The sequence below is a fragment of the Citrobacter sp. XY323 genome (genome assembly GCF_025106035.1).
Lineage (GTDB): Bacteria > Pseudomonadota > Gammaproteobacteria > Enterobacterales > Enterobacteriaceae > Citrobacter > Citrobacter braakii.
Map to the genome: position 1 here is coordinate 57,363 of NZ_JANYUK010000015.1, position 57,671 is coordinate 115,033.

52 protein-coding genes (2 of these 52 cut by a window edge) are annotated in these 57,671 nt (G+C 53.1%); 29 read left to right on the forward strand and 23 right to left on the reverse strand.

Going from position 1 to position 57,671, the window contains the following annotated elements; all coding sequences use genetic code 11:
- The 7 genes from rhaR to N0B36_RS20080 all read left to right on the forward strand — a co-directional run.
- On the forward strand, positions 1–350 hold the 3' portion of the coding sequence (gene rhaR, locus N0B36_RS20050; RefSeq protein ID WP_259688898.1) for an HTH-type transcriptional activator RhaR. The gene continues 499 nt to the left of window position 1, outside the view; only the last 350 of its 849 coding nucleotides appear in the window; its start codon lies beyond the left edge, outside the window; the stop codon is at positions 348–350.
- A 222-nt stretch (positions 351–572) separates the two neighbouring features.
- Positions 573–1,034, forward strand: a complete 462-nt coding sequence (locus N0B36_RS20055; protein WP_131341564.1) for a hypothetical protein — start codon at positions 573–575, stop codon at positions 1,032–1,034.
- Positions 964–1,278 carry a PTS fructose transporter subunit IIB gene (locus N0B36_RS20060; protein WP_016157892.1) on the forward strand — a complete coding sequence of 105 codons (315 nt, stop codon included), beginning with the start codon at positions 964–966 and terminating at the stop codon, positions 1,276–1,278. Before N0B36_RS20055 ends, N0B36_RS20060 begins: the two co-directional genes overlap by 71 nt.
- Positions 1,271–2,386 carry a PTS fructose transporter subunit IIC gene (locus N0B36_RS20065; RefSeq protein WP_047415600.1) on the forward strand — a complete coding sequence of 372 codons (1,116 nt, stop codon included), beginning with the start codon at positions 1,271–1,273 and terminating at the stop codon, positions 2,384–2,386. Before N0B36_RS20060 ends, N0B36_RS20065 begins: the two co-directional genes overlap by 8 nt.
- Positions 2,387–2,473: 87 nt before the next feature.
- Positions 2,474–5,065, forward strand: coding sequence for a glycoside hydrolase family 38 C-terminal domain-containing protein (locus N0B36_RS20070; protein WP_259688899.1), 2,592 nt, complete (start codon positions 2,474–2,476; stop codon positions 5,063–5,065).
- A gap of 4 nt (positions 5,066–5,069) precedes the next feature.
- Positions 5,070–7,559, forward strand: coding sequence for a phosphoenolpyruvate--protein phosphotransferase (gene ptsP / locus N0B36_RS20075; RefSeq protein WP_259688900.1), 2,490 nt, complete (start codon positions 5,070–5,072; stop codon positions 7,557–7,559).
- 3 nt (positions 7,560–7,562) lie between these two features.
- The gene (locus N0B36_RS20080) at positions 7,563–8,741 is read left to right on the forward strand and encodes an MFS transporter (protein ID WP_259688901.1); all 1,179 of its coding nucleotides are present in this window, start codon (positions 7,563–7,565) and stop codon (positions 8,739–8,741) included.
- Positions 8,742–8,857: 116 nt separating this feature from the next.
- Here the strand turns inward: N0B36_RS20080 and rhaT are convergent, their stop codons facing one another.
- Both rhaT and N0B36_RS20090 read right to left on the reverse strand, forming a co-directional pair.
- On the reverse strand, positions 8,858–9,892 hold the full coding sequence (gene rhaT / locus N0B36_RS20085; protein WP_016157897.1) for an L-rhamnose/proton symporter RhaT: 1,035 nt from the start codon (positions 9,890–9,892) through the stop codon (positions 8,858–8,860).
- A gap of 201 nt (positions 9,893–10,093) precedes the next feature.
- Positions 10,094–11,515 carry an L-fucose/L-arabinose isomerase family protein gene (locus N0B36_RS20090; protein WP_259688902.1) on the reverse strand — a complete coding sequence of 474 codons (1,422 nt, stop codon included), beginning with the start codon at positions 11,513–11,515 and terminating at the stop codon, positions 10,094–10,096.
- Positions 11,516–11,770: 255 nt separating this feature from the next.
- Here N0B36_RS20090 and sodA point away from each other — a divergent pair, with 255 nt between their 5' ends.
- A complete protein-coding gene (gene sodA / locus N0B36_RS20095; protein WP_016155203.1) occupies positions 11,771–12,391 on the forward strand; it encodes a superoxide dismutase [Mn] in 621 nt (206 codons plus the stop codon).
- Between the two features lie 235 nt (positions 12,392–12,626).
- Complete coding sequence (gene kdgT / locus N0B36_RS20100) at positions 12,627–13,610, forward strand: 2-keto-3-deoxygluconate transporter (protein WP_016155204.1); 984 nt, start codon at positions 12,627–12,629, stop codon at positions 13,608–13,610.
- 41 nt (positions 13,611–13,651) lie between these two features.
- On the opposite strand, the gene N0B36_RS20105 is transcribed toward kdgT, so the two are convergent.
- Positions 13,652–14,548, reverse strand: coding sequence for a dihydrodipicolinate synthase family protein (locus N0B36_RS20105; RefSeq protein WP_016155205.1), 897 nt, complete (start codon positions 14,546–14,548; stop codon positions 13,652–13,654).
- 152 nt (positions 14,549–14,700) lie between these two features.
- On the opposite strand from N0B36_RS20105, the gene yiiM reads away from it, so the two are divergent.
- The 4 genes from yiiM (at position 14,701) to N0B36_RS20125 (ending at position 18,642) form a co-directional block, all read left to right on the forward strand.
- Positions 14,701–15,375, forward strand: coding sequence for a 6-hydroxyaminopurine reductase (gene yiiM / locus N0B36_RS20110; protein ID WP_103767178.1), 675 nt, complete (start codon positions 14,701–14,703; stop codon positions 15,373–15,375).
- A gap of 228 nt (positions 15,376–15,603) precedes the next feature.
- Positions 15,604–16,308, forward strand: coding sequence for a GntR family transcriptional regulator (locus N0B36_RS20115; protein ID WP_019077919.1), 705 nt, complete (start codon positions 15,604–15,606; stop codon positions 16,306–16,308).
- Positions 16,309–16,316: 8 nt separating this feature from the next.
- A complete protein-coding gene (locus N0B36_RS20120) occupies positions 16,317–17,273 on the forward strand; it encodes a sugar phosphate isomerase/epimerase (RefSeq protein ID WP_016155208.1) in 957 nt (318 codons plus the stop codon).
- Positions 17,274–17,391: 118 nt separating this feature from the next.
- On the forward strand, positions 17,392–18,642 hold the full coding sequence (locus tag N0B36_RS20125; RefSeq protein WP_200052271.1) for an MFS transporter: 1,251 nt from the start codon (positions 17,392–17,394) through the stop codon (positions 18,640–18,642).
- Positions 18,643–18,682: 40 nt separating this feature from the next.
- Here the strand turns inward: N0B36_RS20125 and cpxA are convergent, their stop codons facing one another.
- Positions 18,683–20,056: an envelope stress sensor histidine kinase CpxA gene (cpxA, locus tag N0B36_RS20130; RefSeq protein ID WP_016155210.1), complete on the reverse strand. Its 1,374-nt coding sequence runs from the start codon at positions 20,054–20,056 to the stop codon at positions 18,683–18,685.
- Positions 20,053–20,751, reverse strand: coding sequence for an envelope stress response regulator transcription factor CpxR (gene cpxR / locus N0B36_RS20135; RefSeq protein ID WP_006686193.1), 699 nt, complete (start codon positions 20,749–20,751; stop codon positions 20,053–20,055). Before cpxR ends, cpxA begins: the two co-directional genes overlap by 4 nt.
- 150 nt (positions 20,752–20,901) lie before the next feature.
- On the opposite strand from cpxR, the gene cpxP reads away from it, so the two are divergent.
- The 6 genes from cpxP to N0B36_RS20165 all read left to right on the forward strand — a co-directional run bounded on the left by cpxP (position 20,902) and on the right by N0B36_RS20165 (position 27,028).
- Entirely contained in the window at positions 20,902–21,402 is a 501-nt protein-coding gene (gene cpxP / locus N0B36_RS20140; RefSeq protein ID WP_016155211.1) for a cell-envelope stress modulator CpxP, read from the forward strand.
- Positions 21,403–21,549: 147 nt separating this feature from the next.
- Positions 21,550–22,452, forward strand: coding sequence for a CDF family cation-efflux transporter FieF (fieF, locus tag N0B36_RS20145; RefSeq protein WP_016155246.1), 903 nt, complete (start codon positions 21,550–21,552; stop codon positions 22,450–22,452).
- Between the two features lie 185 nt (positions 22,453–22,637).
- Positions 22,638–23,600: a 6-phosphofructokinase gene (pfkA, locus tag N0B36_RS20150; RefSeq protein ID WP_003028778.1), complete on the forward strand. Its 963-nt coding sequence runs from the start codon at positions 22,638–22,640 to the stop codon at positions 23,598–23,600.
- A gap of 206 nt (positions 23,601–23,806) precedes the next feature.
- A complete protein-coding gene (gene sbp / locus N0B36_RS20155; protein WP_259688903.1) occupies positions 23,807–24,796 on the forward strand; it encodes a sulfate/thiosulfate ABC transporter substrate-binding protein Sbp in 990 nt (329 codons plus the stop codon).
- Between the two features lie 104 nt (positions 24,797–24,900).
- Positions 24,901–25,650 (forward strand): CDP-diacylglycerol diphosphatase, encoded by a 750-nt coding sequence (locus tag N0B36_RS20160; RefSeq protein WP_259688904.1) that lies wholly within the window; start codon positions 24,901–24,903, stop codon positions 25,648–25,650.
- 73 nt (positions 25,651–25,723) lie between these two features.
- On the forward strand, positions 25,724–27,028 hold the full coding sequence (locus tag N0B36_RS20165) for an SLC13 family permease (protein WP_103284381.1): 1,305 nt from the start codon (positions 25,724–25,726) through the stop codon (positions 27,026–27,028).
- An 82-nt stretch (positions 27,029–27,110) separates the two neighbouring features.
- Here the strand turns inward: N0B36_RS20165 and tpiA are convergent, their stop codons facing one another.
- Both tpiA and N0B36_RS20175 read right to left on the reverse strand, forming a co-directional pair.
- Positions 27,111–27,878, reverse strand: coding sequence for a triose-phosphate isomerase (gene tpiA, locus N0B36_RS20170; RefSeq protein WP_003028783.1), 768 nt, complete (start codon positions 27,876–27,878; stop codon positions 27,111–27,113).
- 111 nt (positions 27,879–27,989) lie between these two features.
- Positions 27,990–28,586: a YiiQ family protein gene (locus tag N0B36_RS20175; RefSeq protein ID WP_049282363.1), complete on the reverse strand. Its 597-nt coding sequence runs from the start codon at positions 28,584–28,586 to the stop codon at positions 27,990–27,992.
- Between the two features lie 100 nt (positions 28,587–28,686).
- Between N0B36_RS20175 and N0B36_RS20180 the strand changes: the two genes are divergently transcribed.
- Complete coding sequence (locus N0B36_RS20180) at positions 28,687–29,118, forward strand: DUF805 domain-containing protein (RefSeq protein ID WP_016155251.1); 432 nt, start codon at positions 28,687–28,689, stop codon at positions 29,116–29,118.
- Between the two features lie 38 nt (positions 29,119–29,156).
- On the opposite strand, the gene fpr is transcribed toward N0B36_RS20180, so the two are convergent.
- The 4 genes from fpr to N0B36_RS20200 all read right to left on the reverse strand — a co-directional run bounded on the left by fpr (position 29,157) and on the right by N0B36_RS20200 (position 33,521).
- On the reverse strand, positions 29,157–29,903 hold the full coding sequence (gene fpr, locus N0B36_RS20185; RefSeq protein ID WP_016157907.1) for a ferredoxin--NADP(+) reductase: 747 nt from the start codon (positions 29,901–29,903) through the stop codon (positions 29,157–29,159).
- Positions 29,904–29,998: 95 nt separating this feature from the next.
- Entirely contained in the window at positions 29,999–31,009 is a 1,011-nt protein-coding gene (gene glpX / locus N0B36_RS20190; protein WP_259688905.1) for a class II fructose-bisphosphatase, read from the reverse strand.
- Positions 31,010–31,144: 135 nt separating this feature from the next.
- Entirely contained in the window at positions 31,145–32,653 is a 1,509-nt protein-coding gene (gene glpK / locus N0B36_RS20195; RefSeq protein WP_016155254.1) for a glycerol kinase GlpK, read from the reverse strand.
- A gap of 22 nt (positions 32,654–32,675) precedes the next feature.
- Positions 32,676–33,521 (reverse strand): MIP/aquaporin family protein, encoded by an 846-nt coding sequence (locus N0B36_RS20200; protein WP_016155255.1) that lies wholly within the window; start codon positions 33,519–33,521, stop codon positions 32,676–32,678.
- Positions 33,522–33,949: 428 nt separating this feature from the next.
- Here N0B36_RS20200 and zapB point away from each other — a divergent pair, with 428 nt between their 5' ends.
- Positions 33,950–34,195: a septal ring assembly protein ZapB gene (zapB, locus tag N0B36_RS20205; protein WP_019077914.1), complete on the forward strand. Its 246-nt coding sequence runs from the start codon at positions 33,950–33,952 to the stop codon at positions 34,193–34,195.
- A gap of 221 nt (positions 34,196–34,416) precedes the next feature.
- Here the strand turns inward: zapB and rraA are convergent, their stop codons facing one another.
- The 7 genes from rraA to priA all read right to left on the reverse strand — a co-directional run bounded on the left by rraA (position 34,417) and on the right by priA (position 42,403).
- Positions 34,417–34,902: a ribonuclease E activity regulator RraA gene (gene rraA / locus N0B36_RS20210; RefSeq protein ID WP_008787034.1), complete on the reverse strand. Its 486-nt coding sequence runs from the start codon at positions 34,900–34,902 to the stop codon at positions 34,417–34,419.
- A gap of 92 nt (positions 34,903–34,994) precedes the next feature.
- Complete coding sequence (gene menA / locus N0B36_RS20215) at positions 34,995–35,924, reverse strand: 1,4-dihydroxy-2-naphthoate polyprenyltransferase (RefSeq protein WP_016157915.1); 930 nt, start codon at positions 35,922–35,924, stop codon at positions 34,995–34,997.
- A gap of 67 nt (positions 35,925–35,991) precedes the next feature.
- Complete coding sequence (gene hslU / locus N0B36_RS20220; protein WP_003028803.1) at positions 35,992–37,323, reverse strand: HslU--HslV peptidase ATPase subunit; 1,332 nt, start codon at positions 37,321–37,323, stop codon at positions 35,992–35,994.
- A 9-nt stretch (positions 37,324–37,332) separates the two neighbouring features.
- The gene (gene hslV, locus N0B36_RS20225; protein WP_003028805.1) at positions 37,333–37,863 is read right to left on the reverse strand and encodes an ATP-dependent protease subunit HslV; all 531 of its coding nucleotides are present in this window, start codon (positions 37,861–37,863) and stop codon (positions 37,333–37,335) included.
- Between the two features lie 91 nt (positions 37,864–37,954).
- On the reverse strand, positions 37,955–38,929 hold the full coding sequence (gene ftsN, locus N0B36_RS20230; protein WP_072034024.1) for a cell division protein FtsN: 975 nt from the start codon (positions 38,927–38,929) through the stop codon (positions 37,955–37,957).
- A 93-nt stretch (positions 38,930–39,022) separates the two neighbouring features.
- Positions 39,023–40,048 (reverse strand): DNA-binding transcriptional regulator CytR, encoded by a 1,026-nt coding sequence (cytR, locus tag N0B36_RS20235; RefSeq protein ID WP_259688906.1) that lies wholly within the window; start codon positions 40,046–40,048, stop codon positions 39,023–39,025.
- A 156-nt stretch (positions 40,049–40,204) separates the two neighbouring features.
- A complete protein-coding gene (priA, locus tag N0B36_RS20240) occupies positions 40,205–42,403 on the reverse strand; it encodes a primosomal protein N' (protein ID WP_016155264.1) in 2,199 nt (732 codons plus the stop codon).
- Between the two features lie 257 nt (positions 42,404–42,660).
- Here priA and rpmE point away from each other — a divergent pair, with 257 nt between their 5' ends.
- The 3 genes from rpmE (at position 42,661) to N0B36_RS20255 (ending at position 45,405) form a co-directional block, all read left to right on the forward strand.
- Entirely contained in the window at positions 42,661–42,873 is a 213-nt protein-coding gene (gene rpmE / locus N0B36_RS20245; RefSeq protein WP_008787040.1) for a 50S ribosomal protein L31, read from the forward strand.
- Positions 42,874–43,212: 339 nt separating this feature from the next.
- Complete coding sequence (locus N0B36_RS20250) at positions 43,213–43,893, forward strand: oligogalacturonate-specific porin KdgM family protein (protein ID WP_181221064.1); 681 nt, start codon at positions 43,213–43,215, stop codon at positions 43,891–43,893.
- An 87-nt stretch (positions 43,894–43,980) separates the two neighbouring features.
- Positions 43,981–45,405 carry an MFS transporter gene (locus N0B36_RS20255; protein ID WP_047497587.1) on the forward strand — a complete coding sequence of 475 codons (1,425 nt, stop codon included), beginning with the start codon at positions 43,981–43,983 and terminating at the stop codon, positions 45,403–45,405.
- A 53-nt stretch (positions 45,406–45,458) separates the two neighbouring features.
- Here the strand turns inward: N0B36_RS20255 and metJ are convergent, their stop codons facing one another.
- Entirely contained in the window at positions 45,459–45,776 is a 318-nt protein-coding gene (gene metJ, locus N0B36_RS20260; protein ID WP_003825168.1) for a met regulon transcriptional regulator MetJ, read from the reverse strand.
- 265 nt (positions 45,777–46,041) lie between these two features.
- Between metJ and metB the strand changes: the two genes are divergently transcribed.
- Together metB and metL are read left to right on the forward strand one after the other, a co-directional pair.
- Positions 46,042–47,202 (forward strand): cystathionine gamma-synthase, encoded by a 1,161-nt coding sequence (gene metB, locus N0B36_RS20265; protein ID WP_016155267.1) that lies wholly within the window; start codon positions 46,042–46,044, stop codon positions 47,200–47,202.
- A gap of 2 nt (positions 47,203–47,204) precedes the next feature.
- Positions 47,205–49,637, forward strand: coding sequence for a bifunctional aspartate kinase/homoserine dehydrogenase II (metL, locus tag N0B36_RS20270; protein WP_016155268.1), 2,433 nt, complete (start codon positions 47,205–47,207; stop codon positions 49,635–49,637).
- On the opposite strand, the gene N0B36_RS20275 is transcribed toward metL, so the two are convergent.
- Positions 49,638–50,018: a carboxymuconolactone decarboxylase family protein gene (locus N0B36_RS20275; protein ID WP_103767171.1), complete on the reverse strand. Its 381-nt coding sequence runs from the start codon at positions 50,016–50,018 to the stop codon at positions 49,638–49,640.
- Between the two features lie 88 nt (positions 50,019–50,106).
- On the opposite strand from N0B36_RS20275, the gene N0B36_RS20280 reads away from it, so the two are divergent.
- The 3 genes from N0B36_RS20280 (at position 50,107) to katG (ending at position 54,409) form a co-directional block, all read left to right on the forward strand.
- Positions 50,107–51,015 carry a LysR family transcriptional regulator gene (locus N0B36_RS20280; RefSeq protein WP_049282368.1) on the forward strand — a complete coding sequence of 303 codons (909 nt, stop codon included), beginning with the start codon at positions 50,107–50,109 and terminating at the stop codon, positions 51,013–51,015.
- Positions 51,016–51,172: 157 nt separating this feature from the next.
- Positions 51,173–52,060 (forward strand): methylenetetrahydrofolate reductase, encoded by an 888-nt coding sequence (metF, locus tag N0B36_RS20285; protein ID WP_016155273.1) that lies wholly within the window; start codon positions 51,173–51,175, stop codon positions 52,058–52,060.
- 168 nt (positions 52,061–52,228) lie between these two features.
- The gene (katG, locus tag N0B36_RS20290) at positions 52,229–54,409 is read left to right on the forward strand and encodes a catalase/peroxidase HPI (RefSeq protein WP_016155274.1); all 2,181 of its coding nucleotides are present in this window, start codon (positions 52,229–52,231) and stop codon (positions 54,407–54,409) included.
- A gap of 85 nt (positions 54,410–54,494) precedes the next feature.
- On the opposite strand, the gene N0B36_RS20295 is transcribed toward katG, so the two are convergent.
- The 3 genes in view from N0B36_RS20295 to ptsP (N0B36_RS20305) are tightly spaced (at most 15 nt apart) and all read right to left on the reverse strand, a layout consistent with a single transcriptional unit that may run on beyond the window.
- Positions 54,495–55,598, reverse strand: a complete 1,104-nt coding sequence (locus N0B36_RS20295) for a glycerol dehydrogenase (RefSeq protein WP_049040568.1) — start codon at positions 55,596–55,598, stop codon at positions 54,495–54,497.
- A 12-nt stretch (positions 55,599–55,610) separates the two neighbouring features.
- On the reverse strand, positions 55,611–56,273 hold the full coding sequence (gene fsa, locus N0B36_RS20300) for a fructose-6-phosphate aldolase (protein WP_016155276.1): 663 nt from the start codon (positions 56,271–56,273) through the stop codon (positions 55,611–55,613).
- A gap of 15 nt (positions 56,274–56,288) precedes the next feature.
- Positions 56,289–57,671 carry the 3' portion of a phosphoenolpyruvate--protein phosphotransferase gene (gene ptsP / locus N0B36_RS20305; protein WP_259688910.1) on the reverse strand. Its footprint extends 1,119 nt past the window's final position, so 1,383 of the gene's 2,502 nt are visible here — the last part of the coding sequence; its start codon lies off the right edge, out of view; its stop codon occupies positions 56,289–56,291.

Consider the following 57,671-nt stretch of genomic DNA (forward strand, 5'->3'; position numbering starts at 1 on the left):
ATACGCTCCCGGCGACGTCAAGTGAAACGCTGCTGGATAAACTGATCACCGCGTTAGCTGGTAGCCATGAGCATGCGTTCGAACTGGATACGTTTTGCGAGCGTGAACGATGCAGCGAACGCGTTTTGCGCCAGCAGTTCCGCAGCCAGACCGGGATGACGATCAACCATTACCTGCGGCAACTGCGCATTTGCCATGCTCAGTATCTGTTATCGCATACTGAAAAGCTGATTGGTGAAGTTGCTATGCAGTGCGGTTTTGAAGACAGTAACTATTTTTCGGTGGTATTTAACCGCGAAGTCGGGATGACGCCAGGGCAATGGCGCCATCGTAGTCGGGTGACACAATAATATATAAATGTGGTTTATATATTGCAGTGGCGTTTGGATACATATTCAGACTAAATTAGACATAATGAGTGAATGCTCTGTGCAATAAATCACAGTTGCTCTTTTATTTTTGTTTTATTCTCAGCAAACTTATTTATCGGAGTAACGTTTGTGTTGACCAACTCTATAATCATCAAAAGTCTGCTTTTAATTTTGCTATCTTGCGATCGCAAAATTAAACGTATGCTTGATTATTTTTGCTGGTTTAATTCCGTTAACGATCTGGCTGAAAATGATATCGCCGAGCAGGAGTGTATGGATACGCAAATGGCGCGCGAATGGTCCAGCCTGTGGGACTGCGCCAGCGAAGCTATCGGCGCGAGCGTACGTCAACGCTGTCATCGTCCTGCCCGTTTTGGCCTGCATTTCCCGCAGGCGCTGCTGTGCCGTCGCAAACGTGACGAGCTGGCCTTCAGTTTCCGTAACTCCAGCCTGCACCAACTGTTAGTTTGCCGCCATGCCAGCGGCGCTGACGGTGAAAGCCAGGTTTATCAATTTGTTAGTCCTACACAAAGCACAATGCGCACTTTCGCCATTGTGCTTTTTTTATTGCCTGAATCTACGAGGAATCATTATGTACATTGTTTGTGTTGCAGCTTGTCCGACCGGCGTTGCTCATACCTACATGGCTGCGGAATCGCTTGAAATCACGGGGAAAAACCGTGGGCATGAAGTTAAAGTGGAAACGCAGGGGAGCATTGGCGCTGAGAATGAAATTACGCCAGAGGATCTGGCGCGCGCTGACGCGGTCATCATTGCTGCCGACGTTGCGATTAGCGGGAAAGAGCGTTTCGATGGCATGGTGAAGCTCGAATGCAGCGTCTCTGATCCCATCAAATTTGGCGATGCGGTGTTTGAAGCAGTAGAGCAGGAGGTTGCAAATGGCTAAGTTTCAGGGGGGAGACAAACCGTCTACCGGGATAGAGGTCAAGAACGCCATTATGACCGGCGTTTCATGGATGCTGCCGTTTGTCATTGCTGGAGCGGTGCTAATGGGGATCGCCCGTATCGGCGCTTCTCTCTACGGTATTGATAACATCTGGGATGCCAGCTACGAGCAGGCCGGCATGGTGGTGCAGTTGCTGCACAAATTTGATGGTTTCGGCGGGCTGGCGCTGTCCCTGATGTTGCCGGTGGTGGCCGGCTATATCAGCTTTGCGCTGGCGAACAAACCGGGTCTTGCGCCGGGGATGATTGGCGGACTGCTGGCGAGTAACCTGGGAACGGGTTTTCTCGGCGCGCTGGCGGCCGGTTTTGTCGCGGGCTATATCGTTCGCGCCCTGAACCGCTACATCAAATTGCCGAAGGCGCTCTCCTCTGCTGTGCCTATTTTCATTCTGCCAGTCGGCGGTACGCTGCTGACCTGCGTGGTGATGGCATTTATTATCGGTACGCCGCTGGCGGCGTTGAATCACGGCATGGAAAGCTGGCTGTTATCCATGTCCGGCACGAACAAAGTGCTGCTGGCGGCGGTCATTGGCGGCATGGTTGGGTTTGATCTCGGCGGCCCGATTAACAAGGCGGCGGTGACGACGGCAATGGCGTTACTGGCCTCCGGTATTTATGACCCAAACACCGCCGCGCAGGTGGCGATTATCGTGCCGCCAATTGGTCTGGGTGTCGCTACGCTGCTGTGGTCGTCACGCTTCCCGGAATCCCTGCGTGAGGCGGGTAAAGCCTCTACGTTGATGGGGCTGATTGGTGTTTCTGAAGGCGCCATTCCGTTTGCGCTGTCAAATCCAAGAATTATTGTCGTCAACGTGATTGGCTCGGCGGTGGGGGCGGCGATGGCGGTAGGATTAGGGGCGGTAAACCATGCGCCGATCTCCGGTTTTTACGGCTGGCTGGCGGTAGAAAAATGGCCGATTTATGTGCTCTCGATTGTCTGCGGCTCGGCGATTATCGCCTGCGGCTCACTGTTGATATTCCGTGGCCCGACAGCCACGCCTGAGGTGAGAAAAGAGACGGTGGCGCCGAAATTTAAAGCCAGCCGTTAGACGTACTACTGAATTAATATTTCCCTATGTTTAGCGCGGGTAAATATCCGTGCGGGTTACCTACGCCTTAAAACAGGAATAAACGAAATGAAAACGGTTCATTTAATTCAGCATACGCACTGGGATCGTGAATGGTATTTTACGGAGAATGATTCCCAGGCTCTGCTTTATTATTTTATGGCGGATCTTATTCAACATCTTGAAGCGGATGAATTATTAGGTCCATTTATACTTGATGGCCAAACGGTGGTGCTGGAGGATTATTTCCAACTGGCACCAGAAAACCGCGAACGCGTGCAGGCGCTGGTGAAAGCCGGACGTTTGTTAATCGGCCCCTGGTATACACAGACCGATTTTTTGGTGGTTGGCGCTGAGTCCATCACCCGCAATCTGCTGCTGGGGCAGGCTGACTGTGACGAGATAGGGCCGAGAATGGCGGTCGGTTATGTGCCGGACTCCTTTGGCCAGAGCGCACAGTTGCCCATGTTCCTTAATCAGTTTGCCATCGACCACGCGGTTATCTGGCGCGGCTGGAGCGAGTACGACACGCCGTTTACCGAGTTCCGCTGGCGAAGCCAGGGGGGCAGCGTGGTGACGACGGCGGTATTACCGCAGGGTTATGGGTGCGCTAAGTGGTTGCCGACGGATGCCAACCAGGCCTGGCCGCGCCTCTCTGCGGTTATGGAAAAGCAGGCGGCATTTAGCCGCAGTACGCAGCTACTACTGCCGAACGGTAACGATCAGTCACCGTTTGAGTACGGCGTTCCGGCAATGCTCGACACGCTGAATCAGGAACAAACGGCGTACCGCTTTATTCGCAGCGACTTTAGCCGTTACTTTGCCGCGCTGGCGGATACGCCGCTGGCGATCTTTGAGGGCGAACTGCTAAGCCCGAAATATATGCGTATCCATCGCGGTATTTTTTCTACCCGCATGGATATTAAACAGGCCAACGTCCGGCTGGAGAACTTCGTCAGCCGTCAGCTAGAACCGTTGCTGAGTGTGGCCTGGACGCTGGGGTTGCCCTATCCGCAGCGAGCCGTTGAGACAATATGGCGCGAGGCGATGAAATCCCACGCTCACGATAGTATCGGTGGGTGTAACGCCGATCGCGTGAATGCAATGGTTAAGGCGCGTTTGCTCTCGGGTCAGGAAAAAGCCGAGCGCCTGTACGAGCTGAATATGCAGATGTTGGCAAACGGCATTACGGCGCAGCAACAGGGTAAAAAAATCATCGTCTTTAACGCGCTGCCGTCGGTGCGCGATGGCCTGGTGGCGCTGACGCTCTACCTACCCGGTGAGGCGTTCCGCATTGTTGACGAGCAGGGACAACCCTGCCGCTGGCAGATTATGCGTGAGACATCGCAAGATATGTCCGTCATTGTTCAGGAACTGTCCAATAGCCCCGATCCGGTCTTCTATCGGCGGTGCGATATTTTACTGGAGGTCGCATCGCTCCCCGCCTGCGGCTATACCACCCTGTATCTGCAAGATGAGTGCGCCCCCGGATTTGCTGTGCCGTCCTCGACAGAAGAGGCGCTGGAGAACCCGTGGTTACGCCTGACGCTGGAAGGTGAACAGGTCGTTCTGGTCGATAAGCGCAGCGGTAAGCGCTGGGAGAACCTTATTCAACTGGTGGACGGCGGCGATGCCGGTGACACCTATAACTATTCTCCACCAGAGGATGACTGGCGCGTTACCGGCGCAGGGGCGCTGCTTCACGCCGACTGGCAGCGCGGCGCGCTGGTGGACACGTTGTCGCTAAGCTGGTCTATCGCAGCACCGCACACGCTGGCCGACAGGCAGGAGCACCGTTGTAATGCACGACTGGATGTCAGCATGGTGGTCATGCTGGATCACCAGCGCCCGACGCTGGACCTCCAGGTTAGCGTCAACAACACCTTGCACGATCATCGTTTACAGGTGGAAATTCCTGCTGATGTCTTTACCGATGTCCATTTTGCCGATCAACCGTTTGGTCTCATTCGTCGCGCCAACCGACCGGCCACGCTGGATGTCTGGCAGCAGGAAAATTGGGGTGAAGCCCCGGCATCGCTGTGGCCAATGCAAAGTCTGGTAATGATGCATGATGGCAAGCAGGGCATCAGTGTGGTGACGGATGGGCTGCGAGAATATGAAATTCCCGCAGAACGCCCATCGGTTATCGCCATTACGCTACTACGTAGCGTGGGTTGGCTGGGACGTGCCGGTATGCCGTGGCGTCCGGGACGCGCATCCGGTATGGCGTTGCCTTCCCCAGACTCACAGATCCCAGGCGAATTTAGCGCCCGCTTCGCGCTCATCCCGTTGTGCGATGGTGAAAGCCCGAACTTCTGGCGTGAAGTCGAAGCCTGGCGCACACCGCCAGTTGGCTGGCTGGATTCCGGCTGGGCGCGTTTTAAAACTAATCCACACGCGCTGACATTCCCGACAGCCTACAGCCTGCTGCACTGGGAGACACCACTCCATTTCAGCACCTTGAAAAAAGCGCAACGTGAAGATGCGCTGATTTTACGCGGCTGGAACCCCGGCTCGCAGCCGCAGATCAGCTCAACGCCGGTTGCTGATGCGACAGTGCGCGAAGTTACGCTGGCGGAAAAATCGCTGAACTCATCGCATGAAACGATACCGGCCTGCACGCCGATCTCATGGCGTATTACGCCTGCAGCCAGAGGATAATATTGTGTTAAACATTCGTTTTACCTGCCCGTTGCCAAATGGTCTACATGCCCGCCCCGCCAGTGCGTTAGAGCAGCGCGTCAGCGCATTTCAGGCTCGCGTTCAAATAGGCAATCTGCGTAACCAGCGTCAGGCCGATGCCCGTAGCGTGTTGGCGATGATTGGGACCGATATTTTGTATCAGGACCCGTGTGAACTGGTGATTGAGGGCGAGGATGAATCTGCCGCGCATCAGGCGCTGACTCAGTTTGTGAGGCAAGAGTTTGCCGCGTGTGACGAACCCGTTGCCCAGACGCCGGAACGGGTGGAGCAACCTCTGCCGGTTTTTCTGGCGCAGACCCGCGCGGAGTGGGTACGCGGTAACGGCGTGAGCGCTGGGCTGGCGCAAGGGGTGGCAATGCATCTGGGCGTGCCGGATCTGTATCAATTGGCAGAACAAGAGGCGGTGGCGGCGCCGGCTGTACAGCGAGTCGCGCTGACGGCGGCACTTGAGCATGTACGCCGCGAGCTGCACGACGCATTACCGCATACACAGGGAGAAGCCGCAGCGGTGCTACAGGCTCATGTCAAACTGCTGGACGATGCGCTCTTCGAAACCTCGCTACTTACCGACCGTACAGCGCGCAATGCGCTGGCAGCATTGGCGCTGGCGCTGGATGAACTGAGCGCGCCGCTGCGCGAAAGTCGCAGCGTCTACCTACAACAGCGGGTGCTGGATTTACAGGATTTGGGCCTGCGTCTGGCGGCGCATCTCACCGCGCAGCCGCTGATGCCGCAAACGGCATTGTCGCAAGACACCATCGTTATCAGTCCGGTTCCCATAACGCCAGGCCAGTTTCTGGCGCTGCGCGGCCCGCATCTGAAAGGTGTAGTGATGGGCGCGGGCGGGGAAACATCACATACCGTCATTCTGGCGCGATCGTTTGGGGTTCCGCTGCTGAGCGTAGAGGCGGCGGAAGCGGGGCATATTCGCGGTGGTGAAGCGCTGCTGCTCGACGCTCGCCACGGGGTGGTGGTGGTGTCACCGGATGAGCAAGCTCTGCGGTGGTATCAACTGGAAGAGGACAAACGTCAGCGCCTTGAGGCGCGTTTACAGCCGCTTATTCAACGCCCTGGGGCGACGCAAGAGGGCGAACGGGTGACGGTGCTGGCGAATATCGCGCTGGCGGCGGAAGCGGAAGCGGCATTTGCCGCCGGGGCGGAGGGGATTGGTCTGTTCCGCACTGAAATGCTGTTCTGCGAACGAGCCGCGCCGCCTGACGAGGAGGAGCAATACCAGGCCTATCGTCATGTGCTGGAACAGGCGCGGGGGCGTAAAGTGGTGATCCGTACGCTGGATATTGGTGGTGATAAACCCTGTGACTATCTGGCGATGCCGCCGGAGGAAAACCCCTTTCTTGGCTGGCGCGGCATCCGCCTGTATCCCGAATTTATGTCGATTTTCCGTCCTCAGATACGTGCGCTACTGCGTGCCAGCGCCGCCGGACCGTTGCACATTATGGCGCCGATGGTGACTACGCTTGCTGAGGTGAAGTGGCTGCGTGAACAGTTCCAGCAAACGGCGGCGCAACTGCTGGCCGAGGGGGCGGCGGTTGGGCAGTGGTCGCTGGGTATTATGGCGGAAGTGCCATCAGTGCTTTATCTGCTGGAGAAAGCCGCTGCGTATATCGACTTTGTTTCGATTGGCAGCAACGACCTGACGCAATACTTCCTGGCCTGTGACCGGGGCAACGCGCAGGTTCGACATCTCTACAACTATTTTGACCCCGCGTTTTTACAGCTACTGAAGGAGATGACGGCGCGCGCGCAGCGGGCCGGTATTGAGATCAGCCTGTGCGGCGAGATGGGCGGCGACCCGTCGGCGCTGGCGCTACTGTTGGGCGTTGGTTTACGACAGATCAGCATGTCCTCAAGCCGTATTGCGCCAGCCAAGGCGCGCTTAATGACCTTAACCCTCGCGCACAGCGAGCAGACGCTGGAACGGGCATTAGCTTGTGAAAGTGGTCAGGACGTGGCGCTACTACTTTCACAACAGGTGGCGGCACAAGCAAAACCCGTGTTTGATCCCGCCCTGATCCTGCTCGATCGGGCGATTACCCGTAAAGCGGAGGCGATTAAGGTGCTCACCGATAATCTGGAGGTCGAACAGCGGGTCTTTTCCGGCTCAGCCGTTGAAGAGGCTATTTGGCAGCGTGAGGCGATTTTCTCTACCGCATTAGGATTTGCAATTGCGCTTCCGCACTGCAAATCGGCGGCGGTCGCGCACAGTAGCGTGTCGGTGATGCGTTTGAGTGAGCCGCTTGCGTGGAGCGACGGGGTGGATGTCTCGCTGGTTATCATGCTGACGGTGAGTGAGCAGGAGAAGGGCGATCATATGAAAATCTTCTCCCGTCTGGCGCGTAAGTTGATGCATGTGGATTTCCGTGAGCAGTTGCTTGGCAGCACGTCGCCGCAGGATGTCGCCGTGCATCTGGCACAGGAAATGGCGGGATAAATCATGGTACAGAATCCTCGCCGAGCGTTCATTCTGCTGTCGGCTGTCTTTTTTTACTGGGGCGTCCTGACGGCAATTAATAGCGCCACGATTCCCTTTTTCCGGCAAGTTTTTTCGCTTTCATGGCGAGACTCGATGTTGGTAAATGTGGCGTTTTATCTCGCACCGTTTGTGATTTGTTTACCGTGTTCAGGCTGGATGGTGCGTTTAGGGTATCGCAGCGCACTCTTACTGGCGTTGATACTTGCCGCAAGTGGTTCGGTGGTGATTGCCGTATCGCTCTGGCTGGTGTCATTTGCCGGTTGCCTGGTGGGGATTTTCATTGTGGCGATGGGGGTTGCGGCGATGCAGGTGGTCGCAAACCCTTATGTTAATCGGCTTGGCGAGGCGCAAAGTGCGGCTGGACGCCTCAGCCTGGCGTCGTCCATCAACTCCCTCGGGGCGGCGCTGGCGCCTGTCGTCCTGGCGGTTGTTCTGGCTGGCTCTGTCATTTCAGTTCCAGGGATGTATCTCGGTTTGATGCTGGTGGGAGGCATACTGCTGGTTGCGTTATACCGTTTTTCAATTGCTGATTTTCGTGACGCGCACGAGAATATTTTTTCTGCGATTCGTGCGCTCAGGCGCTATGCGCAGTTTCGTACTGGGGTGAGTGGCATTCTTGTTTACGTTGGCGTTGAAGTCAGCATTGGTACTACGGCTCTCAGCTATCTTCACGACCCGTCTTTGGGCGGGTTTTCGCTTGCACAAGCGACCTCCTTTATCGCGTTGTACTGGGGCGGTGCATTGGCGGGGCGGTTTTTGTATGGCTTGCTGGCTCACTGTTGCCGACCTCAGTTGTTGTTTTGCCTGTGTTCTTCGGGAGCGGTACTACTAACCGTTGCCGCGATAGTTTTCGCTAACCGTTTTGGCGGCTATTGTCTGCTGGCGACGGGACTCATGAACTCGGTGATGTATCCCATTATTTTCTCTCGCACGCTCTTCGGACTTGATCGCTATGCGGCATCTATTTCTGCTTGCTTGATTATGGCGGGCATTGGCGGCGGGGTGCTGCCCTTTATCCAGGGGATGGTTATTGATGCTATTGGCCTGCGTTTGAGCTTTTGGGTGCCGGTTATCGGGTATCTGTTTTTATTGCTGAACGGATTTAAGCTATACGCTCGAACGGAGGTATTTTGTGAGTAACGTCATCATTATTTGGTTAATTTAAGATAGTTCAACGGAAACTGATTCTCGGTGATATTTAACCGTAAAATTGGGATGACGCCGAGCCAGTGGCGTCATCTCAGTACCCAACATGATTAGCTGGCCATTCCCAGACCAACAATGTTTGCCGCGACAATGATCACTACGCAGCCAAGACTTAGCACGCTGACCGGACGTCTCCCTGCATTGCTCCACTCTTTCATGATCAGGCCCACGATACCGCCGCACAGGACGTAGAAGCTCATGTGCAGCATCCAGCTCATGTAGTCATACTGTGCTGGAATTTTGGCATGGCCCCAGGCGTAAAAGAAGAACTGGAGATACCACATCAGGCCAGCAAGCGCAGAAAACAGGATATTGCTGATAATCAGCGGTTTTGCTAAAGAGAAATCGGCCTTTACTGACAGGTTTTTCATTTTTGCCAGACGAATGAAGCAGTATCCCAGATTGATCACCGCACCACCGCCCATGATGACTACGTAGCTTGGCAGGGCGACATACAGCGGATCGATACCGAGTGTTGCAGCGGCTTCGTGCATTGGTTTAGCCGCATCCATGGCAAAGGACATCCCCGCGGAGAAAAAGCCGCACATCACCGCCAGTATCAGACCTTTTTTCAGATTGAACTCTTCGGCTTTGATGCCCATCTTGCGCTCTTTTAACTGTCCGGCGCGGGTGACAATCGCCACTCCGATCAGGGCGACCAGCACGCCGAGCAGGGTCATACGTCCGCCTGGTGTGCCAATGAGCACGTCAAATTTACCGGCAATGATTGGCGTCATTAAGGTACCAACAATTAGCGTAATGCCGATAGCGATCCCGATCCCCATCGACATACCGAGATAGCGCATAGTCAGGCCATAGTTGATATTACCAATCCCCCACATGGCACCGAATAAAAATACCGGCAGCAGGGTGGACGCACTGAATGAACTGTAATAGGCCCAGAAGTCCGGCAGAAGGATCGCGCTGACGAGCCAGGGAAGGATCAGCCATGAAACAAAACCACCTATAGACCACATGGTTTCCCAGGACCAGTGTTGTACCTTTTTAAAAGGGGCATAGAAACAAGCGGCACTAGCGGCACCGATAAGATGCCATATTATCCCCATCGTAATTGCGTTACCCATTCTGTTTCCTTTTGAATTATCGATTTGGCAGGATGAAAACACCCGTTTTGATGTTCAAAAGTCTAAAGAGTGAGCAATAGATTAACCTTCAGCATGCTGCCGTGTGATCAGTAATGCTGGCAAAATTCAGGGGATGAAAGGGATATTGATCACAAATGCGGCCCCGCCCCTCTTTTTTGAGAAGGGCGGAAATATAGAGGATTAGCAAATTCTTACTGCCTGAATACCCAGTAGCCAGGCGAGTTTTTCCAGTGCCTCGCCATGGTGCCCCAGGCCAATGCTGCAATGATGAGCTGGGCCGCCCATGCACCATTGTGTGGTGAACTCGCGAGCTGATAACGGGAAGCGATAGCGGCTATTGGTGTTGCCAATATCCAGGACTTCACCTGGCACAGCTTCACCTTCGGCATACTGTAAACGCACCCCGTTTTCGGCATCTTCAATTACCGAAAGAAAGGTCACCGGACCTGATTTTACGGTCATCTGGATAGATACACCTTTACCGGGTTTACCATGATAAACCGGCAGCGGCACCAGACTCACCGGACCATCCGCCATCAGCGGGTGTGCCGGACCGTCATGTCCCCACAAAACAGCATCATCATTAAATTCAATGCCATATGGTTCTGAGAATGAACCGCCAGCCCCCAGAAGTTGCTGAATTTTCATCGCCAGCACATTTTTGATTTCATATTCTCCCGCTACGGGAATACCACGGTGGGTAAGCAGCGTGTTGCCGAGAATGATTGAGGTGATGATGTTCTCGTAAGCGTTGCCGTTACGGCCTTCATAGTAATAGGCTAGTGCACCGAGTTTATTCTGGGCAATTAGTTTATCCATGGCGCAGGCAGTGGTGAGTGCGCGGTTGAGCTCTGCAGGTTCGCATGCCGCATCCAACTGAAGTACACGGTGCATTTCCTGTCGTTTGGCGTTGAGGTCTGCCTCGCTGACCTGCTCGCGATATTCCGCCAACTCACACATTTCCAGTGGCTTAAAGCGCACGCCCATTTTGGCGGACAAATTCGTCATATTGCTGTAAACGTCTACCATGCCGTCATAATAGTGCCCGAGGACGCCGACCTGACAATTTGCCAGCATTTGACGAGCGTTAAGTGCCTGTAGCCACTGCGCCGTTTGTTGCCAGACATACTCATCGCCCTGTAATGCGCCAACAATCAACTGAAAGCGGATATTCGCACGGTTAAACACGTTTGCCAGTTCGGGGGCGCTGCAGGCCTGACAGTGCGCCAGCCACTCTCCAGTACGGCCTCCCCGATCGGGAATTTGACGGATTGTTGAATAAGGCAGCCCTAGCTCTGGCTGTAGGGCCAGAATAATGACCGGTTTATTGATACTCTGCACAAGCGGTAGCACCGTTGAGCTGAGCGCATAGGTGCTGATGTAAAGACAGACAGCATCGACCGGCTGTTGCTGCAACCGTCTGATAAGGGCATCGGCTTTATCGACGTTATCAATCAGGCCGCCATTAATCACGCTGGCTTGTTGCGCCGTCAGGCGCTCATCAATTGATTGCAGATAGCCCTGAAGACGTGACTCCAGGCCTGTAAATTGGGGCCAGTATGTGTCGAGGCCGATACCAAAAAGGGCGATGTTGACAGACATAGCAATATTTCCTTGTGAGATAATTTTCAGACTATGTCGTGCTTTATCTCCCATGTCCTTCATGTCGCTGCCTATTTTCTACTCAGATTGGCAAAATCAGCCTGATTTTCCCAGTGATGCTCACACTTTTACCTCATAATAGCCATGTAAAAAGTACGGCATTGATAATCATTTTCAATATCATTTAATTAACTATAATGACCCAACTGCTTACGCGGCGTTAACACTGGCCGCCCGACAATACTGGAGATGATTATGAGTTATACACTGCCATCCCTGCCGTACGCTTATGATGCCCTTGAACCGCACTTCGATAAGCAGACGATGGAAATCCACCATACCAAACACCACCAGGCTTACGTAAACAACGCGAACGCTGCGCTGGAAAGCTTGCCTGAATTCGCGAGCCTGCCTGTTGAAGAGCTGATCACCAAACTGGATCAACTGCCAGCAGACAAGAAAACCGTACTGCGTAACAACGCGGGCGGCCACGCTAACCACAGCCTGTTCTGGAAAGGTCTGAAAACCGGTACTACGCTGCAGGGCGACCTGAAAGCGGCTATCGAACGTGACTTCGGCTCCGTGGACAACTTCAAAGCTGAATTTGAAAAAGCTGCGGCAACCCGTTTTGGTTCCGGCTGGGCGTGGCTGGTTCTGAAAGGTGACAAACTGGCTGTTGTTTCCACTGCTAACCAGGATTCCCCGCTGATGGGTGAAGCTATCTCTGGCGCTTCCGGCTTCCCGATCGTGGGCCTGGACGTTTGGGAACACGCTTACTACCTGAAATTCCAGAACCGTCGCCCGGACTACATCAAAGAGTTCTGGAACGTGGTGAACTGGGACGAAGCTGCCGCGCGTTTCGCAGCGAAAAAATAAGTTCTACGCTTTAGTAAGCCCCTGCAAGCGATGCTTGTGGGGGTTTTTTTGTGATCAAAATCAATATAAAAACAATGATCCACTTAAATTGAAACAAGGTTTTATTATGCGAGTGGGATCACTTTTATAGTCTCTATGAATGTCTATCTTCGTTTCATCAAGACGGGCGCATCTCATAAGCAAGATGCAATCGCCCATAAAAATTGCCCCATTTTTATGTCTACAGGTGATGGAAATGCAGATCAAACGAACGATAGAGAAAATCCCAGGCGGCATGATGCTGGTGCCGCTTTTTCTGGGCGCGTTGTGTCACACCTTTTCCCCCGGCGCCGGGAAATACTTCGGCTCCTTTACCAACGGTATGATCACCGGTACGGTGCCTATTCTGGCGGTCTGGTTCTTTTGTATGGGGGCGTCGATCAAGCTAAGCGCTACCGGTACCGTACTGCGTAAATCGGGTACGCTGGTCATAACCAAGATCCTGGTAGCGTGGGTGGTCGCGGCGATTGCTTCACGTATTCTGCCGGAACATGGTGTAGAAGTTGGTTTCTTCGCCGGGTTGTCTACGCTGGCGCTGGTGGCCGCCATGGATATGACCAACGGCGGGCTGTATGCCTCGATTATGCAGCAGTACGGCACCAAAGAAGAGGCCGGGGCGTTTGTCCTGATGTCGCTGGAGTCTGGCCCGCTGATGACTATGGTAATTCTGGGAACCGCCGGGATCGCTTCGTTTGAACCACACGTGTTTGTGGGGGCCGTATTACCGTTCCTGATTGGCTTTGCGCTGGGGAATCTGGACCCTGAGCTGCGGGAGTTCTTCAGCAAAGCGGTGCAGACATTGATTCCTTTCTTTGCCTTCGCGCTTGGTAACACCATTGATTTGAGCGTGATTGCGCAGACCGGTGTACTGGGTATTTTGCTGGGCGTGGCGGTAATTATCATTACCGGTATTCCATTGATTATCGCCGATAAACTGATTGGTGGCGGCGATGGCACAGCGGGGATTGCGGCCTCCAGCTCAGCCGGTGCGGCGGTCGCTACGCCAGTGCTGATTGCTGAAATGGTTCCGGCATTTAAACCGATGGCGCCGGCAGCAACTTCCCTTGTCGCCACGTCGGTGATTGTGACCTCCATTCTGGTGCCGATTATCACTTCCATCTGGTCGAAAAGAGTTAAAGCCAGGGCGGCGGAAATTGATATTCGTAGCGCCGTGAAGTAAGTCTCTTTTGCCGGATGGTCTGTTCCATCCGGCTTAACGATTTAGGCTTTGACGACAAATACCTCATCGATGGTCCGACACTCACCCTCGTTCAACTCTCCGCCGGCATTTCGTGACACGCCGGTGCAATAGCCAAACTTACGCGATACCACGGTTTTGATGGTGGTGACGAAATCTTCGCCGATGGCGTAGATGGACATGTAGGTGCCAATCTGGTCCTGAATGTCGCGAAGTGCTGTCAGGTCGCCCTGTTTAAATGCTTCCCGTGCGCTGACAAACAGTTCAGGCATGACGTTGTTTAATCCTGAAATCACCCCCGCGCCGCCTGCCAGCAGGTTAGGAATGTAGTATTCGTCATAGCCGGACAACACGGCAAAATCCTCCCGTACGGCGCGGGTGGTCTGGATCATACTGCGAGTATGGGACTGGCAGTCGACGGTATCTTTAATGCCTGCGAAGTTGGGGAACTCGGCGGCGAGGGTGGCAACCAGTTCGGGCGTTAAATCGCAGCCAGTGCGCGCCGGAAAGTTATAGGCAAACCATTTACCGCTGAGCTTCTGCCCCAACTGACGGAAGTAGCTCAGCAGCTGTTTTGCCGTTTGCCCATAGTAGTAAGGCGGCAGGATCATCACGGCATCGTAATCGGCGCGATACGCTTCCTGCGCCATCAACAGCACATCATTCTGGCAGGTGGATGAGACGTTGGCGACCATCTTCAGCGAGCTCATGGCGCGAGCCTCGCGGATCAGTAACAGCTTTTCTTCGAGCGTAAAGGAGGCAAATTCCCCGATGCTACCCATCAGCAAAATCACGTCGATTTTGGCCTCGGTAAGGCGTTTGAGATGCTGGCTCAGACCGTTAAGATCGATCTTGCCGTCATTATCCATTGGCGTAATGGAAGGACACCAGACGCCAGCAAATTGCGATTGACCAGTCACGTTGTTGACTCCTTATTTGAAATGATGTTTCAAAACCAGATTACATTGATAGCATGTGTCCCTAAGTTTCATGTGAACCGTGCTCTCATTTTGAGCGACTGGGGTAAAATAAATGTGGTGTAATGGGGGAAATTTATCGGGAGAGGGAATAGATGCGATATCCGGTCGATGTTTTTACAGGCAAGGTTCGGGACTACACGGGAAGCCGTCCCAGCGCGATTGCTAAGGTCCAGGTTGACGGCGAGCTGATGCTGACCGAACTGGGGCTGACGGGTGATGAACAGGCGGAAACGAAAATTCACGGTGGGCCGGATCGCGCGCTGTGCCACTATCCGCGTGAACACTATCAGCACTGGAGACAAGAGTTTCCGGAGCAGGCAGAGCTCTTTGTCGCGCCCGCGTTTGGCGAGAATCTCTCTACTGAGGGGCTAACGGAAGAGAATGTATTTATTGGCGACATTTTCCAGTGGGGAGATGCGCTGATTCAGGTCACGCAGCCGCGCTCGCCGTGCTTTAAGTTGAATTTCCATTTTGGCATCAGCGATATGGCCAGCCAGATGCAGGAGGCAGGCAAGACGGGCTGGTTGTGTAGCGTCATCGCTCCAGGCCAGGTGTCGGCGGACGCGCCTTTGATCCTGGCTTCACGCGTCAGCGACGTCAGCGTGCGGGAGGCGATTGCCATTGCCTGGCATATGCCGTTTGATGACTCACAATATCACCGTTTACTCTCGGCTGCCGGGTTATCGAAAAGCTGGACCAGAACGATGCAAAAGCGTCGTTTAAGCTGCAAGATCGAAGACAATTCCCGCCGTTTGTGGGGAAAATAAAGCCATTCTGGCCATGCAATTAAATCAGGTGGTAACACCTGATTTGCCTCTTTCGTGGTTCTTATCTCTGCATACTAAGGTGGGTTAAAAAACCTGCCTGTCACGCCATGTTTTCAGTCCATTCTTGATACCTGGCCCACAAAAAGAAACTCTGTGTTGAAAAAAAACTTGAGTATTTCCTGCACTCAAATATCTTAGCTTTAAATTGGTTTAAACCAGATGAGCAAGATGAAAAAGAAAAACAATGTTGATGTGCTTAGAGAGCGCTTTGAAAGCTGGTTAAACGAGAATAATTTGCCAGCGGGCTCTAAATTGCCTTCGGAGAGAGAGTTATGTGAGTTGCTGGATGCGAAGCGCATGACTTTACGTCAGGTTCTGATTGAGCTTGAGATCGATGCGCGTATCTTCCGAAAGAACCGCAGTGGTTGGTTTATTTCATCGAAGCGATTTATTTATAATCCCAAATCACTTTCCAGCTTTAATGCTGAAGCCTGTGCTCAGGGGCGCAAGCCTTTTTGGGGTTATTTAACCAAAGAAACGATTGCGACGGTTCCGCACCATGTTGATGATGTTTTTCTCTCCTCCGGTGATCGCTATTTAGTTACCGGTTGGTGTGGTCTTGATTCGCATAAAGTGTTTTACCATGAGTCCTATATTGATGCTGATGTTGCGCCAGGATTCATTAACAAATTGGGCAATCAGTCTTTTGCCAGCGTCTGGGAAGATGCGTTTGGTCATGCTTTAAATATCAAAGAAATGATTTTTAAACCGGTCAATATGCCAGAAGTGGCCTGCAAAGAGTTGGGCGTTGCGCCTAATACTTATGGAATTTTAGTAGAAAAACATCGGGCTACCCGAGATAAAAAAGTGGTTCAGGTTGATTTTGAATACTGGCGACTTGAATCTGTGGAACTTGTTATTCGTGATGAATGAGAAAAATAATGGGAAAATGCAACCAAGAACTTCTCGCTGAACGTGCGAGAAATATACCACTGTACCTACATGCTTATGCCTTTCATCTGAATATGCGCTATGAGAGAGTCCTTCCGGGCGATCTTCTGGATATTGCGCATCAGCAACAATTAAAGGGAGTGAAAATACATGTTGAGGATGGTGAGTCCCAATCACTGCAGAAACTAAACGATCGGCAGTTGCACGATTTTAAAGAAAAGGCAAAAAAATATAACCTCGATGTACATATTGAAACGAGCGCATCGGACAAGGCGACATTGACGGATGCGATCCGTATTGCTGTGGCAACTGGCGCAACTTCAGTACGTTTCTACCCGCGCTATGAAGGACATCTCAACGATGTCATGGCAAAGATTGCCAATGATATTGCGTGGCTGTCTCAGTATGACGATTGCGGACTAAGCTTTACTATCGAACAGCATGAAGATCTGCAAGGCCATGAACTGGTGACGCTGGTTAATAATAGTGGAATGAAGAATCTCTCTATTCTGTTTGATTTTGGCAACATGATTAACGCCAATGAGCAGCCGCTTTCTGCGTTAGAAGTCATGTCCCCTCTAATCACTCAGGTGCATATCAAAGACGCAAAAATTATTAAAGAAGGTAAAGGCTGGGGGCATGAGGCTTGTCGTTCAGGATACGGTGACTTACCAATGGAAGAGATGCTTAAGGCATTATTACTTTTAGGTGAGGATAAACCGCAAGTAAATGCTTTTGGTCTGGAAGAGGAAGTTGAATATTATGCTCCGGCATTTCGTTTTGATGATGAAGGTGATAATCCCTGGATCCCATGGCGCGATGCAAGCTATACGCCGCTGCCCGACAGTAACATGATTGATGCGCGACTGGCGCAGGAAAAAGAACATGCTCTTGCTCAAATAAAGTATATCCGTGATTTATGCGACAAGTTTACAAGTAATAAATAAACTTCTTTAAATATTATTAAATGCGAAAAGGGTTATGAAAATAACTCTCTTAATTTATTAACTGCATGATTTAATTTAAATATTTCTCTCAACAAGCAATGAGGGTTTAATTATGTTCATGAACAAATGGGCAAGGCTCTGTTTTTTAATTTTAGGCGGCGGCACAATATTCAAACTTTCAAGTATGAAAGACGTTTTCTATGTGCCAATGCAAAGTGACTGGGGTTTAACCAATACGCAAATTGGTTTAAGTTTTACCGTTTATACGATTGTTCAGACAACCGGGCTTTTTCTGTCGCTCTATATCGCAGACCGTTATTCCAAGAAAATATTATTACCATTTGGTCTGATCGGCGTTGGGTTATGCGGTTTATATTTGGCGACGCTACCGTCATTTACCGGTTATCTTATTTGCTTTGCCGCAATGGCGTTTTTTGCCGATGTGGTTTATTGGCCGGTGTTATTGAAAGCTGTGCGTCTGCTAGGTACGCAAGAAGAACAAGGGCGCATGTTTGGCTTTTTAGAAGCCGGACGCGGCGTGGTGGATGTTATCGTCGCTTCTGGCGCTCTGTTTGTTTTCGTCCAGTTTGGTGAAGGTAAAGCGGGGATGCAGGCTGGACTGCTGTTTTATACGCTAATTACGCTGGCTGCGGGCGTTCTCACTTACTTTATTGTCGATGATGACAAAGTGAAAGGCGGCGAGAAAACCAGTGCCAACATGGAAGTCTTAAAGGGTATCAAACATGTGTTGTCCTGCCCTAACGTCTGGCTGGCTTCTTTAGGGATTTTCTTTGTTTACGCCGCGTACTGTGGCCTGACTTACTTCATCCCATTCTTAAAAGATATCTACATGCTGCCGGTAGCGCTCGTCGGCGCGTACGGCATCATCAACCAGTATGCATTGAAAATGGTGGGAGGGCCGATTGGTGGGCTGCTGGCGGATAAGGTTGCTAAATCACCTACGGTTTACCTGAAGTGGACGTTTCTGATCTCTGCTGCTGCTATGGTTGTTTTTATGCTGTTGCCACATCAAACGATGAATGTGTATATCGGTATGGCGGCGACGCTAGGATTTGGGGCGATTATTTTCTCACAGCGCGCCATTTTCTTTGCACCAATGGATGAGATTGGTACCCCGCGTGAATATGCCGGTTCGGCGATGGCATTTGGCTGTATCATCGGTTATATGCCCGCCATGTTTGCGTATACGTTATACGGCTATTTACTGGATACCAATAGCGGCATTACGGGCTATAACTATGTCTTTAGCGTGATGATTGCATTCAGCTTAATGGGCTTTATCTGTTCGACCATTCTGGTGAAGCGGATTAAAAAGCAAAAGCTAACGGCTGCGACTGTGGCAGCATAATGTGAGAACTTCCCCGGTACGACGTTACCGGGGAAGCCTGTTAAGCGCGTTTATACAGCGGCAACCAAATTACCAGCCGTAAACCACCCAGCGGGCTGTCTTCAGCTTTCACCCAGCCACGATGCTGTTGGATTGCGGTTTCAACAATCGCCAGACCCAGACCTGTTCCGCCAGACTCGCGATCGCGCGCCTCATCGGTACGATAGAACGGACGGAAAATCTGTTCTCGGTCTTCAGGGCTAACGCCCGGGCCATCGTCGTCGACAGTGATGGTAATCCCATCGATATCCACCGCGAAGCCAACTTCAATCTGCGTGTGTGAATAACGCAGGGCGTTGCGCACAATGTTTTCCAGCGCGCTTTCCAGCGCATTTGGGTTGCCGTACAGTGGCCACGGACCCGGCGGGAAATTCACCGTGAGTGATTTACCCATCTGCTCGGCTTCAAAGGCGGCGTTATCCAGCACTTCGCCCCACAGCTGATTGGCTTTCACCGTTTCACTGACCAGCGCGTTTTTCTGCTGATTACGTGACATCACCAGCAGGTCGTTGATCATGCTGTCCAGCCGATGCGCTTCTGTTTCAATACGCTCCAGCTCTTTGCTTTCACCGCTACGACGGCGCAGCAGCGCGGTGCCCAACTGCAGACGCGTCAACGGCGTTCTCAACTCGTGGGAGATGTCCGACAGCAGGCGTTGCTGCGAGGTCATCATTCGCTCCAGCGCCGTCACCATCTGGTTAAAGCTGGCGCCTGCCGCCAGAAACTCCTGCGGACCGGCTTCCAGTTCCGGATGCTGACGCAGGTTGCCCTGGGCCACTTCATCCGCCGCGTTTTTCAACTTACGCGCCGGTTTCGCCAGACTCCAGGCAAGCCAGAGCAATAGCGGAGAGCTGACTAACATGGTGACAATCAGCAACAACAGCGGTCGGTCGAACAACAGATTGATAAAGTCAGATTGTGAGCTGCTGGCAGGTCGAATGAGATACAGCTGGTAGTTATCTTCGCCGTCTCTGACGGAGAAAGGCCCGACCATCTCAACGCGACCGTATTTTTTCTTTTGCGGATGGTCGGCGTTATCAGCCTGACCAATAAAGTTACGAATGATCTGCATTTCGTTGCGTTCTGCGCCGATCACGCGTCCTTCCGTCGTAACAAGCAATAACCGCTGTCCTGGCGGCGCCCACTTGTCTATCGCCCGAAACAAGCGACGCCACCACATTAAATCGTTGGGTGGATCGTTCGCCAGTTCAGCTTCAACGTGTTGCTCAATCATCAACCCCTGGCGCTGCTCGCTGTCCAGTAGCTCGGTCATCTGGCGTGAATCAAGCTTGGGTAACATCAGTACCAACATCAACACCAGTGCCAGCGTCAACCAGAAGATGGCAAAGATGCGTGCGGTTAAGCTCCCTATCATGAAGCGGAGACCATCAGGTAGCCGCGACCGCGCAGGGTTTTAAACCACGGGTGTCCGTCTTTACGTTCTGGCAGCTTACGACGCAGGTTCGAGATATGCATGTCGATCGCGCGATCGAAAGGTGTCAGGCGTTTGCCCAGCACTTCCTGGCTCAGGTGTTCACGCGAAACCACCTGACCGAGATGCTGTGCCAGCAAATAGAGCAGGGTGAATTCGGTGCCGGTTAACTCCAGGGTTTGCCCGTCAAAGCTGGCTTCCTGGCGACCCGGATTAAGGCTTAACGCATCCACTTCCAGAGTCGGCGAACCGTTGTCGCTGTTCTGCTGCTGTTCGCTCCAGTGTGAGCGACGCAAAATAGCGCGGATGCGCGCGACCAGTTCACGGTCGTTAAACGGTTTGGGTAAATAGTCGTCCGCGCCCAGCTCAAGGCCAAGTACGCGATCCAATTCGCTGCCGCGAGCGGTCAGCATGATTACGGGTGTCTGGTGTGTCTGACGAAGTGCTTTCAGCGTATCAATGCCATTTTTCTTCGGCATCATGACGTCGAGCAAAAGTAAATCGATGCTGTCATCCAGAAGCTCAAGCGCCTGTTCCCCATCATAGGCAACCAGCACATCGAAACCTTCCATTTCGAGCAACTCCTTTAACAGGGAAGTCAGCTCTCGGTCATCATCAACTAACAGGATTTTATTCATTGTTTACGTACCTCCGAGGCAGAAATTACGTCATCAGGCGTCGCTAATCTATGACTTTACGTTGTTTTACACCCCCTGACGCATGTTTGCAGCCCGAATCGTAAACTGTCTCTCGTTGAATCGCGACAGAAAAGATTTTGGGAGCAAGTGATGGGCAAAGTTACCGCTGCCGTCATGGCCTCAACGCTGGCACTGAGTACTTTAAGCCATGCAGCTGAAGTCGTCACAGGCGATCACTGGCACCTGGGTGAAGGCTCCGCGCAACGCAGCGTTCAGAGCCACATGTTCGACGGTATCAGTTTAACCGAACATCAACGTCAACAGATGCGAGATTTAATGCAGCAGGCAAGACACGAACAGCCTCCTGTTAATGTTAGCGAAATGGAGACAATGCATCGCCTTGTCACCGCAGAGAAATTTGATGAACGCGCTGTGCGCGCTCAGGCAGAAAGAATGGCGCAAGAACAGGTTGCCCGCCAGGTTGAAATAGCCAAGGTTCGCAACCAGATGTATCGCCTGTTAACGCCCGAGCAGCAAGCGGTTTTAAATGAGAGACATGAACAACGAATGGAGCAACTGCGCGACGTAGCGCACTGGAAAAAAAGCTCATCGTTGAATTTATTGAGTAGTAGCAACTCACGTTCCCAGTAGTAACCCTGTTTTCCTTGCCATAGACACCATCCCTGTCTTCCCCCACATGATGTGGGGGTTTTTTTTGCCCAAAATTTGTCACTCGGTTATTGCCTGACTGTTTTACTTCATCCGTTATACTAGCGGCATATCATGGCAGGAGTGTTTATGAATCAAACCTATGGGCGGCTGGTTAGCCGGGCGGCTATCGCGGCGACCGTGATGGCATCGCTGTTACTTTTGATCAAGATTTTTGCGTGGTGGTACACCGGATCGGTCAGTATTCTGGCAGCGCTGGTGGATTCTTTGGTGGACATCGCCGCGTCGTTAACCAACCTGTTGGTGGTGCGCTATTCTTTGCAACCGGCCGATGATGAACATACGTTCGGACACGGAAAAGCGGAATCGCTAGCGGCGCTGGCGCAAAGCATGTTTATTTCCGGTTCGGCGCTGTTTTTATTCCTGACCGGGATTCAGCATCTCATCCAACCCACGCCAATGAAAGATCCTGGCGTCGGGGTGGTTGTCACCATCATTGCGTTAGTGTGTACAATCATTCTGGTCTCGTTTCAGCGCTGGGTGGTGAAGCGCACGCAAAGTCAGGCCGTTAGGGCGGATATGCTTCATTATCAGTCTGATGTTATGATGAACGGTGCGATTCTCGTGGCGCTTGGGCTGGCATGGTACGGCTGGCATCGCGCAGATGCCTTGTTTGCGCTCGGGATTGGCATCTATATTTTATATAGTGCATTACGCATGGGTTATGAGGCGGTACAGTCTTTGCTGGATCGCGCTTTACCCGATGAAGAACGTCAGGAAATTATTGATATTGTGACGTCCTGGCCTGGAGTCAGCGGCGCTCACGATCTTCGCACGCGGCAGTCAGGGCCGACCCGCTTTATTCAGATTCATTTGGAAATGGAAGATAATCTGCCGCTCGTTCAGGCGCATTTAGTGGCTGAACAGGTAGAGCAGGCAATTTTACGGCGTTTCCCGGGATCGGATGTCATCATTCATCAGGATCCCTGTTCGGTCGTACCCAAGGAAGGCAAGATGTTTGAGCTTTTATAATTCGTTGTAAAAAAAGTGAACCGGGCCAGCATTTTGTGTATAAATTACCACCATTTGGCCTGACCTGAATCAATTCAGCAGGAAGTGATTGTTATACTATCTGCATATTCGTTGGATCGTTTCGATATGCGGAATCGACTTCCGGCAGCAGATTTCATTTTGCATTCCAAAGTTCAGAGGTAGTCATGATTAAGAAAATCGGTGTGTTGACAAGCGGCGGTGATGCGCCGGGCATGAACGCAGCAATCCGTGGTGTTGTACGTGCAGCGTTGACGGAAGGGCTGGAAGTCATGGGGATCCATGATGGCTACCTGGGTTTGTATGAAGACCGTATGGTTCAACTTGACCGCTACAGCGTGTCCGACATGATCAACCGTGGCGGTACATTCCTCGGTTCTGCCCGCTTCCCGGAATTCCGCGACGAAAACGTGCGTGCCGTGGCTATCGAAAACCTGAAAAAGCGTGGCATTGACGCGCTGGTTGTTATCGGTGGTGACGGTTCTTACATGGGGGCAAAACGCCTGACTGAAATGGGCTTCCCATGCATCGGTCTGCCAGGCACTATCGACAACGATATCAAAGGCACCGACTACACCATCGGTTATTTCACCGCTCTGGGTACCGTAGTCGAAGCGATTGACCGTCTGCGTGATACCTCTTCTTCTCACCAGCGTATTTCCATCGTTGAAGTGATGGGCCGCTACTGTGGCGATCTGACCCTGGCGGCTGCCATTGCTGGTGGCTGTGAGTTTGTGGTGGTTCCGGAAGTGGAATTCAGCCGTGACGATCTGGTTGCTGAAATCAAAGCAGGCATCGCGAAAGGTAAAAAACACGCGATTGTGGCGATCACTGAGCACATGTGTGACGTTGACGAACTGGCGCATTACATCGAGAAAGAAACGGGTCGTGAAACGCGCTCAACCGTACTGGGTCACATCCAGCGTGGTGGTTCTCCGGTGCCTTACGACCGTATCCTGGCGTCCCGTATGGGCGCATATGCCATTGAACTGCTGTTGGCCGGTCACGGCGGTCGCTGTGTAGGTATTCAGAACGAGCAACTGGTTCACCACGACATCATCGACGCGATTGAAAACATGAAGCGTCCGTTCAAAGGTGACTGGCTGGACTGCGCGAAAAAACTGTACTGATTGTTTTTTCCGCGCCTGATGGCGCTAAGCGCATCAGGCCTACAGGTTGTAAAGACTTGTAGGCCTGATGAGCCGCTAACCATCATTCGGCACAATTCCCCGCATTTATTCCCCCAGGTTATAGCAAATCTTTTTTTATTCTTTAATGTTTGGATACCTTTCTGGCACGCTTTGCTCATCACAACACCACATAAGAGAGCTGGGCGATGAACAAATGGGGCGTAGGGTTAACATTATTGCTGGCATCGACCAGCGTTCTGGCAAAGGATATTCAGTTACTTAACGTATCGTACGATCCAACGCGTGAATTGTACGAGCAGTACAATAAGGCCTTTAGCGCGCACTGGAAGCAGGAAACGGGCGACAACGTCGTGATCCGCCAGTCGCACGGCGGTTCGGGTAAACAAGCGACCTCCGTCATTAACGGCATTGAAGCCGATGTCGTGACGCTGGCGCTGGCTTACGATGTGGATGCCATTGCTGAACGTGGTCGTATCGATAAAAACTGGATTAAGCGTCTGCCGGATAACTCCGCGCCATACACCTCCACCATCGTTTTCCTGGTCCGCAAAGGCAACCCCAAACAAATTCATGACTGGAACGATCTGATCAAACCAGGCGTGTCGGTCATTACGCCAAACCCGAAAAGCTCAGGCGGCGCACGCTGGAACTATCTGGCGGCATGGGGCTACGCCTTGCACCACAACAACAACGATCAGGCCAAGGCACAAGACTTCGTGAAGGCCCTGTATAAGAATGTTGAAGTGCTGGACTCCGGTGCGCGTGGCTCAACCAATACCTTCGTTGAGCGCGGTATCGGTGATGTGCTGATCGCCTGGGAAAACGAAGCCCTGCTGGCGACAAACGAGCTGGGCAAAGACAAATTCGAGATAGTGACGCCGAGTGAATCTATCCTCGCGGAACCGACCGTTTCCGTGGTCGACAAAGTAGTGGAAAAGAAAGACACCAAAACGGTGGCGGAAGCCTACCTGAAATATCTCTACTCACCGGAAGGTCAGGAAATTGCAGCGAAAAACTACTATCGTCCGCGTGATGCAGACGTTGCGAAGAAATACGAAAATGCATTTCCGAAGCTGAAACTGTTCACCATCGACAAAGAGTTTGGCGGCTGGACGAAAGCGCAGAAAGAGCACTTCTCTAACGGTGGTACGTTTGACCAGATCAGCAAGCGCTAAATAAGTCTGTGATTTACCGACCCGGTGGCATAACGCGACCGGGTTTTTTATTTGTCATGGTTTTGCGTTACTCTTGCCCTTCAATGAGATACAGGGAACGCGTAATGAAAAAAGCAGGCTATCTTTTACTGGCGGTGATTGTAGTCGCCGCTGCTGCAGGTATCGGGTACTGGAAATTCACCGGTAACCCGGACGCATTACGCCAGATTGTTCTTCAGCAATGCCTGCCGCACCAGTTGCAGCAGCAGGATCCCACGCCGTGCGCCGAAGTGAAGCCGGATGCCGGATATGTGGTGTTCAAGGATCGTAACGGCCCACTGCAATACCTGTTGATGCCGACCTGGCGCATCAACGGAACGGAAAGCCCGCTGCTGCTGAAATCAGGGACGCCGAACTTTTTCTGGCTGGCCTGGCAGGCGCGCAGCTTTATGAGCCAAAAATACGGTCAGGAAATCCCTGACAAAGCGGTATCGCTGACCATTAACTCGCGTAGTGGGCGTACGCAAAATCATCTGCATATTCATATCTCCTGCCAGCGAACCGATGTCAGAAAACAGCTGGATGACAATCTGGCGAAAATCAGCACCCGTTGGCTGCCATTACCGGGTGGGCTGCGCGGTCATGAATATCTGGCGCGTCGCGTCACGGAAAATGAACTGGCGCAACGCAGCCCGTTTATGATGCTGGCAGAAGAGGTGCCGGATGCGCGTGAGCACATGGGCAGCTATGCGCTGGCGATGGTGCGTCAGAGCGATGAGTCCTTTGTCCTGCTGGCGACCCAGCGCAATCTGTTGTCGCTCAATCTCGCCTCCGCTGAGGAAATTCAGGATCATCAATGTGATATTCTGCGTTAACCCCACCTAATCTGGCATTTACTCCGCATGTCTGTCCCCGTATTCTTGTTGAAAAAAACAACAGGAGACAGGCATGTCGCTCTGGCTTACACACCCTTTGTTTATCCCCTCTCTGGTGGTTGGCATTACTATCCTGCTCTGGGCGACGTCGCTACTGCCGGAGTTTATAACGGCGCTGCTGTTCTTTGCCGTAGCAATGGTCGCCAAAATCGCACCTGCGGATGTGATCTTTGGCGGATTTGCGTCTTCGGCATTCTGGCTGGTCTTTAGTGGTTTTGTGCTGGGTATCGCGATTCGCAAAACGGGGCTGGCGGACAGGGCGGCGAGAGCGCTGTCATCGCGATTGACCGATTCCTGGCCGTTAATGGTGGCGAGCGTGGTGCTGCTCAGTTACGCGCTGGCGTTTGTGATGCCGTCCAATATGGGGCGTATTGCGCTGCTGATGCCGATTGTTGCTGCAATGGCGAAGCGTGCCGGAATTAACGAGGGTACGCGCGCATGGTATGGTCTGGCGCTGGCCGTCGGGTTTGGGACGTTCCAGCTTTCCGCGACGATTTTACCCGCTAACGTGCCAAATCTGGTAATGAGCGGCGCGGCGGAAGGCTCTTACGGCATCCACCTCAATTATCTTCCCTATTTGCTGCTGCATACGCCGGTTCTGGGCTGGCTTAAAGGCGCGGTGCTCATCATGCTTATCTGCTGGCTGTTCCCTGGCAAGCCCCACGCACCGCGCGATCTCACGCCAGCGGAACCAATGAGCCGGGATGAAAAACGTCTGGCCTGGATGTTAGCAGTGGTGCTGCTGCTGTGGGTAAGTGAAAGCTGGCACGGTATAGGGCCTGCGTGGACCGGGTTGGCGGCAGCAGTTATCACGCTGCTACCACGGGTTGGCTTTATCAATGGCGACGAGTTTTCCTCCGGGGTAAATATCAGGACCTGCATTTACGTGGCGGGGATTCTGGGGTTGGCAATTACCGTTACCCAGACCGGCATTGGCAATGCAGTGGGCGAGGCGCTGTTACAGGTGATGCCGCTGGATGCGGAAAAACCATTTACCAGCTTTCTCGCGCTGACCGGCATTACCACCGCACTCAATTTTATTATGACGGCGAACGGCGTTCCGGCGCTGTATACCACTCTGGCGCAAAGTTTTGCCGATGCGACTGGGTTCCCGCTGCTGTCGGTGATTATGATTCAGGTATTGGGGTATTCCACACCGCTACTGCCGTATCAGGCTTCGCCGATTGTGGTGGCGATGGCGCTTGGGAAAGTGCCTGCGAGGGCGGGGATGCTGCTGTGTATCGCGCTGGCGACGGCAACATATCTGCTTCTTCTGCCGCTGGATTATCTGTGGTTTAGCGTGTTGGGTAAGTTGTAAAAAAAAGCCCGGTAGCGCTAACGCTTACCGGGCCTACAGTCTTGGAGGACGGGTCAGCGAAGCGCTACCCGCCTCAACAGCATTACGCCTGTTTAGCCGCTTCTGCTGCTTTAACGATGACCGCGAAGGCATCTGCTTTCAGAGAAGCACCGCCAACCAGCGCGCCATCAATATCCGGCTGAGCGAACAGTTCTGCTGCGTTCGCTGCGTTTACGGAACCGCCGTACTGGATGATAACTTGTTCAGCGATTTTCGCGTCAGCTTTAGCAATGTGGTCACGAATGAATTTGTGAACAGCCTGAGCCTGAGCAGGAGTTGCAGATTTACCGGTACCGATAGCCCATACTGGTTCGTAAGCGATAACGACGCCTTCGAATGCTGCCGCGCCCTGAGTTTTCAGAACGGCGTCGATCTGACGTGCACAGACTTCTTCAGTTTTGCCCGCTTCGTTTTCTGCTTCGGTTTCACCGATGCACAGAACCGGAGTCAGACCTTGTTCTTTCAGCACGGCGAATTTTTTAGCGATCAGCTCGTCAGACTCTTTGTGGTAAGTACGACGCTCAGAGTGACCGATAATGATGTACTGCGCGCCGATATCTTTCAGCATTTCAGCACTTGTTTCACCGGTAAATGCGCCAGACAGGTTCAGGTCAACGTTCTGCGCGCCCAGGATAATGTGGCTACCGGCAGCGGCGTGTTTCGCCAGGTCGATATACATTTCCGGCGGAGCGATTGCTACTGCACAGCCAGCAACGCCAGCCAGTTCTTTACGCAGATTAGCAACCAGTTCGTTTACCATGTGGCGGCTGCCGTTCAGTTTCCAGTTACCCATCACTAAAGGATGTCGCATTTCATTTCTCCACGCTTGTCAGCGAATTAAGGAATATGGCCGCCCGTCAGGGCAGCATGGTCTGTGAAACAGTATAGAGATTCGTCTGTGGAAAGGCTTTGCTTTTTGTCATCAATTCGCCTTCTCAAGACTATCTGATAGTGCCAGCTTAATCGGTTCAACAGCGAAGGTCAGCCCTTTTTCACCGTTATCTGCCACAACATAGCGAATTGCGCCTTCTGTTTCGGCGTAATAGTGTTTACCTTTGCCGGCAGCGAGCAGTTTTTGCAGCTTTTTCTGGCTCTGCTCTTTCGTCAGTAGCGGCGCGACGGTACGAATGACGGCGGTCATGTATTCCAGCGCTTTCGCTTTGGCCGCCTTTTGTTCTGGTCCCTGAATCGGCAACCAGGTTATCTGCATACTTTTGATTTTTAGCGTGCCGCGCTCAAGGGCGGAGGACGCATACAGGTTTTCATTGATTTTACTGGCCGCGCGGGTGAGGTTTGCCCGATCGCGGCTGCTGTCGATGGCGCGGAACTCATTCAGGATAAGCTTCGGATTCTGCGTATTAAAGTTTTCGCGAAACTGGCTAATCGACAGGTCAAAGGTCGGCGCACCCGCCAGTAAATAGGGGGCCGTGGTTGCCGTCGATGGCTCTTCCGCCCGTGCCGCAACGCTCGCGGTGAAGGCTGAAAACAATAATAAAAACAGTGTAAATCCTTGCTTCATCAATCGTACCTTTCGTTATGACTGCTCACGATTAAAACGGTAACTGTCGGGCTTGTCAAAAGGGTAAACTGTTCTGGAAGGTAATAATAAAGGAACTTACATGACCATACAGCAGTGGTTATTCTCATTTAAAGGGCGCATCGGGCGCCGTGATTTCTGGATTTGGATAGGTCTGTGGATCGTCGGAATGCTGGTTCTGTTCTCGCTGGCGAGCAAGCAATTACTCGATATTCAGACTGCGGCATTTTGTCTGGTTTGTCTGCTATGGCCGACGGCGGCAGTGACGGTAAAACGCCTGCACGATCGGGGACGTTCTGGAGCGTGGGCGCTGCTGATGATTTTGGCGTGGATGCTGCTGGCCGGAAATTGGACGATGTTACCCGGCGTCTGGCAATGGGCGGTTGGTCGCTTTGTTCCGACGCTCATTCTGGTCGGTATGCTTATCGATCTGGGCGCGTTCGTTGGCACCCAGGACGAAAATAAATATGGTAAGGATACGCAGGACGTAAAGTACAAAGCCGAGCGCCAGTAGTTGTCGACCGGAGAAGCGCAAGCGCCTCCCGGCAACCCTCACCAGTAATGCTCAGCAGTCATATGGCCCGGTCGACGGCGCAGGTGTTTGGTCATCTGCCGGGTCTCTTTCAGCAGTTGCTGCGTGTCGCGTACCATTTGTGGATTTCCGCACAACATCACATGGCTGGTTTCTTTATCCATTGGCAGCCCTACCGCCTTTTCCAGTTCACCGCTTTCAATCAGCGCCGGTACACGCCCGGTCAGCGAATCTACGGCTGTCTCACGGCTAACAACCGTCTGGATGCGTAATTTACCTTCGTAGCGCTTTTCCAGCGCCTGCATCAATGGCAGGTAGCTCAAATCGGCGGCATAGCGTGCGGCGTGGACCAGCACCAGATTTTTAAAGCGACCCAGATCTTTGCCTAGTTGAAGAATCGACAAATACGGGCCGATAGCCGTGCCGGTTGCCAGCATCCATAGCGTTTCGCAATCAGGGACTTCATCCAGCACGAAGAAACCAGCGGCCTCACTCACCACCTGAACTTCATCGCCAGGCTTTAGCGCCGCCAGTTGAGGGCTGAGTTTGCCGTCGGGAACCGTCACCAGATAAAATTCTAAGTCGGGGTTATCGGGCGCATTCACGTAGGAATAGGCGCGCTGGACGCGCTCACCGTCGATCTCAAGGCCAAGCTTGGTGAACTGACCTGCAGTGAAAGGAAGAACCGGAGCTCGCACGGTCAAACTAAACAGGGCATCGGTCCAGTTCTGCACCTTTGTGACTTTACCTGTTACCCAATCTGCCATGGTTTTCTCCTGTCTGCTTTGATTGCCTTATCTTCGTTCGTTGGACGAAAGATTTCCAGCCCGGATGGGCTGGAAGGCTCTATTGATCAAATCAATTACAGGATGTGCGCCTGCACATCGGGATCCTTGCGATCGAGGTAGTGAATCGACTGAATGCGGCGGATCGTGCGCGATTTGCCGCGGATCAACAGCGTTTCGGTGGTTGCGATATTGCCTTTACGGCTAATCCCTTCCAGCAGATCGCCTTTGGTGATGCCGGTAGCGGAGAAAATGACGTTGTCGCTGCGCGCCATTTCATCCAGACGCAGCGCTTTGCCCGCTTCAATGCCCATCGCGGTGCAGCGGGCCAGTTCCTGTTCGCCAATACGACGGTTCTCTTCGCTATCGCCTTTGACGTCATGGCGCGCCAGCAGGCGGCCCTGCATGTCGCCGTCCAGCGCGCGGATGACGGCCGCGGAAACCACGCCTTCCGGTGCGCCGCCAATACCGTACAGCACGTCAACTTCGCTGTCAGGCATACAGGTCAGAATCGAGGCCGCAACGTCGCCGTCAGGAATGGCGAAGACGCGCACGCCCAGTTTCGCCATCTCTGCAATAACCTCTTCATGGCGTGGTTTTGCCAGGATGGTGACGGTCAGGTCACTCAGTGGTTTGTTCAGCGCGGCTGCAATGTTTCGCAGGTTGGTTTCCAGCGACAGGTTCAGGTCGATGGACCCTTTTGCGCCAGGGCCGACAATCAGCTTTTCCATGTACATGTCTGGCGCGTTCAGGAAACAGCCTTTATCGCCTACAGCCAGCACCGCCAGTGCATTCGCCTGGCCCATTGCCGTCATACGCGTGCCTTCGATAGGATCGACGGCGATGTCGACCGCATCACCGTGGCCGGTTCCGACTTTCTCGCCGATAAACAGCATCGGCGCTTCATCAATCTCACCCTCGCCAATCACGATGGTGCCGTCGATGTTGACCTGGTTGAGCATAATACGCATGGCGTTCACCGCCGCGCCATCAGCGGTATTTTTATCGCCGCGGCCCAGCCATTTATAGCCAGCCAGCGCGGCCGCTTCGGTCACGCGTGAAAATTCAATGGCAAGTTCTCGTCTCATTGCAAACTCGTAGCTGAAAGGAATGGCGCGAAGTGTAGCACAGGGGAGGGGACTAGATTATTGATGTGTGTGCGGGGTTGCCCCCGCACGAAGATATTGCCGGACAAGGTAACGTCGCCATCCGGCAATGACGAATTACTCGTCGTGATCTTCCCACGCCATGGCGCGTTTGACCGCTTTTTTCCAGCCGCTGTAACGGAAATTACGCTCGGTGGTTTCGATGCCCGGGCGGAATTCACGCTCGATGACCGCTTTCTCCTGCAGTTCATCCAGATTCTGCCAGAAACCTACTGCCAGACCGGCAAGGTAAGCCGCACCCAATGCGGTGACTTCGCGGACTTCCGGGCGCTCAACGCGCGTGCCGAGAATATCGGACTGGAACTGCATCAGGAAGTTGTTGGCGACCGCACCGCCATCGACGCGCAGGGCGTGCAGGCGAATACCGGAATCAGCCTGCATCGCTTCCAGTACGTCACGGGTCTGGTAAGCGATAGACTCAAGCGTTGCGCGGATGATGTGGTTGGAGTTTACGCCACGGGTCAGGCCGAAGATGGCTCCGCGTGCATACGGGTCCCAGTACGGTGCGCCAAGGCCTGTAAATGCCGGAACGACGTACACGCCGTTGGTATCTTTCACTTTGGTGGCGAAATATTCAGAGTCGAATGCATCGCTGATGAGTTTCATTTCATCGCGCAGCCACTGGATGGATGCGCCAGCCATAAATACCGCACCTTCCAGCGCGTAGTTCACTTCCCCGGTCGGTCCACAGGCGATGGTGGTCAGTAGTCCATTTTCGGACTTAACGGCTTTCTCGCCAGTGTTCATCAGCATGAAGCAGCCGGTACCGTAAGTGTTTTTCGCCATCCCTTCCTTCACGCACAGCTGGCCAAACAGAGCGGCCTGCTGGTCACCGGCAATACCGGAGATAGGAATACGAATGCCGCCTTTACCACCGATGTTGGTCTGGCCGTACACTTCAGAAGAACGACGCACTTCTGGCAGCATTGCACGCGGAATATCCAGCGCATCCAGCATCGTGTCATCCCAGTCCAGGGAGTGGATGTTGAACAGCATGGTACGAGAGGCGTTGGTGTAATCCGTTACGTGTACACGTCCCTGCGTCATTTTCCAGATAAGCCAGGTGTCTACCGTACCGAACAGCAGTTCGCCGCGACGAGCGCGCTCACGTGAGCCTTCCACGTGGTCGAGGATCCACTTCACTTTAGTGCCGGAAAAGTACGGGTCAATTACCAGACCCGTGTTATTACGGATGTACTCTTCCATTCCGTCGCGCTTGAGCTTTTCGCAGATATCCGCGGTACGACGACACTGCCACACAATTGCGTTATAGATAGGTTTACCGGTCTCACGCTCCCAGACGATGGTGGTTTCACGCTGGTTGGTAATACCGATCGCTGCAATTTCATCGGAACTGATATCGGCTTTCGCCAGAACTTCTACCAGCGTGGAGCTTTGGGTCGCCCAAATTTCCATTGGGTCATGTTCTACCCAACCTGCTTTCGGGTAGATTTGCTCGAATTCGCGCTGTGAAACGCTAACGATATTCGCATCGTGGTCCATTACGACCGCGCGGGAGCTGGTGGTGCCCTGGTCGAGCGCAACGATATATTTTTTTTCAGTCATGATTATTTGTCCCGTAGTCACATTACTGCGAAGCTTTTTGTTGAGTGTTGGTCGCAACGTCTTTCTCTTCAATCGCGCAGACATCGCACGGTAAATGGCGACCAATCAGTTTGCGATATGCCCATGCGCCTAAAATCGCGCCGGTAATCGGGCCAAACACCGGGACCAGGAAGTAAGGGATATCACGACCACCCGTGAAGGCAATCTCACCCCATCCGGCCATCCAGGCGAAGAGTTTCGGTCCGAAGTCACGTGCCGGGTTCATCGCAAAACCTGTCAGCGGACCCATGGAAGCACCAATAACGGCAATCAACAAGCCGATCAGCAGTGGTGCCAGCGGACCACGAGGTACACCGTTACCATCGTCGGTCAGAGCCAGAATCAGCCCCATTAGAATAGCGGTAATGACCATTTCAACCGCGAAGGCCTGCACAAAATTGATATGCGGGTTCGGATAGGTCGAGAAAGTACCTGCCAGACCCAGGCTCTCGGTACTGCCGCGCACGATATGGTTAGTTTGTTCGAAATCGATGAAAAGATTGTAATAAAGCCCGTAAACCAGTGCCGCTGCGCAAAAGGCGCCGGCAATTTGCGAAATAATAAAAGGAGCAACTTTGCGTTTATCAAAACAGGCGAACAGCCAGAGTGCGATGGTTACCGCTGGATTCAGGTGTGCACCAGAAACGCCTGCAGTCAGATAGATAGCCATCGCTACCCCCAGACCCCAGATGATACTGATTTCCCACTGACCAAAAGTAGCCCCAGCAACTTTGAGTGCAGCGACACATCCCACACCGAAGAAAATCAACAACCCGGTACCGAGGAATTCAGCAATGCACTGGCCTTTTAAGGTTGATGTTTGACTCATAATCGGATCCTGAAGAGAGTTTAATGTTTATTGTATGCGAGAAGGTCACTGACATCCCCGGAGCCGGTAGGCACACTGTTAATTTATCGTTAACGCTCAAAAACGAGAAATATCGAAATTGAAATGTGTGTACTCCATCAACAAAATGAGCGTTATCGCGCCATTTCGCGGTATTTGTTATACAAAAATAGTGTGAGCTGAATCATTTCAATGATCAATTCGTTAACACTTAAGAGTTATGATAGTAATGTCACCAGGAGAAAGACGAAAAGTGTTGCAAACCGCAATCTGCGCGGGATGCCGCTGGACAGGGATGACGCGGCTTCATACAATCGGTGTTAAGTAGAGTGCGCTCGTTTTTATTAAGGCGTCGCCGGTTATCGGGACGAGGATTTTTATCCATCAACGCCTTGCAATTCAGGAGAGGTATGACGATGTCATTAGAAGTGTTTGAGAAACTGGAAGCAAAAGTACAGCAGGCGATTGATACCATCACGCTGTTACAGATGGAAATCGAAGAGCTGAAAGAAAAGAACAACTCACTGTCGCAGGAAGTTCAGTCTGCACAGCAGCAGCGTGAAGAGCTGGAGCGTGAGAACAACAACCTGAAAGAACAGCAGAACGGCTGGCAGGATCGTCTGCATGCCCTGTTGGGGCGTATGGAAGAAGTCTAATCCTCGTCATATTTCACGTTATGGCGGCGTTGGCTGCGTACATTCACCCCAGTCACATAGTGGCCTATGCTCCTGGGGATTCACTTACTTGCCGCCTTGCCCTGACGCGAAATCTATAGAGGATGTAGACTGCGAGTGCCTGTAGGCCGGATAAGGCGTAAGCCGCCAACTGGCAATCAGTGACAACGCATAAAAAAGGCACCTTGCGGTGCCTTTTTCACTTACTCGATATCGAGCGGGTCTTCGGAGAGGATTATCCCGGTGTTGTCGGCGTACAGGTGGTCGCCGGAGAAGAATGTCACGCCGCCAAAGTTGACGCGCACATCGCTTTCCCCAATACCCTCTCCTGACGCACCTACCGGAATTGCGGCAATCGCCTGAATGCCGATATCCAGTTCTTCCAGATCGTCTACCTGGCGGACTGAGCCGTAGATGACCAGACCTTCCCATTCATTCTGTACGGCCAGTCGCGCCAGTTCGGCATCGACCAGCGCACGACGGACAGAACCGCCGCCATCGACCAGCAGAATGCGACCACGGCCATTTTGTTCGAGCAGATCGTACAGCAACCCGTTGTCCTCGAAACATTTTACCGTGATGATTTGTCCGCCAAACGACGACCGTCCTCCAAAGTTAGAGAACAGCGGTTCCACGACGTTGACATCTTCCTGATAGATGTCACAAAGCTCGGATGTATCGTATTTCATAGGCTTAACGTTCAGTTGCTGCGAGAATTTTTAGTATATCGCGCTATGTGTACTGTTGGCAAAATCATCAATTGTTAATTGATATTTGTCAGTTAAAGAGACCACTGACTTAAGAAAATTCCAACGACAAACAGCAAGTTAGTTAATAGCGCCGCTTTTACGGTGCGTTCCAGCATCGGACGCATTGCCGCAGGATCCATTTCGCGCATCACGTAACGCGCCTGTTTGAAAAGCAGCGGAGCGGCAAGGATAAACAGCCATCCCCACAGACTTTGTAGCGAAAACAGGTTAAACAGCGCCAGGCAGACCAGCGTCCCCATCAGCAGGCAGGCATGGTAGCGGCGGGCATTGACGGCACCTAAACGTACTACCAGCGTGTTCTTGCCGTTCTCTCTGTCGCTGTTGATATCGCGCAGGTTGTTGACGTTGAGCACGGCAGTTGCCAGCAGGCCACAGGCGGTGGCAGGCAGAATCAGCGCCGGAATCAGCGTATGCGCCTGCAGATACCAGCTTCCCATCACGCTAAGCCAGCCAAAGAATACCAGCACGGAAATATCGCCCAGACCGATATATCCGTAAGGGCGATTACCCACGGTGTAGGTGATCGCCGCAATAATCGACAGGCCCCCAAGCACCAGGAAACCGACAAAATCCGCCAGCGTGTGACAGGCCACAGCAACCAGGGCCAGGCCCGACAAACAGATCAACACCACGGTGACGATCAGCGCACGCTTCATCTGCTGTTGGGTGATAACCCCTTTTTGCATACCGCGCAGCGGTCCAATGCGGTCGGGCTTGTCGCTGCCTTTGACGGCATCGCCATAGTCGTTAGCGAGGTTGGACAGAATTTGCAGCAGTCCTGCTGTAATCAATGCCAACAGAGCAACCAGCGGATCGAAGTATCCTTGCCACCATGCTAATGCCGTACCGACGATGATCGCCGCGAAGGCGAGCGGTAAGGTCTTAGGTCGTAAACTTTCCAGCCAGGCTTGTGAGCGGCTAATTTTTTGTTGTTCAGTCATATTTAGCGCCAATAAAAATGGGGCTTTATCAGCCCCATCAACAGTGATGAAAATGCATTGAACGCGATTATAGGATAAAACGGCTCAGATCTTCATCTGCGACCAGCGCATCCAGATGTTTGCTCACATATTCGGCATCAATTGTGATGCTTTGGCCGTTTAAATCGCTCGCATCATAGGAAATATCTTCCATCAGACGCTCGAGAACGGTATGCAGACGACGTGCACCGATGTTTTCGGTGGTTTCATTGACCTGCCAGGCCGCTTCGGCAATGCGTTTAATGCCCGATTCGGTGAAGTTGATGTCCACACCTTCGGTCGCCATCAGCGCTTTGTACTGGACGGTGATGGAGGCATTCGGTTCGGTAAGGATACGCTCAAAATCGCTGGTGGTCAGCGCCTGCAGCTCGACACGAATCGGCAGACGACCCTGCAGTTCCGGGATCAGGTCAGACGGTTTCGCTACCTGGAATGCGCCAGAGGCGATAAACAGAATGTGGTCTGTTTTCACCATACCGTGTTTAGTGGAGACCGTGCAGCCTTCAACCAGCGGCAGCAGGTCGCGCTGTACGCCTTCACGGGACACGTCCGGGCCGGAGGATTCGCCGCGCTTACAGATTTTGTCGATTTCGTCGATAAACACGATTCCGTGTTGCTCAACGGCGTCGATAGCTTCCTGTTTCAGCTCTTCCGGATTCACCAGTTTGGCCGCTTCTTCTTCAATCAGCAGCTTCATCGCGTCTTTGATTTTCAGCTTACGCGGTTTTTGCTTCTGACCGCCCAGGTTCTGGAACATGGACTGTAGCTGGCTGGTCATCTCTTCCATTCCCGGAGGCGCCATGATTTCAACGCCCATCGGTGCGGCCGCGAGATCGATTTCGATCTCTTTATCATCCAGCTGGCCTTCACGCAGTTTTTTACGGAACGCCTGACGCGCTGCAGAAGGTTCCTGCGGCTGCTCTGACTGTCCCCAGTTATTTTTAGCCGGTGGGATCAGCACGTCGAGAATGCGCTCTTCCGCCATCTCTTCTGCACGGAAGCGGTTTTTCTCGATGGCCTGAACGCGGACCATTTTGATGGCAGCATCGGTCAGATCGCGGATGATAGAGTCAACTTCTTTACCAACATAGCCGACTTCGGTGAATTTCGTTGCTTCAACTTTGATGAACGGCGCGTTGGCCAGTTTTGCCAGACGACGGGCGATTTCGGTTTTACCGACGCCGGTTGGGCCAATCATCAGAATGTTTTTCGGCGTAACTTCATGGCGCAGCTCTTCGTTGAGCTGCATGCGGCGCCAGCGGTTACGCAGGGCAATCGCCACGGAACGCTTAGCGTTGTCCTGGCCGATGATGTGTTTGTTCAGTTCGCTGACAATTTCGCGTGGGGTCATTTCAGACATGGGGGATCCTTACGCTTTGGAGTTCAATTCTTCGATGGTATGGAAGTGGTTGGTATAAATGCAGATATCCCCTGCAATATCCAACGCTTTCTCAGCAATCTCGCGTGCGCCAAGCTCAGTGTTTTCCAGCAGAGCGCGTGCAGCAGCCTGGGCGTAGGGACCGCCGGAGCCGATGGCAATCAGATCGTTTTCTGGCTGGATGACGTCGCCGTTACCGGTGATGATGAGTGATGCAGTTTCATCCGCAACGGCCAGCAGCGCTTCGAGTTTGCGCAGCATACGGTCGGTACGCCAGTCTTTTGCCAGTTCAACGGCAGCTTTCACCAGGTGACCCTGGTGCATTTCCAGCTTGCGTTCAAACAGTTCAAACAGCGTGAATGCATCCGCAGTACCGCCCGCAAAGCCCGCGATGACTTTGTCGTTGTACAGACGGCGGACTTTCTTCACGTTGCCTTTCATTACGGTGTTACCCAGTGTGGCCTGACCATCACCGGCGATTACCACATGGCCGTTACGGCGTACGCTTACTATTGTTGTCACGAGCAGACCCCTTGGTTACAAATGCAAAACACAGGCCCCGCGCAGTATGCGGGGCGTAATGCAAGTATAGATGGGGGGGATTTTGGGGGTTTCAACCCCCAGTGGCGAGTCGAATGCAGTTTGTGTGACCAGCAACTTTCAGGCGGCTGATGGTGTTGTCGGCATTCTCTTTGCCTTTGACCGGACCAATGACCACGCGATTCCAGCCGTTATTGGTGGTAATACGTGAGTTGAAGCCTTCAAAAGCCAACTGCGCGCGCACGGTTTCTGCCTGCTCAGCGCCTTTAAATGAGCCGCACTGTACCATCCAGCGGCGTTCATCTTTTTTCTCCGCCGTCTGTTTTGGCGGCTGCGTTTCATTTGTTATCGGCGCGGCCGGCTGCGTTTTCGGCTGAGCGGCGGTGGTATGCGCAGGTGTTTGCAGTAGATCCTGATACGGCTGTTGGGCCGCCGGTTTTGGCTGCGCCTTCGGCTGCTGTACCGGTGCGGCTTGCGCAGTACGCGTTTGCTGCTGCTGGTTCGGCTGTTCCGTTACCCGTTGGCGCGGCTGTTGAGCCTGCTGTTGGGTGTTATTCCACTGCTGCTGTTGCACCTGACGCTGACGCTGCAGCGTTTGCTGGCGTTGTTCAGCAGTTTGTTCGTTCCACGGTACTTCGTTGAGCTGCGTTGGCTGTTGGCGCATATCGGCCTGCATTTGCGCCAACAACTGGCGCTGCTCATTGGTAAGCTGATCGGCGTTCAGTACCTCGCCGCCTGCAGACGGTTCGGTAGGCGCACGTACGCCAGGCTGACGGCTTTCCAGCTCTTTGATGTATCGCCAGCGCTCTTCCGGTTTTGGCGGGATGCCATTACCGGTGACTTTCTGGTTTTGCAGCGTTTCGGACTCTTCTTTCTTGTGATGCGTAATGAAGTACAGACCACCGATAAAGGTCACGAGTACGGCTGCAGCAATAGCAACCATAGCGGGCGATACCGCAGGCGTATTGCGTTGTTTTTTCCGTGATGTGCTCTTCTTGCGCCGCGAAGGTGCCGGTTGGCCGCGACGTACATAATCTCGTTGTGCCACTATCGTTTCGCTGTATTTATTCGTTCGTCAGCCCGCCATGTTACTTAAGCGGCGGGCCTTTGACCAGACAGGGGAGTCCGAAAGCACTTTACTTTACGTCAGTGCCCGGGTAGTGCCCCGAATAATAAGCTCGCAGTCCAGTAAACGTGAGCCACTGCTGACGTTCTGACCTTGTAGTTGATCGAGCAGTAACAGCATAGCTTCACGTCCGATATCGAAACGCGGCTGTGCGACGGTTGTCAGGGGTGGATCACAAAATTCCGTGAGCGAAATATTATCAAAGCCAATGATGGATAAATCGTCAGGTACCTTCAGACCCTGACGTTTGGCGTAAGAGAGTGCCCCCAGCGCCATGACATCGCTGTGGCAAAAGACCGCAGTAGGTGGCTGTGGAAGCTCAAGGAGCTGCTTAAGCGCATTGGCTCCCGCTTCATAGGTAAAGTCACCACGCGCGATGAAATGCGGATCGACCGTAATTCCACTGCGACGCAATGCCTGAACGTAACCTTGCAGACGGTAATGGCACAGCGGCATATCCTCTGGTCCGGCGATACAGCCAATGCGTTTATGCCCCATTTCCAGCAGATAGTTCATCGCGTTGAAGGCGGCGGTGAGATTATCAATGTGCACGGTGGGGAGTTCCAGCTCTGGCGCGAACTCGTTGGACATGACCATCGGCGGCAAGTTGCGCTGCTCTTCCACGCTGGCATCAAACGGCAGGCGCGAGCTGAGCAGCACCATGCCATCGATCTGCTTGGTGATAATGAGGTTGAGGAAGGTCTTTTCCTGCTGATTCTGGTGGGCGCAGTCGCCGATAAGCACCAGATATCCCTGCTCAGCGGCGGTCACTTCTATGCCGCGAATCACTTCGCTAAAAAACGGATCGCAGATATCCGGCACAATCACCAGAATGGTACGTGATTCATTACGCTTAACGTTGCGTCCCATTGATTGGGGTAAATATCCCACTTCCAGCGCAGCCTGTTCAACCTTGTTACGGGTTGACTGCGAGACTTTGTCCGGGTTCATTAACGCGCGGGATACGGTTGCCGTTGAGACTTTCGCCTTCAGAGCAACATCTTTCATCGTAGCGGCGGCAACCTGCTTATTCGGTTTCACTCTTTCTCCTCGCCAGAGAGCTGCTGGCACAGACTCGTCCTTGAATAGCCTTCATCTGAAACATTTTTATCAGATAGTTAATGGAAGCGGTTACAGAATTTTCATAAAAAGTGTGATGGATCTTTAATTTTACGATCCGCCTCGCATCGTGAGGGATTATCCCTCGATGGGATCGACATCCAGCACCCATTTAACCTTACGTGCATCGGGTAACGTATTGATCAGCGCCAGTGTGCCGCTGACGATATGCTGCAGGCGAATTCGCGACGGATGTTGCAACAAAATTTGCCAGCGATAGCGACCGCCGCGCTTGGGGGCCAGGGCGGGAACCGGGCCGAGCACCCACAGTTTGTCATCGGCAAGCGGACTGGCCTGGATCAGATTTCGCAACTGTTGTAAGAACATAGGCGCATGCTGGTTGTTATGATCTTCTGCCCGCACAATCACATGGCTGGTCCACGGTGGAAGCTGGAGCGTTTGTCGCTCGGCCAGCGCCTGCTCGGCAAACGCGTCATAACCTTTGTACAGCAAAGTTTGCAGCAGCGGATGTTCAGGATGGTGCGTTTGTAGCACCACTTCGCCCTGTTTCCCGGCGCGTCCTGCTCGCCCGGAGACCTGCGTGTAAAGCTGGGCGAAGCGTTCTGCCGACCGGAAATCTGCAGAGAACAGCGCGCCGTCAACGTCCAGAAGCGCCACCAGGGTGACGTCCGGGAAGTGGTGGCCCTTGGCCAGCATTTGCGTGCCGATCAGAATTCGTGCGCCGCCGCGATGTACTTCCGCCAGATGCTGCTCCAGCGACCCTTTACGGCTGGTGGTGTCGCGATCGATGCGTGAGATTGGCACACCGGGGAAAAAAGGGGCCAGAGCCTGCTCAAGCTGTTCGGTGCCGAGTCCAACCGGAACCATATGCGTTGAGCCGCAGGAAGGGCACTGACGTGGTATTGGGCGCTGGCTGTCGCAGTGGTGGCAGCGTAAATGGTGCTGTGCCTGATGCAGCGTGTAGTAGTGATCGCAGCGCGGACATTCGGCAATCCAGCCGCAGTCATGGCACAGCAGCGCAGGAGCAAAGCCCCGGCGGTTCAAAAACAGAATCACCTGGTTATCCGCCTGCAGGTGCTGACGCATACGGGTGATAAGCGCAGGGGCAAGTCCGGCCTGCACCTGCTGACCTTTGAGATCCAGCACGTGCTGAGTGGCGGGGCGCGCATTTCCGGCACGACGCGTCAGGCGCAGCATGCGATATTTTTTCTGTCGCACGTTGCACAGCGTTTCCAGAGCCGGAGTGGCTGAGCCGAGAATAATCGGGATCTGCTCGCTGTGGGCGCGATAAACCGCGAGATCGCGCGCATGATAGCGCCAGCCTTCCTGCTGTTTATAAGAGCTGTCGTGCTCTTCGTCGATGACAATCACGCCGAGATTTTTAAACGGTGTAAACAGCGATGAGCGTGTGCCGATAACAATCGCCGCTTCGCCATTTTTTGCTTTCAGCCAGGCCGAAAGACGTTCGCTGTCGTTCAAACCGGAGTGCAGGACTTCGACTGGCGCATTGAAGCGTTCGCGAAAACGGGCAATAGTTTGCGGCGTCAGGCCAATCTCCGGCACCATCACCAGCGCCTGCTTGCCCTGGGCCAGGACATTTTCCAGTACGCTTAGATAGACCTCTGTTTTGCCTGAGCCCGTCACGCCCGCTAATAGCCAGGCGCTAAAACTGTCCGCGGCGCTGTGAATCGCCCCGACGGCGGTGGCTTGCTCGGTGTTCAGTCGAAGACGCTCACCGGAAACCGCGTAATGGGTACGCCAGTCGCTAAAACCAGGCGTTTCGCTCGCCAGATCGCACAGCCCTTTTTTCCGCAGCGCCTGTAATGCGGCGTCATTAAATTCGAGCTCAGCCACCTGGTCGCGCCAGATTTTTCCCTGGCGTAGCGCAGCCAGCGCCTGCTGTTGCTTGGGAGAGCGCTTAAGGCTGTTGAGATCAATAACCTGACCTTCTTCAGTGGCAAACCAGTACCATATGGGCGCGTTTGTCGCCGGGCGTCCCTGGCGCAGCAGAATCGGCAGGGCGTGAAACAGTACGTCGCCGATAGGATGGTGATAATAGTCAGCCGCCCACAACAGCAGACGCCAGACGGAGGTCGAATAAACCGGCTCGCTGTCCAGCACTTCGAGAACGGCTTTCAATTCGCTCAGCGGCAGTTCGCTGTGCTCGCTGACGGATAGAACGATGCCCACGCGCTCCTGTTGCTTGCCAAAGGGCACGCGTACACGACACCCGGCTTTGGCGCTCATGCCTTCCGGCAGCAGGTAGTCAAAGGTGCGAGGTAGCGGAACGGGTAAGGCAACGTGCGCAACGGGCATTGAATCATCCTGACTTGAAATCTGGCGGGTTAGTATACACCTTAGTGAAGGGTAGAATGCGGATCAGTTTGCATGAGCAGGTTAATTTCTGTATGATTCGCCGCCTTTGATGCAAATTGATTGCGTCAAACAATGACCATTACCCGAGAGTTTCAGGCTGTTGATGCAGCGTGAAAGGTGACGGGGAATAATTAACATCGCGTGGTGTCTGGCGTTAGGGCTGGAAGAGCGACGCGGCCTTAAACCGAGGTTTTCCCATGAAAAAAGATATTCACCCGAAATACGAAGAAATTACTGCAAACTGCTCTTGCGGTAACGTCATGAAAATCCGCTCTACCGTCGGTCACGATCTGAACCTGGACGTGTGCGGTCAGTGCCACCCGTTCTATACTGGCAAGCAGCGTGATGTTGCTACCGGTGGCCGTGTTGATCGCTTCAACAAGCGTTTCAGCATCCCAGGCAGCAAGTAAGTTTCAGCTGTCAGAAAAAAGCGCCTTATGGCGCTTTTTTTGTATCTGCGCCTGCAGACTGAAATTCGTATTGATGTATTGAATGATGTCTTTTATTTAATAAATAAAACAGTGTTTTTATTTTTACGATAAAATGTTTCAACTGGTGATCTGCGTCCTTTTTATCTTCTTGTTTTTGCCACTTATGCCAATCTTTGGCAAAATACCAAAGGTTTCCTCCTTCTTTCTAAAATACACTTTCGTGGAAATATAAAATTATTCTTATTCCTTCATCGTTTCTTCATTTATGGACGGAGCGAGATGGGCAATTTCCTAGATTTAGTGTGAAGAGGGATGGTCATGAAATTTAAATCCGCGTTATTACTGATTCCATTATTCTCTGCGGCCGCGCAAGCGGGTTATGTTGATTATCGACATGAATATTATGATGATGGTCGTAATTATGACCGTGTTTATATGTCGCATCGTTTTGCTACGGGTTTTGGTGTGGCAGTCGAGGCCATTTCACGTTCCGAAAATACGCAATCTAATGATGCGTGGAATAATATGGAAAGTAATGGCAACGAGTATACGGCGAGCTACCAGTTCACCTGGAATGACCTTGTCTGGCAGCCGGGTATTGCGATCGAAACGGGCGATAACATCGCGATTTATAAGCCTTATATTCGCGTGCAGTATAACATCAATGACCATTGGTGGACTGCGTTCCGCTATCGTCAGGAGTACATGCGTAGAAACACTGACGGCAAGGATGACCGCATGGTCTATCGTCCGGAAGCATGGCTCGGTTACAACATCAATGACTGGATGTTTGAGCTGAACGGTATTTATAAAATTGCCGATAGCGAAGATTTATATAACAACCGAAAAGACGATTACGAATATAACTTCCGTGTGGCATATAAAATAGGCTCATGGGTTCCATTTGTTGAGGTGGGTAACGTTTCCTCGGGGTATAACACCACAACCACAGACGATCGTCAGACCCGCTATCGCGTTGGTCTCGGTTATAACTTCTGACCGTTAATACACTTCGTATCGATTTATTACGCTGAGCATCGGTATACGCATAGTTTGCGTGAATAATGTGTCTAAGGAGTTAACATCATGTCTAATGATGGAACAATGATCGGAAGCAATCAAAATATTGCCGTCAGGCCTTTCGGATTAAGAGATAAATTCGGTTATTTATGTGGTGACCTCGGAACCTGTTTTATTCTTGGACTGGTAAATAGTTTTTTAATGATTTATTACACCAACGTACTCGGTATTTCCGGTGTTATTGTTGGTTCACTCTATTTTGTGACCAAACTCTTTGATGCGTTTGTCGACGTTGGCGTAGGGCGCTTATGTGATACCTCTAAACTGACGGTACATGGGCGATTTAACCCCTGGGTGCGCCGCATGAAGTACCCGTTTTGCATCATTGCGGTCGTTCTGTTCCTGCCGTTTGTGCATGATTTTTCTTATACGGCGAAAATTATCTACATCTGCTGTTCCTATTTTATTTACGGTTCGCTGTTATCGACAGTGAGTATTCCGTATGGCGCCATGTCTGCGGCGATTAGCTCGAACCCGGAAGATCGCGTATCGCTGTCAACCTGGCGCAGCGTTGGGTCCGCCATCGGCGGCGGGACAACCGGCTTTTTTATTCCGATCCTGATGTACACCACTCTGGTGGACGGAAGCCAGGTGATCTCTGGGCAGCATTTCTTCTGGATTGCCATTGGTTGTTCTGTGCTGGGGTTTATCTTTTTAACGTTGACCTGTCAGTTAACGACAGAACGCGTGCGGGTTGAAAGAAAAGAGAGCATGCCGGTTTCTGTGCTGCTGAAGGGGTTGCTACGCAATAAAGCGCTAATTGTTTTAGTGGTTGTGGATCTGCTGATTGTGATTAATCAGGGGTTGTCTGGTACCAACATGACTTACCTGTTTAATGACTATTTCCATAACAAAGAGGCCATGTCCGTTGCATTGCTCTTCACCTTTGGCTCTCTGGTTTTGCTGGCACCCTCGGCATCCTGGCTCACGAAGCGCTTTGGTAAGAAAGAAGCCAGCGTAGGCGCGCTGCTCTTTGCGGTAGCCATGTATGTGATTATGTACTTCACCCACATTACCGACGCGAAGGTTTATTTGGTTTTCCTGTTCCTGGCGACGCTGGGAGCCGGGTTATTCAACCTGATGATTTGGGCGTTTATGACCGATGTGTGTGATTATCACCAGTATGTCACTGGCGATCGTGAAGATGGGACCGTCTATGGCGTGAACTTCTTCGCCCGCAAGGTTGGCCAGGCGTGCGCAGGGGCTATTGGCGGCTTTATGCTGGCCATCATTGGTTATCAATCTTCGTCAACGGGTGGCGCTGTGCAAACCAGCATTGTGCAGGAAAACATCTATACGATGGCGAATCTGTTACCGGCTTTATGCCTGTTTTTGGCCGCGGTCATTCTGATTTATTTCTATCCATTGAACCGTAAAGAGACGCTCAAAATGGAAGAAACATTGAATAAGCTTAATGGTATCAGTAAGTAACGTAGTGAGAAGCGGCGGGAGTAATCCCGCCTTTTCTCATCTGTCTTGAAAAATCAGTATTCCCACGTTTCCGGGTTGATACCCAGTTCACGCATGATTACCTTTGCTTCTTCCGGGATTTCATCGCTGCGCTCTTTACGCAGGTCGTCATCGTTGGGTAATGGTTGCCCGGTAAAAGCATGCAGAAACGCTTCACACAGCAGTTCGCTGTTGGTGGCGTGACGCAGGTTGTTAACCTGACGACGCGTGCGTTCATCGGTAAGGATTTTTAACACCTTCAGAGGAATGGAAACCGTAATTTTTTTGACTTGCTCACTCTTCTTACCGTGCTCAGCGTATGGGCTGATATATTCGCCGCTCCATTCAGCCATGAGATACCTAATCCTCTTTGTCATTAATATTGAGGCCAGAACCTGAGCCCGGACCATAATTGCGCGTAGTTTATCGTAGTGGCGTGGCCCTGACACGAAGTAAGCCGACGCAGATGTACGCTAATGCATATAATTTTAACGGCTATTTCCGGTTTGCTCAATCTATACGCAAAGAAGTTTAGATGTCCAGATGTATTGACGGCTATCGTAACTATGATTACTCTGGTGTCTGACTTTTCACCGACTCAGCCAGGATCTCCTCAATATGACGCGTAAACAGGCCACCATCGCAGTGCGTAGCGGGTTAAATGACGACGAACAGTACGGTTGCGTTGTCCCGCCGATCCACCTCTCCAGCACCTATAACTTTACCGGTTTTAATGAGCCTCGCGCCCATGACTATTCGCGTCGCGGTAACCCAACGCGTGATGTCGTTCAGCGTGCGCTGGCGGAACTGGAAGGTGGGGCGGGGGCAGTACTGACCAATACCGGCATGTCGGCGATTCATCTGGTGACTACGGTATTCCTCAAGCCTGGCGATCTGCTGGTCGCACCGCACGACTGCTACGGCGGGAGCTATCGTCTGTTTGACAGCCTGGCAAAGCGTGGCTGTTATCGCGTACTGTTTGTCGATCAAGGAGATGAGCAGGCGTTGCAGGCGGCACTGGCGGAAAAACCGAAGCTGGTGCTGGTAGAAAGCCCAAGCAACCCGCTGTTGCGCGTGGTGGATATCGCGAAAATCTGCCAGCTGGCGCGCGAGGCTGGTGCGGTCAGCGTGGTGGACAACACTTTTTTAAGCCCGGCACTGCAAAATCCACTGGCATTAGGCGCCGATCTGGTGTTGCATTCATGCACGAAATATTTAAACGGTCACTCCGACGTAGTGGCTGGTGTGGTGATAGCAAAAGATCCGGAAATGGTCACTGAACTGGCATGGTGGGCGAATAATATTGGTGTGACCGGCGGCGCGTTTGATAGTTATCTGCTGTTGCGCGGCCTGCGTACTCTGTCACCTCGTATGGAGGTGGCGCAACGTAATGCTCAGGCGATTGTGGATTATCTGCAAACTCAGCCGCTGGTGAAAAAATTGTATCACCCGTCATTGCCGGATAATCAGGGCCATGAGATTGCCGCGCGTCAGCAAAAAGGGTTTGGCGCGATGTTGAGTTTTGAGCTGGATGGTGATGAGCAAACGCTGCGTCGCTTCCTCGGCGGGTTGTCATTGTTTACGCTGGCGGAATCGTTAGGGGGCGTTGAAAGTCTGATCTCCCATGCCGCAACCATGACACACGCGGGAATGGCGCCAGAAGCGCGCGCTGCTGCCGGAATTTCGGAAACGCTGTTGCGTATCTCCACCGGTATTGAAGATGGCGAAGATTTAATTGCCGACCTGGAAAATGGCTTCCGGGCTGCAAACAAGGGGTAAACATGAGTGTGATTGCGCAGGCAGGGACGAAGGGTCGTCAACTGCACAAATTTGGTGGTAGTAGTCTGGCTGATGTGAAATGTTATCTGCGTGTCGCAGGCATTATGGCGGAGTACTCGCAGCCTGATGACATGATGGTTGTTTCAGCCGCAGGCAGTACCACTAACCAGTTGATTAGCTGGCTAAAATTAAGCCAGACCGATCGTCTGTCTGCGCATCAGGTTCAACAGGCGTTACGTCGTTATCAGAGTGAGCTTATCAGCGGTTTGTTACCTCCTGAGGTGGCGGATGGGCTGATCGGCGCGTTTATTCACGATCTGGAGCGCCTGGCCGGATTACTCGACAGCGGCGTGAATGATGCCGTCTATGCTGAAGTCGTTGGGCATGGCGAGGTGTGGTCGGCGCGTTTGATGTCTGCCGTCCTTAACCAACAGGGGCTGGAGTCAGCCTGGCTGGATGCGCGCGATTTTTTACGTGCCGAGCGCGGCGCTCAGCCGCAGGTGGATGAAGGTCTTTCTTACCCATTGCTGCAGCAACTGCTGGCGCAGCATCCGGGCAAACGCCTGGTCGTTACCGGTTTCATTAGCCGCAGCAACGCCGGTGAGACGGTACTGCTGGGGCGTAACGGCTCCGACTACTCGGCGACGCAGGTTGGCGCGTTGGCGGGGGTTTCCCGCGTAACCATCTGGAGCGATGTGGCCGGGGTTTACAGCGCGGATCCGCGTAAAGTAAAAGATGCCTGTCTGCTGCCGCTGCTGCGTCTGGATGAAGCCAGCGAGCTGGCGCGTCTGGCGGCTCCGGTTCTCCATGCCCGCACCCTCCAGCCGGTTTCCGGCAGCGATATCGATCTCCAGTTGCGTTGTAGCTATACGCCGGAGCAGGGATCGACGCGTATTGAACGCGTGCTGGCTTCCGGTACCGGGGCACGTATTGTGACCAGCCATGACGACGTTTGCCTGATTGAGTTTCAGGTTCCCACTGGCCAGGACTTTAAACTGGCCTATAAAGAAATCGATCAGATTTTAAAACGCACCCAGGTGCGTCCGCTGGCAGTGGGTGTGCATCCTGACCGCCAGTTGCTGCAATTTTGCTATACCTCCGAAGTCGCTGATGGCGCATTGAAAATTCTGGATGAAGCTGGCCTGCCGGGCGAACTGCGTCTGCGCCAGGGGCTGGCGCTGGTGGCGATGGTTGGGGCGGGCGTCACCCGTAACCCGCTGCACTGCCATCGCTTTTGGCAACAGCTGAAAGGTCAGCCGGTCGAATTCACCTGGCAGTCGGAAGAGGGCATTAGCCTGGTCGCCGTCTTGCGTACCGGGCCAACGGAGAGCCTGATTCAGGGTCTGCACCAGTCAATCTTCCGCGCGGAAAAACGCATTGGTCTGGTGCTGTTCGGCAAAGGTAACATTGGGTCGCGCTGGCTGGAGCTGTTTGCCCGCGAGCAGAGCACGCTCTCGGCGCGTACCGGATTAGAGTTCGTGCTGGCAGGAGTGGTTGATAGTCGCCGTAGCCTGCTGAATTACGAAGGGCTGGATGCCAGTCGCGCGTTGGCCTTCTTCGATGACGAGGCGGTAGAACAGGATGAAGAGTCATTGTTCCTGTGGATGCGTGCCCACCCGTATGATGATTTAGTGGTGCTGGACGTCACTGCCAGCGAGCAGTTGGCGGAGCAGTATCTGGATTTCGCCAGTCATGGCTTCCATGTTATCAGCGCCAACAAGCTGGCGGGGGCGAGCAGCAGTAATAATTACCGCCAGATTCATGACGCCTTTGAAAAAACCGGTCGCCACTGGCTGTATAACGCCACCGTCGGCGCAGGTTTGCCGATCAACCATACCGTGCGCGATCTGATTGATAGCGGAGATACTATTCTGTCGATCAGCGGGATCTTCTCCGGCACGTTGTCGTGGTTGTTCCTGCAATTTGATGGCACGGTCCCGTTCACCGATCTGGTGGATCAGGCGTGGCAGCAGGGTCTGACTGAACCTGATCCGCGCGTGGATCTTTCCGGCAAAGATGTGATGCGCAAGCTGGTGATTCTGGCGCGTGAAGCGGGTTACGACATCGAACCGGACCAGGTACGCGTAGAATCGCTGGTGCCTGCACACTGTGAAGCAGGTTCTATTGACCATTTCTTTGAAAATGGCGATGAGCTGAACGAGCAGATGGTGCAACGCCTGGAAGCGGCGCGTGAAATGGGACTGGTGCTACGCTATGTGGCGCGTTTTGACGCTAACGGTAAGGCACGCGTTGGCGTTGAAGCGGTACGCCCTGAGCACCCGCTGGCGGCACTACTGCCGTGCGATAACGTGTTCGCCATTGAAAGCCGTTGGTATCGTGATAACCCACTGGTCATTCGCGGACCGGGGGCGGGCCGCGATGTGACCGCCGGGGCGATTCAGTCTGATATCAACCGCCTGGCGCAACTGCTGTAGTTAGCGCTTACTGTTCGCCGCAAACACCTCTTTTGCGGCGAACAGGCCGTTTAGTGCTGCCGGGAATCCCGCATAAACAGCCATCTGCATCATCACTTCAATAATCTCTTCCTGCGTTAAGCCAACGTGCAGCGCGGCGGCGATGTGTACCTTAAGCTGCGGTGCGGCGTTACCCATGGCGGTGAGCGCGGCGACGGTGGCAATTTCTCTACTGCGTAAATCCAGCCCCGGCCTTGAATAGATGTCGCCAAAAGGAAATTCAATCAGGTATTGGGCGAAGTCCGGCGCGATATCCTTCAGGCTATCGACGACCGCATCTCCCCCTTTTCCATCAACCTGTTGCAGCATTCTCTGACCGGTTAAATAGCGTTCTGTATCCATGATAATCACCTCGTGAGTTAGTGTATGGCATGAGGATAGAGCGCGCAGAATGATTGGGGTAATACCGTTTCCGTGATACCTTTTCGGTATGACAACATCGCCTTTGCACTCTCTGGATATCCGCCTTCTACGCTATTTTTCCGTGGTGGCGGAAGAGAACAACATGAGTCGAGCGGCGCTGCGTTTATTTATGTCGCAGCCGCCGCTGAGTCGCCACATTCGCCAGCTTGAAGAGCGCCTAGGGGTGACGCTTTTTGTCCGTCATACCCGTGGACTTACGCTGACGGAGGACGGCCAACGCGTACTTGAAATCGTGCGCCCGCTATTGGCGTTACAGGATAAAACCTGGACGGCGTTGAGTCAGATAGCGAAAACGGGAGAGCAATTTCTGCGCTTAGGGCTAAGTACAGCGTTTGAGCAGGGCGTTTTTGCGGCGCTTGAGTCGCAGCTTGCTACGCGTGTACAGAAGCTACATATTGTCCGTCATGGTTCGCCTGAACTGGCGCGTCAGGTGCGTCGGGGAAAACTGGATGCAGCGCTGGTGGCGCTACCGCTTGAGAATTCGGGTCTTAGCGTCACGCCGCTCGGCTGGCAAGAATCGATGATCGCCGCCTTACCCACGCTCTGGCCAGAGGCGGCTCTGCCTTCGCTCTCGTTAACGTCGCTGAACCACCGACCGCTGTTCTGGTTCAAACGTGAACGTAACCCTGCTTTTTTTGATTACACTCGACACATTTTTCGTCGTGCCGGTTACTCTCCTGCCCTTATTGAGGAGCCGATGGAACATGACGTGCTGCTGGCACGGATCGCGCAGGGTGACGGTCTGAGCCTGGTTCCGGCCTCCTTTTCCGCTATCCAGCGTCAGGGCGTGATCTTCCTTCCGCTTACTGATACAGAATTGCGGCTTGGCATGGGGTTAGCGACGCTGCCTGAGAACGTAACAAAAGTAGAGTGGCTACAGACGGTCGTGACGCAATCCCTCACCATTTCAAGCTGATGTGAATTTTTTTCACGTTGGCTGAGTATTCCTCACCTTTAACGATGATTTTTGTGTTGACGCCAGCATGCTTTTCCGTCATTTTTACATCTAGACGTCTAAACGTATAGCAGTTCACAACACAACATATAACGACAAAAGATTGATGAGGTAAGGTATGAGCTTTTTTCACGCCAACCAGCGGGAAGCCCTGAATCAGAGCCTGGCAGAAGTGCAGGGTCAGATTAACGTTTCGTTTGAGTTTTTCCCGCCGCGCACCAGTGAAATGGAGCAAACCCTGTGGAACTCCATCGATCGTCTGAGCAGCCTGAAGCCGAAGTTTGTTTCAGTTACTTACGGTGCAAACTCTGGTGAGCGCGACCGTACGCATAGCATTATTAAAGGCATTAAGGATCGCACAGGTCTTGAAGCGGTCCCGCACCTGACATGCATTGATGCGACCCGTGATGAGCTGCGTACCATTGCTCAGGACTACTGGCATAACGGTATTCGTCATATTGTTGCCCTGCGCGGCGACCTGCCGCCGGGAAGCGGTAAACCGGATATGTATGCTTCCGACCTGGTGACTCTGCTGAAAGACGTTGCAGACTTCGATATCTCCGTTGCGGCTTACCCGGAAGTGCACCCGGAAGCGAAAAGCGCTCAGGCCGATTTGCTGAACCTGAAGCGTAAGGTTGATGCCGGTGCAAACCGCGCGATCACTCAGTTTTTCTTCGATGTAGAAAGCTATCTGCGCTTTCGCGATCGCTGCGTGTCTGCGGGAATCGATGTGGAAATTATTCCGGGCATCCTGCCGGTATCTAACTTTAAGCAGGCGAAAAAATTTGCTGACATGACCAACGTCCGCATTCCTGCGTGGATGTCGACCATGTTTGATGGTCTTGATGATGACGCGGAAACCCGCAAGCTGGTGGGCGCGAATATCGCTATGGACATGGTGAAAATTCTCAGTCGTGAAGGGGTGAAGGATTTTCACTTCTATACCCTCAACCGTGCCGAGATGAGCTACGCTATTTGTCACACACTGGGTGTAAGACCTAACTAAACAGATGCCCCAGCCCTCTACGGAGGGCTTTTTGTTGATCATTTTGATCTACATCTCTGCAACTTAAAATATAAAAGGAATTAGCTATCGAATCTGTGGGTTATTTCGACTATATCTTATCTCTGGTGGTGTATATCGTAGTCAGAACACTGTAAAGGGAGCATATAGATGAGCATGTCCGACGATAGCCAAAACGCATCAACTGCCGGTAAGTGTCCTTTTCATCAAGGCGGTCACGATCAGAGCGCGGGAGCAGGAACGAACAACCGCGACTGGTGGCCAAATCAACTCCGCGTTGATCTTTTAAACCAACATTCCAACCGTTCGAACCCGCTGGGTGAGGACTTCGACTACCGCAAAGAGTTTAGTAAACTCGACTATTCTGCCCTGAAAGGGGATCTCAGAGCCCTTCTGTCCGAATCTCAACCGTGGTGGCCCGCTGACTGGGGAACCTATGCCGGATTGTTTATCCGCATGGCATGGCACGGCGCGGGAACCTATCGCTCTATCGATGGACGCGGTGGAGCGGGTCGCGGACAGCAGCGTTTTGCACCACTGAACTCCTGGCCGGACAACGTCAGCCTTGATAAAGCGCGTCGTCTGCTGTGGCCAATCAAGCAGAAATATGGTCAGAAAATTTCCTGGGCCGATCTGTTTATCCTCGCGGGTAACGTGGCGCTGGAAAACTCAGGTTTCCGTACCTTTGGCTTTGGTGCCGGTCGTGAAGATGTCTGGGAACCGGATCTCGACGTAAACTGGGGTGATGAAAAAGCCTGGCTGACTCACCGTCACCCGGAAGAGCTGGCAAAAGCGCCGCTGGGCGCTACCGAAATGGGCCTTATTTATGTGAACCCGGAAGGGCCGGACCATAGCGGCGAACCGCTTTCTGCGGCAGCGGCTATTCGCGCGACCTTCGGTAACATGGGGATGAACGACGAAGAAACCGTGGCGCTGATTGGCGGCGGTCATACGTTGGGCAAAACCCACGGCGCAGCAGCGGCATCGCACGTTGGCGCCGATCCAGAATCCGCACCGATTGAAGCGCAGGGCCTGGGCTGGGCCAGCAGCTACGGTAGTGGCGCGGGCGCGGATGCAATTACTTCCGGTCTGGAAGTGGTGTGGACGCAGACGCCTACCCAATGGAGCAATTATTTCTTCGAGAACCTGTTCAAATATGAGTGGGTGCAGACTCGCAGTCCGGCAGGCGCGATTCAGTTTGAAGCGGTTGACGCGCCAGAAATTATTCCCGATCCGTTTGATCCGTCGAAAAAACGCAAGCCGACGATGCTGGTTACCGACCTGACGCTGCGTTTCGATCCTGAGTTTGAAAAGATCTCTCGCCGTTTCCTGAACGATCCGCAAGCGTTCAACGAAGCGTTTGCCCGTGCGTGGTTTAAACTGACGCACCGCGATATGGGGCCAAAATCGCGTTACATTGGCCCGGAAGTGCCAAAAGAAGATCTGATCTGGCAAGACCCGCTGCCGCATGCGTTCTTCAACCCAAGCGAAGAAGATATCCTGAAGCTGAAGGCGACCATCGCTGCTTCCGGACTGTCCGTGGGCGAACTGGTATCGGTAGCGTGGGCTTCGGCATCGACTTTCCGTGGCGGGGATAAACGTGGCGGCGCTAACGGTGCGCGTCTGGCGCTGGACCCACAACGCGGCTGGGATGTGAATGCCACCGCGGCACGCGTTCTGCCTGTGCTGGAAGGTATTTATAAGTCTGCCCATACTGCCTCGTTGGCCGATATTATCGTGCTGGCCGGTGTTGTCGGTATCGAGCAGGCGGCTAGCGCTGCGGGTGTCAGCATCAAGGTACCTTTTGCGCCGGGTCGTGTGGATGCGCGTCAGGATCAAACGGATATTGAGATGTTTGAACTGCTTGAGCCGATTGCCGATGGTTTCCGTAACTACCGCGCTCGTCCTGACGTGTCGACCACCGAGTCGCTGCTGATCGACAAAGCGCAGCAGTTGACGCTAACCGCACCGGAAATGACCGTGCTGGTAGGCGGTATGCGCGTACTGGGCACCAACTTTGATGGTAGCCAGCACGGCGTCTTTACCGATCGCCCTGGCGTACTCAGCACTGACTTCTTCGTCAATCTGCTGGATATGCGTCATGAGTGGAAGGCGGTTGATGAGTCACAAGAGCTGTTTGAAGGTCGTGACCGTTCGAGCGGCGAAGTAAAATACACCGCAACTCGCGCCGATCTGGTGTTTGGTTCTAACTCTGTACTACGCGCAGTGGCTGAAGTTTATGCCTGCAGCGATGCTCACGAGAAGTTCGTGAGAGATTTCGTTGCCGCATGGGTGAAAGTGATGAACCTGGATCGTTTCGATCTGCTGTAACAGACCATGCCGGATGTCGCTTGCGCGGGTCCGGCATAGTATGAACAAAAAAATCCCCGCAATTGCGGGGATTTTTATTGGTCGGTTATTCCCACTCTTGCAGGTAACGTTGACCGTACTGGTCAGCCACCAGCAGGGCGGCATACACCTGGTCCGGCGTTGCGCCGCCAGGCATGTTGTGGATGGTTTCGCCTTCGGCACAGGCAGCTTCAGCCACAATGCGCATTTTCGCCGGAATATCCTGTTTGATGTCCAGTTGCGCCAGGGTAATCGGCAGGCCAACGGAATGACACAGCGCCGCAACGGTTTCAATTTCATCGATCGGCGCGTTTTCCAGGACCAGTTGCGTTAGCGTGCCGAAAGCCACTTTCTCGCCGTGGTAATAGTGATGCGCATCCGGGATTGCCGTCAGACCGTTATGGATGGCGTGCGCCGCCGCCAGACCGCCGCTTTCAAAACCGACGCCGCTCAGATAGGTGTTGGCTTCAATAACGCGCTCCAGCGCAGGCGTTACCACGTGCTGCTCGGCAGCCAGCATCGCTTTTTCACCTTCTTCTATCAGCGTATTAAAGCACAGCTCAGCCAGCGCCAGCGCCGCCTGAGTGCACTGACCGCCCGCCATGGTGGTTGCGCCGCTGCGTGAACAGGCGCGCGCTTCGAACCAGGTCGCCAACGCATCGCCGATGCCCGCGGCTAACAGACGCGCCGGTGCGCCCGCGACAATTTTGGTATCAACAATGACCCTGTCCGGGTTATTGGGCAGCAGCAAATAGCGATCGAATTCACCGGCATCGGTGTAAATAACGGACAGCGCGCTGCACGGTGCATCGGTAGAGGCGATGGTTGGCGCAATGGCGACAGGCACGCCCATAAAGTGCGCCAGCGCTTTGGCAGTATCCAGCGTTTTACCGCCGCCAATACCAAGTACTGCGCCACATTGCGCTTTTTCTGCCACGCCGCGCAGACGGTCGATTTCGTTTTGTGAACACTCGCCGCCAAACGGTGCAATCTCCAGCGCCAGTCCGGCATCCTGGAAGCTTTTTTCCAGTGCGCCTTGGGCAAAGCCTAAGACAAACTTGTCCCCAACGACCAGCCAGCGCTCTGCCAGTGGTTTGAGGTAGTTGCCAAGACGGGTAATAACATCGGCACCCTGGATGTACTTACCAGGTGATTGAATAATGCGATCCATACTTTATTTCCCTCACAGGTTGATGTGACCAAATGTATTGTTCCAGTCATGTTCAAACTTCTCTATTGCTGACTCTACCGCAGGGGTATTGAGCATTTGTTGCGCTACGTCTAATGGCAGGGTGATTGCTTCACATCCTGCCAGTAAGCAATCCAGCGCCTGACGAGGGGTTTTAAAGCTGGCTGCCAGTACCATGCTGTTTGGCGCATGCAGTTCCAGTAACGTTTGCAGTTCTTGTACCGTGCGAATTCCGTCGCCGCCCTGCGCGTCAATACGGTTAACGTAAGGCGCGATATATTTCGCCCCCGCCAGCGCTGCCAGCAGCCCCTGAGAGGCACTGTACACGGCGGTTCCCAGCGTGGTGATACCCTCTTTTTTCAGCATCTTGATCGCGGCCAGACCTTCGGATGTCACCGGGATTTTTACCACCAGACCGGGGACCGCGTTGCTCAGACGTTTGGCTTCCTCCACCATGCCTTGTGCGTCTCGGCTCATGGTTTGGGCAAACAGAATGCCCTCTTCGCCAATGGCGTTTTGCAGGCGCGGCAGCACATCCCAGATGGATTCTTTGCTTGCTGCCACAATGCTTGGGTTGGTGGTGACACCCGCGATAGGGAAGATGCGTGCCAGACGTTCGACTTCCGCGACGTTGGCGGTATCAAGGTAAAGTTCCATACAAAAACACCCTCTTTAAAGTTCAAGTTCATGTTGCAGCAGGCTGGCGATAGCGTCGGCAGAGGCGGCGTTAACCAGCGCGTTACGGAATTCTTCATGCATAATGCGCCGTGCCAGACGCGAGAAAATACGCATATGCTGGTCGCCAGCGGCGTGTTTGTTCAGCGTCAGCATAATAATGAACTGCGCATCATCATCACCCCAACGTACCGGCGCTTGCAGGCGCGCTACGCTAATAGTGGACTGCTCAATATGTTCTGATTTGCTGTGTGGAATGGCGAAGCTAAAACCTAATCCGGTAGAGAAGACCGCTTCGCGCGCCCACAGATCGGCTTCCAGTTTACGCGGATAGCGGCAACGACCTGCCAGCAGGAGGTTGTCGGTCATCCCTTTGATGACCTCCTCTTTACTACGCCAGTCGCTATCCAGCGTGATGCACTCGGCGGTAACCAGAGGGGTATCCTGTTGGGTCATACGGAACTGAGCCAGCAGATGTTCGACCTCCAGCGACGTTCGACACGCCATTGCTTGATTCAGCAACTGACGGCAGGCGCGGCTGTCAAGTTGCGCCATCCGCGCTTTGGCGGCGGGAATGGAGGGAGCGCTCATGCTGATCTCGTCCAGACCCAGTCCCACAAGCAGCGGTAGTACTGAACCTTTAGCGCCAAGTTCGCCGCACAGGCCAATCCATTTCCCCTGACGATGTACCGCCTGTACGGCGTAATCCAGTGCGCGCAAGAAGGCTGGATTCAGGCTGTTGTAATGGCGGGTAACTTTGGCGTTGTCGCGGTCGACCGCCAGCAGGTATTGCGTCAGGTCATTACTGCCAATACTAAAGAAATCAATTTCTTCGCAGCATTGATCGATGATGAACATCACTGACGGAACCTCCAGCATGATACCGAGCGGGATCTTCTCATCAAACGGGATGTGTTCAGTACGCAGTTGCTGTTTAGCTTCGGCCAGCTTCTCTTTGACCCACAGGATCTCTTCCATAGAGGAGATCATTGGGATCATGATTTTCAGGCTACCGTGCGCTGATGCGCGCAGGATCGATCGCAGTTGTGTGGTAAACAAAGCGGCGTATTCTTCATAGATACGCACCGCGCGATAACCGAGGAACGGGTTGGCTTCGGCAGGAATATTCAGGTAATCAACGGGTTTATCACCGCCGATATCCATGGTGCGCACAATGATGCTGCGTCCCTGCGCGGGCTCCAGCGCCTGGCAGAAAATGTTGTATAGCTCGTTCTCATCCGGGGCGCAGGTACGGTCCATATACAGCATTTCCGTGCGGAACAGGCCAACCGCTTCCGCACCGTTGCCAAAGGCTGCTTGCGCTTCCACGGAATGGGCGATGTTGGCGGCGACTTCCATGCGGATGCCATCACCCGTGCG

What these genes read in the sequence shown, in the direction of transcription:
- N0B36_RS20055 (WP_131341564.1), top strand. Translation starts at nt 573, where the DNA reads ATGCTTGATTATTTTTGCTGGTTTAATTCCGTTAACGATCTGGCTGAA.
- N0B36_RS20060 (WP_016157892.1), top strand. Translation starts at nt 964, where the DNA reads ATGTACATTGTTTGTGTTGCAGCTTGTCCGACCGGCGTTGCTCATACC.
- N0B36_RS20065 (WP_047415600.1), top strand. Translation starts at nt 1,271, where the DNA reads ATGGCTAAGTTTCAGGGGGGAGACAAACCGTCTACCGGGATAGAGGTC.
- N0B36_RS20070 (WP_259688899.1), top strand. Translation starts at nt 2,474, where the DNA reads ATGAAAACGGTTCATTTAATTCAGCATACGCACTGGGATCGTGAATGG.
- N0B36_RS20080 (WP_259688901.1), top strand. Translation starts at nt 7,563, where the DNA reads ATGGTACAGAATCCTCGCCGAGCGTTCATTCTGCTGTCGGCTGTCTTT.
- rhaT (WP_016157897.1), bottom strand. Translation starts at nt 9,892, where the DNA reads ATGGGTAACGCAATTACGATGGGGATAATATGGCATCTTATCGGTGCC.
- N0B36_RS20090 (WP_259688902.1), bottom strand. Translation starts at nt 11,515, where the DNA reads ATGTCTGTCAACATCGCCCTTTTTGGTATCGGCCTCGACACATACTGG.
- sodA (WP_016155203.1), top strand. Translation starts at nt 11,771, where the DNA reads ATGAGTTATACACTGCCATCCCTGCCGTACGCTTATGATGCCCTTGAA.
- kdgT (WP_016155204.1), top strand. Translation starts at nt 12,627, where the DNA reads ATGCAGATCAAACGAACGATAGAGAAAATCCCAGGCGGCATGATGCTG.
- yiiM (WP_103767178.1), top strand. Translation starts at nt 14,701, where the DNA reads ATGCGATATCCGGTCGATGTTTTTACAGGCAAGGTTCGGGACTACACG.
- N0B36_RS20115 (WP_019077919.1), top strand. Translation starts at nt 15,604, where the DNA reads ATGAAAAAGAAAAACAATGTTGATGTGCTTAGAGAGCGCTTTGAAAGC.
- N0B36_RS20120 (WP_016155208.1), top strand. Translation starts at nt 16,317, where the DNA reads ATGGGAAAATGCAACCAAGAACTTCTCGCTGAACGTGCGAGAAATATA.
- N0B36_RS20125 (WP_200052271.1), top strand. Translation starts at nt 17,392, where the DNA reads ATGAACAAATGGGCAAGGCTCTGTTTTTTAATTTTAGGCGGCGGCACA.
- cpxA (WP_016155210.1), bottom strand. Translation starts at nt 20,056, where the DNA reads ATGATAGGGAGCTTAACCGCACGCATCTTTGCCATCTTCTGGTTGACG.
- cpxR (WP_006686193.1), bottom strand. Translation starts at nt 20,751, where the DNA reads ATGAATAAAATCCTGTTAGTTGATGATGACCGAGAGCTGACTTCCCTG.
- cpxP (WP_016155211.1), top strand. Translation starts at nt 20,902, where the DNA reads ATGGGCAAAGTTACCGCTGCCGTCATGGCCTCAACGCTGGCACTGAGT.
- fieF (WP_016155246.1), top strand. Translation starts at nt 21,550, where the DNA reads ATGAATCAAACCTATGGGCGGCTGGTTAGCCGGGCGGCTATCGCGGCG.
- pfkA (WP_003028778.1), top strand. Translation starts at nt 22,638, where the DNA reads ATGATTAAGAAAATCGGTGTGTTGACAAGCGGCGGTGATGCGCCGGGC.
- sbp (WP_259688903.1), top strand. Translation starts at nt 23,807, where the DNA reads ATGAACAAATGGGGCGTAGGGTTAACATTATTGCTGGCATCGACCAGC.
- N0B36_RS20160 (WP_259688904.1), top strand. Translation starts at nt 24,901, where the DNA reads ATGAAAAAAGCAGGCTATCTTTTACTGGCGGTGATTGTAGTCGCCGCT.
- N0B36_RS20165 (WP_103284381.1), top strand. Translation starts at nt 25,724, where the DNA reads ATGTCGCTCTGGCTTACACACCCTTTGTTTATCCCCTCTCTGGTGGTT.
- tpiA (WP_003028783.1), bottom strand. Translation starts at nt 27,878, where the DNA reads ATGCGACATCCTTTAGTGATGGGTAACTGGAAACTGAACGGCAGCCGC.
- N0B36_RS20175 (WP_049282363.1), bottom strand. Translation starts at nt 28,586, where the DNA reads ATGAAGCAAGGATTTACACTGTTTTTATTATTGTTTTCAGCCTTCACC.
- N0B36_RS20180 (WP_016155251.1), top strand. Translation starts at nt 28,687, where the DNA reads ATGACCATACAGCAGTGGTTATTCTCATTTAAAGGGCGCATCGGGCGC.
- fpr (WP_016157907.1), bottom strand. Translation starts at nt 29,903, where the DNA reads ATGGCAGATTGGGTAACAGGTAAAGTCACAAAGGTGCAGAACTGGACC.
- glpX (WP_259688905.1), bottom strand. Translation starts at nt 31,009, where the DNA reads ATGAGACGAGAACTTGCCATTGAATTTTCACGCGTGACCGAAGCGGCC.
- glpK (WP_016155254.1), bottom strand. Translation starts at nt 32,653, where the DNA reads ATGACTGAAAAAAAATATATCGTTGCGCTCGACCAGGGCACCACCAGC.
- N0B36_RS20200 (WP_016155255.1), bottom strand. Translation starts at nt 33,521, where the DNA reads ATGAGTCAAACATCAACCTTAAAAGGCCAGTGCATTGCTGAATTCCTC.
- zapB (WP_019077914.1), top strand. Translation starts at nt 33,950, where the DNA reads ATGACGATGTCATTAGAAGTGTTTGAGAAACTGGAAGCAAAAGTACAG.
- rraA (WP_008787034.1), bottom strand. Translation starts at nt 34,902, where the DNA reads ATGAAATACGATACATCCGAGCTTTGTGACATCTATCAGGAAGATGTC.
- menA (WP_016157915.1), bottom strand. Translation starts at nt 35,924, where the DNA reads ATGACTGAACAACAAAAAATTAGCCGCTCACAAGCCTGGCTGGAAAGT.
- hslU (WP_003028803.1), bottom strand. Translation starts at nt 37,323, where the DNA reads ATGTCTGAAATGACCCCACGCGAAATTGTCAGCGAACTGAACAAACAC.
- priA (WP_016155264.1), bottom strand. Translation starts at nt 42,403, where the DNA reads ATGCCCGTTGCGCACGTTGCCTTACCCGTTCCGCTACCTCGCACCTTT.
- rpmE (WP_008787040.1), top strand. Translation starts at nt 42,661, where the DNA reads ATGAAAAAAGATATTCACCCGAAATACGAAGAAATTACTGCAAACTGC.
- N0B36_RS20250 (WP_181221064.1), top strand. Translation starts at nt 43,213, where the DNA reads ATGAAATTTAAATCCGCGTTATTACTGATTCCATTATTCTCTGCGGCC.
- N0B36_RS20255 (WP_047497587.1), top strand. Translation starts at nt 43,981, where the DNA reads ATGTCTAATGATGGAACAATGATCGGAAGCAATCAAAATATTGCCGTC.
- metJ (WP_003825168.1), bottom strand. Translation starts at nt 45,776, where the DNA reads ATGGCTGAATGGAGCGGCGAATATATCAGCCCATACGCTGAGCACGGT.
- metB (WP_016155267.1), top strand. Translation starts at nt 46,042, where the DNA reads ATGACGCGTAAACAGGCCACCATCGCAGTGCGTAGCGGGTTAAATGAC.
- metL (WP_016155268.1), top strand. Translation starts at nt 47,205, where the DNA reads ATGAGTGTGATTGCGCAGGCAGGGACGAAGGGTCGTCAACTGCACAAA.
- N0B36_RS20275 (WP_103767171.1), bottom strand. Translation starts at nt 50,018, where the DNA reads ATGGATACAGAACGCTATTTAACCGGTCAGAGAATGCTGCAACAGGTT.
- N0B36_RS20280 (WP_049282368.1), top strand. Translation starts at nt 50,107, where the DNA reads ATGACAACATCGCCTTTGCACTCTCTGGATATCCGCCTTCTACGCTAT.
- metF (WP_016155273.1), top strand. Translation starts at nt 51,173, where the DNA reads ATGAGCTTTTTTCACGCCAACCAGCGGGAAGCCCTGAATCAGAGCCTG.
- katG (WP_016155274.1), top strand. Translation starts at nt 52,229, where the DNA reads ATGAGCATGTCCGACGATAGCCAAAACGCATCAACTGCCGGTAAGTGT.
- N0B36_RS20295 (WP_049040568.1), bottom strand. Translation starts at nt 55,598, where the DNA reads ATGGATCGCATTATTCAATCACCTGGTAAGTACATCCAGGGTGCCGAT.
- fsa (WP_016155276.1), bottom strand. Translation starts at nt 56,273, where the DNA reads ATGGAACTTTACCTTGATACCGCCAACGTCGCGGAAGTCGAACGTCTG.